43 protein-coding genes (1 of these 43 running past the window's edge) are annotated in these 57671 nt (G+C 74.7%); 30 read left to right on the top strand and 13 right to left on the bottom strand.

What is annotated here, in order from left to right; all coding sequences use genetic code 11:
• Positions 1-36: 36 nt before the first annotated feature.
• The gene (locus ACIQI7_RS05015; RefSeq protein ID WP_387751924.1) at positions 37-360 is read right to left on the bottom strand and encodes an ArsR/SmtB family transcription factor; all 324 of its coding nucleotides are present in this window, start codon (positions 358-360) and stop codon (positions 37-39) included.
• Between the two features lie 163 nt (positions 361-523).
• Here ACIQI7_RS05015 and ACIQI7_RS05010 point away from each other — a divergent pair, with 163 nt between their 5' ends.
• The 9 genes from ACIQI7_RS05010 to ACIQI7_RS04970 are packed head-to-tail and all read left to right on the top strand — an operon-like array spanning position 524 to position 7366.
• Positions 524-784 (top strand): acyl carrier protein, encoded by a 261-nt coding sequence (locus tag ACIQI7_RS05010; protein ID WP_401105225.1) that lies wholly within the window; start codon positions 524-526, stop codon positions 782-784.
• A 37-nt stretch (positions 785-821) separates the two neighbouring features.
• On the top strand, positions 822-2093 hold the full coding sequence (locus ACIQI7_RS05005; RefSeq protein WP_401105223.1) for a beta-ketoacyl-[acyl-carrier-protein] synthase family protein: 1272 nt from the start codon (positions 822-824) through the stop codon (positions 2091-2093).
• Entirely contained in the window at positions 2090-2893 is an 804-nt protein-coding gene (locus ACIQI7_RS05000) for an alpha/beta fold hydrolase (protein ID WP_401105221.1), read from the top strand. The genes ACIQI7_RS05005 and ACIQI7_RS05000 overlap by 4 nt, the downstream gene beginning before the upstream one ends.
• The gene (locus tag ACIQI7_RS04995) at positions 2890-3852 is read left to right on the top strand and encodes a hypothetical protein (protein ID WP_401105219.1); all 963 of its coding nucleotides are present in this window, start codon (positions 2890-2892) and stop codon (positions 3850-3852) included. The genes ACIQI7_RS05000 and ACIQI7_RS04995 overlap by 4 nt, the downstream gene beginning before the upstream one ends.
• Positions 3849-4970, top strand: a complete 1122-nt coding sequence (locus ACIQI7_RS04990; protein WP_401105217.1) for a beta-ketoacyl synthase N-terminal-like domain-containing protein — start codon at positions 3849-3851, stop codon at positions 4968-4970. Before ACIQI7_RS04995 ends, ACIQI7_RS04990 begins: the two co-directional genes overlap by 4 nt.
• 56 nt (positions 4971-5026) lie before the next feature.
• Positions 5027-5422: a hypothetical protein gene (locus tag ACIQI7_RS04985; RefSeq protein WP_401105215.1), complete on the top strand. Its 396-nt coding sequence runs from the start codon at positions 5027-5029 to the stop codon at positions 5420-5422.
• Positions 5419-5916: a 3-hydroxyacyl-ACP dehydratase FabZ family protein gene (locus ACIQI7_RS04980; RefSeq protein WP_401105214.1), complete on the top strand. Its 498-nt coding sequence runs from the start codon at positions 5419-5421 to the stop codon at positions 5914-5916. The genes ACIQI7_RS04985 and ACIQI7_RS04980 overlap by 4 nt, the downstream gene beginning before the upstream one ends.
• Positions 5916-6656, top strand: coding sequence for a 3-oxoacyl-[acyl-carrier-protein] reductase (gene fabG / locus ACIQI7_RS04975; RefSeq protein ID WP_401105212.1), 741 nt, complete (start codon positions 5916-5918; stop codon positions 6654-6656). The genes ACIQI7_RS04980 and fabG overlap by 1 nt, the downstream gene beginning before the upstream one ends.
• On the top strand, positions 6653-7366 hold the full coding sequence (locus ACIQI7_RS04970; RefSeq protein ID WP_387751242.1) for a 2-hydroxychromene-2-carboxylate isomerase: 714 nt from the start codon (positions 6653-6655) through the stop codon (positions 7364-7366). Before fabG ends, ACIQI7_RS04970 begins: the two co-directional genes overlap by 4 nt.
• 90 nt (positions 7367-7456) lie before the next feature.
• Here ACIQI7_RS04970 and ACIQI7_RS04965 read toward each other — a convergent pair whose 3' ends face one another.
• The gene (locus ACIQI7_RS04965; protein WP_401105210.1) at positions 7457-8185 is read right to left on the bottom strand and encodes an aspartate/glutamate racemase family protein; all 729 of its coding nucleotides are present in this window, start codon (positions 8183-8185) and stop codon (positions 7457-7459) included.
• 188 nt (positions 8186-8373) lie between these two features.
• Between ACIQI7_RS04965 and ACIQI7_RS04960 the strand changes: the two genes are divergently transcribed.
• The 13 genes from ACIQI7_RS04960 to ACIQI7_RS04900 all read left to right on the top strand — a co-directional run bounded on the left by ACIQI7_RS04960 (position 8374) and on the right by ACIQI7_RS04900 (position 35259).
• Complete coding sequence (locus ACIQI7_RS04960) at positions 8374-9102, top strand: DUF4097 family beta strand repeat-containing protein (protein WP_401105208.1); 729 nt, start codon at positions 8374-8376, stop codon at positions 9100-9102.
• 167 nt (positions 9103-9269) lie between these two features.
• Positions 9270-10199 carry a 3-oxoacyl-[acyl-carrier-protein] synthase III C-terminal domain-containing protein gene (locus ACIQI7_RS04955; RefSeq protein ID WP_401105206.1) on the top strand — a complete coding sequence of 310 codons (930 nt, stop codon included), beginning with the start codon at positions 9270-9272 and terminating at the stop codon, positions 10197-10199.
• On the top strand, positions 10199-11590 hold the full coding sequence (locus ACIQI7_RS04950; protein WP_401105204.1) for an ATP-grasp domain-containing protein: 1392 nt from the start codon (positions 10199-10201) through the stop codon (positions 11588-11590). The genes ACIQI7_RS04955 and ACIQI7_RS04950 overlap by 1 nt, the downstream gene beginning before the upstream one ends.
• On the top strand, positions 11587-12870 hold the full coding sequence (locus ACIQI7_RS04945; RefSeq protein ID WP_401105202.1) for a type III PLP-dependent enzyme: 1284 nt from the start codon (positions 11587-11589) through the stop codon (positions 12868-12870). Before ACIQI7_RS04950 ends, ACIQI7_RS04945 begins: the two co-directional genes overlap by 4 nt.
• A gap of 51 nt (positions 12871-12921) precedes the next feature.
• Complete coding sequence (locus ACIQI7_RS04940) at positions 12922-13191, top strand: acyl carrier protein (RefSeq protein ID WP_387751226.1); 270 nt, start codon at positions 12922-12924, stop codon at positions 13189-13191.
• Positions 13192-13193: 2 nt separating this feature from the next.
• Positions 13194-14090 (top strand): hypothetical protein, encoded by an 897-nt coding sequence (locus ACIQI7_RS04935; protein WP_401105200.1) that lies wholly within the window; start codon positions 13194-13196, stop codon positions 14088-14090.
• Positions 14087-14785, top strand: coding sequence for a hypothetical protein (locus tag ACIQI7_RS04930; protein ID WP_401105198.1), 699 nt, complete (start codon positions 14087-14089; stop codon positions 14783-14785). Before ACIQI7_RS04935 ends, ACIQI7_RS04930 begins: the two co-directional genes overlap by 4 nt.
• Positions 14782-15960, top strand: a complete 1179-nt coding sequence (locus ACIQI7_RS04925) for an acyl-CoA dehydrogenase family protein (protein ID WP_401105196.1) — start codon at positions 14782-14784, stop codon at positions 15958-15960. The genes ACIQI7_RS04930 and ACIQI7_RS04925 overlap by 4 nt, the downstream gene beginning before the upstream one ends.
• 131 nt (positions 15961-16091) lie before the next feature.
• Complete coding sequence (gene sbnA / locus ACIQI7_RS04920; RefSeq protein WP_401105194.1) at positions 16092-17114, top strand: 2,3-diaminopropionate biosynthesis protein SbnA; 1023 nt, start codon at positions 16092-16094, stop codon at positions 17112-17114.
• Complete coding sequence (locus ACIQI7_RS04915) at positions 17114-32173, top strand: amino acid adenylation domain-containing protein (protein WP_401105192.1); 15060 nt, start codon at positions 17114-17116, stop codon at positions 32171-32173. Before sbnA ends, ACIQI7_RS04915 begins: the two co-directional genes overlap by 1 nt.
• Positions 32167-32985, top strand: a complete 819-nt coding sequence (locus ACIQI7_RS04910) for an ABC transporter permease (RefSeq protein WP_401105190.1) — start codon at positions 32167-32169, stop codon at positions 32983-32985. The genes ACIQI7_RS04915 and ACIQI7_RS04910 overlap by 7 nt, the downstream gene beginning before the upstream one ends.
• 23 nt (positions 32986-33008) lie before the next feature.
• Positions 33009-34271: a cytochrome P450 gene (locus ACIQI7_RS04905; protein WP_401105188.1), complete on the top strand. Its 1263-nt coding sequence runs from the start codon at positions 33009-33011 to the stop codon at positions 34269-34271.
• Between the two features lie 46 nt (positions 34272-34317).
• The gene (locus tag ACIQI7_RS04900; RefSeq protein ID WP_401105186.1) at positions 34318-35259 is read left to right on the top strand and encodes an ATP-binding cassette domain-containing protein; all 942 of its coding nucleotides are present in this window, start codon (positions 34318-34320) and stop codon (positions 35257-35259) included.
• Between the two features lie 10 nt (positions 35260-35269).
• On the opposite strand, the gene ACIQI7_RS04895 is transcribed toward ACIQI7_RS04900, so the two are convergent.
• On the bottom strand, positions 35270-35464 hold the full coding sequence (locus tag ACIQI7_RS04895) for a hypothetical protein (protein ID WP_401105184.1): 195 nt from the start codon (positions 35462-35464) through the stop codon (positions 35270-35272).
• Positions 35465-35704: 240 nt separating this feature from the next.
• Between ACIQI7_RS04895 and ACIQI7_RS04890 the strand changes: the two genes are divergently transcribed.
• From ACIQI7_RS04890 to ACIQI7_RS04880, 3 genes are all read left to right on the top strand, one after another.
• Positions 35705-36064: a hypothetical protein gene (locus ACIQI7_RS04890; RefSeq protein WP_401105182.1), complete on the top strand. Its 360-nt coding sequence runs from the start codon at positions 35705-35707 to the stop codon at positions 36062-36064.
• Positions 36065-36218: 154 nt separating this feature from the next.
• Positions 36219-37079, top strand: a complete 861-nt coding sequence (locus ACIQI7_RS04885) for an alpha/beta fold hydrolase (RefSeq protein ID WP_401105180.1) — start codon at positions 36219-36221, stop codon at positions 37077-37079.
• 228 nt (positions 37080-37307) lie between these two features.
• Positions 37308-37736 (top strand): hypothetical protein, encoded by a 429-nt coding sequence (locus ACIQI7_RS04880; RefSeq protein WP_401105178.1) that lies wholly within the window; start codon positions 37308-37310, stop codon positions 37734-37736.
• A gap of 194 nt (positions 37737-37930) precedes the next feature.
• Here the strand turns inward: ACIQI7_RS04880 and ACIQI7_RS04875 are convergent, their stop codons facing one another.
• From ACIQI7_RS04875 to ACIQI7_RS04865, 3 genes are all read right to left on the bottom strand, one after another.
• Complete coding sequence (locus ACIQI7_RS04875; RefSeq protein WP_401105177.1) at positions 37931-39544, bottom strand: tannase/feruloyl esterase family alpha/beta hydrolase; 1614 nt, start codon at positions 39542-39544, stop codon at positions 37931-37933.
• 173 nt (positions 39545-39717) lie between these two features.
• Complete coding sequence (locus tag ACIQI7_RS04870; RefSeq protein WP_401105175.1) at positions 39718-40386, bottom strand: cytochrome b/b6 domain-containing protein; 669 nt, start codon at positions 40384-40386, stop codon at positions 39718-39720.
• The gene (locus ACIQI7_RS04865) at positions 40334-41056 is read right to left on the bottom strand and encodes a molybdopterin-dependent oxidoreductase (protein WP_401105173.1); all 723 of its coding nucleotides are present in this window, start codon (positions 41054-41056) and stop codon (positions 40334-40336) included. Before ACIQI7_RS04865 ends, ACIQI7_RS04870 begins: the two co-directional genes overlap by 53 nt.
• Before the next feature lie 522 nt (positions 41057-41578).
• Here ACIQI7_RS04865 and abc-f point away from each other — a divergent pair.
• The 3 genes from abc-f to ACIQI7_RS04850 all read left to right on the top strand — a co-directional run bounded on the left by abc-f (position 41579) and on the right by ACIQI7_RS04850 (position 45651).
• Positions 41579-43213, top strand: coding sequence for a ribosomal protection-like ABC-F family protein (gene abc-f, locus ACIQI7_RS04860; RefSeq protein WP_401105171.1), 1635 nt, complete (start codon positions 41579-41581; stop codon positions 43211-43213).
• Between the two features lie 78 nt (positions 43214-43291).
• Complete coding sequence (locus ACIQI7_RS04855) at positions 43292-45067, top strand: ABC-F family ATP-binding cassette domain-containing protein (protein ID WP_401105169.1); 1776 nt, start codon at positions 43292-43294, stop codon at positions 45065-45067.
• Positions 45068-45087: 20 nt separating this feature from the next.
• The gene (locus ACIQI7_RS04850) at positions 45088-45651 is read left to right on the top strand and encodes a CGNR zinc finger domain-containing protein (protein WP_401105167.1); all 564 of its coding nucleotides are present in this window, start codon (positions 45088-45090) and stop codon (positions 45649-45651) included.
• A 595-nt stretch (positions 45652-46246) separates the two neighbouring features.
• Here the strand turns inward: ACIQI7_RS04850 and ACIQI7_RS04845 are convergent.
• A complete protein-coding gene (locus ACIQI7_RS04845) occupies positions 46247-46675 on the bottom strand; it encodes an Ohr family peroxiredoxin (RefSeq protein WP_401105166.1) in 429 nt (142 codons plus the stop codon).
• A 340-nt stretch (positions 46676-47015) separates the two neighbouring features.
• On the opposite strand from ACIQI7_RS04845, the gene ACIQI7_RS04840 reads away from it, so the two are divergent.
• The gene (locus ACIQI7_RS04840) at positions 47016-50177 is read left to right on the top strand and encodes a tetratricopeptide repeat protein (protein WP_401105164.1); all 3162 of its coding nucleotides are present in this window, start codon (positions 47016-47018) and stop codon (positions 50175-50177) included.
• 91 nt (positions 50178-50268) lie between these two features.
• Positions 50269-50433: a hypothetical protein gene (locus ACIQI7_RS04835; RefSeq protein ID WP_401105162.1), complete on the top strand. Its 165-nt coding sequence runs from the start codon at positions 50269-50271 to the stop codon at positions 50431-50433.
• A gap of 26 nt (positions 50434-50459) precedes the next feature.
• On the opposite strand, the gene ACIQI7_RS04830 is transcribed toward ACIQI7_RS04835, so the two are convergent.
• From ACIQI7_RS04830 to ACIQI7_RS04805, 6 genes are all read right to left on the bottom strand, one after another.
• Positions 50460-51476 carry a helix-turn-helix domain-containing protein gene (locus ACIQI7_RS04830; protein WP_401105160.1) on the bottom strand — a complete coding sequence of 339 codons (1017 nt, stop codon included), beginning with the start codon at positions 51474-51476 and terminating at the stop codon, positions 50460-50462.
• Between the two features lie 92 nt (positions 51477-51568).
• Positions 51569-52579: an alpha/beta hydrolase gene (locus tag ACIQI7_RS04825; RefSeq protein ID WP_401105158.1), complete on the bottom strand. Its 1011-nt coding sequence runs from the start codon at positions 52577-52579 to the stop codon at positions 51569-51571.
• 111 nt (positions 52580-52690) lie between these two features.
• Positions 52691-53662 carry a helix-turn-helix domain-containing protein gene (locus ACIQI7_RS04820; RefSeq protein WP_401105156.1) on the bottom strand — a complete coding sequence of 324 codons (972 nt, stop codon included), beginning with the start codon at positions 53660-53662 and terminating at the stop codon, positions 52691-52693.
• Between the two features lie 151 nt (positions 53663-53813).
• Positions 53814-56543 carry an AAA family ATPase gene (locus ACIQI7_RS04815; RefSeq protein ID WP_401105154.1) on the bottom strand — a complete coding sequence of 910 codons (2730 nt, stop codon included), beginning with the start codon at positions 56541-56543 and terminating at the stop codon, positions 53814-53816.
• Between the two features lie 196 nt (positions 56544-56739).
• Positions 56740-57426, bottom strand: a complete 687-nt coding sequence (locus tag ACIQI7_RS04810; RefSeq protein WP_401105152.1) for a YoaK family protein — start codon at positions 57424-57426, stop codon at positions 56740-56742.
• A gap of 88 nt (positions 57427-57514) precedes the next feature.
• Positions 57515-57671, bottom strand: partial view of an amidohydrolase gene (locus ACIQI7_RS04805; RefSeq protein WP_401105682.1) — the 3' end only. Its footprint extends 1724 nt past the window's final position; only the last 157 of its 1881 coding nucleotides appear in the window; its start codon lies beyond the right edge, outside the window; the stop codon is at positions 57515-57517.

Raw genomic sequence — 57671 nt, 5'->3', positions numbered from 1 at the left:
TCGCGCGCCGTGCTTCCTGCCGACGCCGCGTCTCCTTCAGGCGTCGTGCTGGGTCCGCTCGACCTGCGCCCGGTCCTCCCGGAGGGCGGCGATGACGGTGTCGACCGTGACGTGGATGTCGAACGGGGTGAGTTCGAAGAACTTCATGGCCTTCCCGTCACCGGAGAGCTCCAGCGCGCCGGCCACCAGGCCGGCGTGTTCGAGCCGCTCCAGGTGCATGTAGAGCAGCGGCCTGGACATGCCGAGCCGTCGGGCCAGTTCGCTGACGTGGACCCGGCCCTGCGCCAGTTCGCCGATGATCCGCAGGCGCTGGGTGTGCCCGACGGCGGCCAGCAGGGCCAGTAGCTCCGCGCTTGTCAGCACCCCCACCCTCTTCCTCCTACCTGAAAGTTGAGACTGACAGGTGTGAGCAAGCACTGTCAAGCCGACCAACGACCGTCAGCTGTACGTCAGTTGCCCGTCAGCGCGGCCGAGAAGAATTCAGATCATCAATCTGTCGCACCCACCCTCACCGGGAGGCGAAATGCCCAGCACCGCGGTCGTCACCGCCGAACAGCGCGCCCAGATCAAGGACATCGTCTGCGACATCCTCGAACTGGAGGCCGAGGAGGTCACCGACACCAGCCGCTTCAAGGAGGACCACAACGCCGACTCGCTGGGCGCCATCGAGATCCTCTCCTCGCTGGAGCGCACCTTCGGGATCGAGATCGACCAGGCCGAGCTGATCCGGATGGTCAACCTGGACGGCGTCGTCGCCGTCGTCCAGGAGAGCCTGTCCAAGTAGCCCGCCACAGCGCCGAGTCGACAGAACGGAGTCAGCAATGGCGAGCAGCGGGCACCGGCCACCGCGCCGGGTCGTCATCACCGGGCTGGGAGCGGTCACCAGCATCGGCACCGGGGCGGCCGAGTTCCTCGGCGGACTCCGCAGCGGCCGCAGCGGCGTCAAACCGATCACGTCCTTCGACACGACGGGCTACGCGCACGCGAACGGCTGCGAGATCGACGACTTCGACCCGGCCCAGTGGATCGAGCACGGAGATCCCGAAGAGCTGGGCAGGGCCAGCCAGTTCTCCGTCGCGGCGGCGAGGATGGCGGTGGCCGACGCGGGGCTCGACCTGGAGGAGCTGCGCGCCCGGCGGGTCCTGGTCTCGGTCGGCACCACCGACGGCGAGTCCCGCGACCTCGACGCCCTGACCGAGCGCCAGCTCCGCCAGGGGCCCGAGGACCTGCCCGCCGTGGTGGCCCGCCGCTCCTCGGCCGGCCTGCTGTCCAGCAGCGTGGTGCGCGAGCTGGAGCTGGTCGACGTGGAGGCCGTCACCATCGCCACCGCCTGCGCCGCGGGCAACTACGCCATCGGCTCCGGCTTCGACGCCATCCGCTCGGGCGAGGCGGACGTCGCCCTGTCCGGGGGCGCCGACGCGGTCTGCCGCAAGACCTTCACCGGCTTCTACCGGCTCGGCACCATCGCCCCGGAGGTGAGCCAGCCCTTCGACGTCGACCGCAAGGGCATCCTCACCGGCGAGGGCGCCGGCGTCCTGCTGATGGAGAGCCTGGAGTCGGCGCTCGCCCGCGGCGCGGACATCTACGCCGAGGTGCTCGGGTACGGGCTGAACTGCGACGCCCACCACCCGGTCGCCCCGGACCAGGACAGCCTGGCCGCCTGCATCGAACTGGCCCACCGCAACGCCGGGGTGAAGCCGGAGGACATCGACTTCATCTCCGCCCACGGCACCGGCACCAAGGCCAACGACGTGACGGAGGCCGGCGCGATCCGGCAGGTGTTCGCCACCCCGCCGCCGACCGTCTCCATCAAGTCCATGCTCGGCCACACCATGGGCGCGGCCAGCGCCCTCGCCTCCGCCGCCTGCGCCCTGGCGATCAAGGAGGGCTTCATCCCGCCGACGATCAACCACCGCCGGACCGATCCGGAGTGCGGCCTCGACCCCGTCCCCAACCGGGCCCGCACCGCCGAGGTGCGCATCGTGCAGAACAACGCGCTGGCCTTCGCCGGCAACAACGCGGTGCTCATCCTCGGCGCGTACCGGGACGACCCGCGGGCGGGGCGGGCGGACCCGGGACAGCCGGACGCATGAGCGCGCCGATCCCCCGGCTGCGCAGGGCCGCCGAGGGCCCCGACCCGATCCGGGTGCTGCTGCTGCACGGCCTGGGCGGCAAGCCCTCGGTGTGGAGCCCGCTGGTGCGGCGGGCCGGGGCCGCCTTCGAGCTGTGGGACGTCGAACTGCCGTGGCGCGCCCAGTCCGAGGGCGACGGCTGGGGCGCCCGGCCCGATCCGGGCCGCTTCCTGGTCGAACTGCTGGACGAGCGGTTCGACGCCGTCGTGGCCCACTCGTACGCGGCGAACCTCGTCGTCGAGGCGACCGCGGCCGGCCGGACCGCACCCCGGCCCACCGTCCTGATCAGCCCGTTCTACCGGCCCAGCCCCAAGGACTTCGACTGGTCGGTGATCTCGTACTACCTGAACGACTTCCACCGCGTCTTCGAGGAGGCGCTGGAGGTCGGCGAGACCGCGCGCTTCGCCCGCTCCCACCGCGACTGGATGGCGCGCCAACTGCGCGACCAGGTCGGGCCGTACGGCTGGATGCGGTTCTTCGAGGCCTATCTGCGCTCCCCCACGCTCGACCTCGGCGCGGTCCGCTCGCCGCTGCTCGTGCTCTCCGGGCAGCAGGACACCGCCGCCCCGCCCGAGGACGGCCGGGCGCTCGCCGCCCGGGTGCCCCGGGCGCGGTACGAACCCCTGCCGGGCTGCCGGCACTTCCCGATGGTCGAGCGGCCCGACCTGGTCGCCCGGCTGGTGTGCGACTTCCTGCGCACCGCCGTGGCCGGGGCGCCGCCCGCCGACGCCACCACCCTCTCACCCCTGGAGTCGCCATGACCAGCAGTGCCCCGGCCGCCGACCCGACCACCCGGGTCGAGCTCCGCCCGCGCTACGAGGGCTCGAACATCTGCACCTGGATCGGGTTCAAGCACGTCAACTACCTGGTCGAGGAGGCCGTCTACGACCACGCCCGACAGCACGGGTTCCCGCCCGGGGAGCTGTTCGAGCGGTACGGCCTGGGCGTCGACCTCACCGACCTCGACACCAAGATCCTCACCGCGCTGCACATCGACGACGTCGTGACGGCCACCGTGCGCCGGCTGCCCGCCCAGGACGACGGGCTGCGCCTGGGCGTGGAGCTGACCGTGGAGCGCTCCGGCGAGACCGTGAAGGCCGTCGCCGCCAAGGTCACCCTCCACCTGAGGTCCGACCCGCGCGGCCACGCCGTCGCCGAGCCGCCCGCCGAGCTCGCCGCCCTGACCGTCGACCGGCTGGGCGCGGGCGGCGCGCCCGTCCCGCTGGAGCCCGGCGCCGACCCGCTCGAACAGCTGACCGCGGGGCGCAACGCCTTCGGCTGGGCGTGGCGGATGCCGTACTTCTACTGCCACTTCACCGAGCGGGTCCAGATGTCCGGCTACCTGCGGCAGATGGAGGAGGTCGTCGACCTCTTCCTGGCCGACCGCGGCGTCTCCATCAAGACCCTGCTGGACGAGCAGGACTGGATCCCGGTCGTCCCGCACTCCCGGATCACCGTCCTGGACGAGGCGCTGATGGAGGAGACCCTCTACACCGTCTACACCGTCGAGAGCGTCTTCAAACGGCTGACCTACACCGCCCGGATGGACGCCTACGTGCTGCGCGACGGCGTCCTGGTGCCGACCGCCACCGGCCGGATCACCCACGGCTGGGCGGTGATCGAGAACCGCCGCGACTGGAGCCTGGTCGACTTCGACGACCGGCTGACCGACGCCCTGACCGGCAAGGCGGGCAGGGCCCTCGGTCGGGGCCGGGTATGACGGCCACCGACAGTCCGGCCCGGGCCCGGCCGGCCGACGCCGCGCCCGCGGTGCGCGAGCCGGTGTTCTCCGCCTGGTCGGCGGTCTCCCCGTTCGGGGTCGGCGCGCGGGCCTTCGGCGCCGGGCTGCGGTCGGGCGCCGGCGCCGTCACCGCCCTGGACCGCACCGCCTACCCGGGCCCGTACGAACAGGCCGCCCTGGTGCCGGACTTCAGCGCCGCCGGCGCCCTGGGCCGCAAGGGCACCAGGACCATGGACCGGGTCACCGCGCTCGCCGTGCACACCTTCGGCACCCTGCTCGACGGCTGCGGGTCCGGCCTGCTGGAACGCCCCGAGCGGGTCGCCCTGGTGCTGGGCACCGGCTCGGGCAGCGTGCAGAGCATCATGGACTTCACCAGGGACTCGCTGACCGGCGACCGCCCCTACCTGGTCGACCCGGCCAGGTTCCCCAACACCGTGATGAACCGGGCCGCCGGCCAGTGCGCGATCTGGCACGGCATCAAGGGCCCCAACAGCACCATCGCGGGCGGCTGGTCGGCCGGTCTGCTCGCCCTCGGCTACGCCGCCCGGCTGTTCCGCGGCGGGCACTGCGACCGGGTGCTGTGCGGCGCCGCCGAGGAGTACTCGGTCCAGCGCGCCTGGCTGGAGTGGCACAGCGCGGACGAGGGCGCCCGGACCCCGCTCGGCGAGGGCGGCGTGGCCTGGCTGCTGGAGTCCGCCGACCAGGCCCGGGCGGCCGGCCGGCCGGTGCTGGCGCGGCTGCTCGGCACCCGCTTCCGCGCCTACCACCGGCCCGGACAGGCCGCCGCCGCGCTGACCGAGTGCGTGCGCGCGGTGCTCGCCGAGGCCGGCGCGGACGGCCGGGACGTACGCCTGGCGGCCCCGCTCGGGGCCCCCGGCGAGGAGGCGGCGGTCCGCGCGGCCCTGCCGGCCGGCGCGGCCCCGGAGTGGATCCGGTGCCGGCCGCTGCTCGGCGACGCCTCGGCGGCCGCGACCGGCCTCCAGCTGGCGGCGGTGCTGGCCGCGGCCGACGAGGGCCGGCTGCCCGCGGCCGGGCTCGCGCTGGTGACCTGCGTCGACCGGGACGGCACGGTCGGCTGCGCGCTCCTGGGCGGCTGAACCCGGCGGCCGTCCCCGTGGGGGCCGTCGTCCATGTGACAGAGGAGGGACAGACCATGATGCTCAGAGCGTTGACCGTGGTGGAGCCGGAGAGCCGCCCCGAGCCCGGCGGCACGGCCGGCGAGCCGGTGGCGCGGCACGTCCGGGGCACCGTCGTGCTGAGTGCGGACGAACCGTTCCTGCGCGGGCACTACCCCGGCCTGCCGGTGGTCCCCGGCTTCGGCCTGGTGCAGTACGTCCACGAGCTGGCGGCCGCGGCCGCCGTGCCCTGCCCCGGCCTGGCCGAACTCACCCGGGCCCGGTTCCTGAGCCCGGTGCGGCCCGGCGAGGAGGTCGCCGTCGACGCCCGGATCCAGCGCGACCACGACGGCGTCCGGGTTTCCGCCCGGGTCTCCGCCGACGACCGCCCCGCCGCCGAGATCGCCCTGTTCTACCCCCGGGAGGTCCTGTGAAGGACACCGCCGCCATCAAGTCGGTCGTCCCGCACCGCCACCCCGCGCTGCTGGTCGACCGGATCGCCGAGATCGAACCGGGCCGCCGGCTGGTCGCGTACAAGGCGGTCACCCTCGCCGAGCCCGCCTACCAGGACGTGCCCGACGACGCCCCCAACGAGGAGTACGACTACCCGCTGGGCCGGCTGCTGGAGTCCTGGGCGCAGTGCGCGGTGCTGCTCGCCTGCTGGGAGAAGCCGAACGCCGACGTGCTGACCGGGCAGGTCGTGCTGCTGGCCAGGACCCGGGACGTCCGGGTGATCGGCCCGGTCCGCCCCGGCTCGGTCATGGTGCACGAGGTCACCATGGTCCGCGACCTCGGCGACACCTTCATCACCTCCGGCCGCAGCACCGTGGACGGCCGGCCGGTGCTGGAGGTCGGCCAGTTGACCCTGGCGCTGCGCCCGGCCGAGGTGCTCCGGGCCCCCGGAACCACGACCGGCGGGAGGCCGTGATGTCCGCACGACGGGTCGCCCTGGTGACCGGCGGGTCCCGGGGCATCGGGCGCAGCGTGGTGGCGCGGCTCGCCGCCGACGGCTACGACGTGGCGTTCTGCTACCAGTCCCGGGAGGAGGCCGCGGCGGAGACCGCCAAGGAGGCCGAGGCGGCCGGCGCCCGGGTGCTGGCCCGCCGGGTCGACGTGGCCGACCGCGCGGAGGCCGAGGCCTTCGTCCGGGCGGCCGAGCAGGAGCTGGGCCCGCTCCACGCGGTGGTCTCCTCGGCCGGCATCGTCCGGGACAACCCGCTGGTGCTGCTCACCGAGCAGGCCTGGCAGGACGTCATGCGGGTCAACCTGGACGGCACCTACCACGTCTGCCGGGCGGCGGTGTTCGCCATGATGAAGCGCCGCGCCGGTGCGCTGGTGACGATGTCCTCGGTGGCCGGCGTGTACGGCAACGCCACCCAGACCAACTACTCGGCGTCCAAGGCCGGGATCATCGGGTTCTCCAAGGCGCTGGCCAAGGAGGTCGCCCCGCGCGGCATCCGGGTCAACGCCGTGGCGCCCGGCTTCATCGAGACCGACATGACCTCCGGCCTGGCCGAGGACGTCGGCGGCGGCCTCGCCGCCCGGATCCCGCTGGGCCGCTTCGGCCGCCCCGAGGAGGTCGCCGACCTGGTGGCCTTCCTGCTGTCGGACCGCGCCTCGTACATCACCGGGCAGGTCTTCGGGGTCGACGGCGGGCTGGTGCTGTGAGCGGCTCCGGCAGGGCGCCGCGGTTCTACTTCTCGCTGCGCAGCCCGTACTCCTGGCTCGCCTACCGGGAGCTGCTGGAGCGGCACCCGGACGTGGCCGACGCGGTGGAGTGGCGGCCGTTCTTCGAGCCCGACCCCACCAGCGAGCGGCTGCTGGCCGAGCTCGGCGGCACGTTCCCGTACACCGCGATGTCCCGCGCCAAGCACCTGTACGTCCTCCAGGACGTGCGGCGGCTCACCGCCGCACGGGGAGTGGAGTTCCGCTGGCCGGTGGACCGCGACCCGGTGTGGGAAGTGCCCCACCTGGCCTACCTGCTGGCCGTGCGCGGGGGTCGCGGCCCGCAGTTCGTCGCGGCCGCCTACCGGGCCCGCTGGGAGGAGGGGCGGGACATCTGCGACCGTACGGTCGTCGCCGGGATCGCGGCCGGACTGGGCCTCGACCCGGTGGCGGCGGCGGGGGCGAGCGACGATCCCGAGCTGCGCCGGCAGGGGGCTCGGCTGCTCAAGGACATCTGCGACGACGGGGTGTTCGGCGTGCCGTTCTTCGTCCAGGGCTTCAGCCGCTTCTGGGGGCTGGACCGGCTGCCGGACTTCGTCGCCCACCTGCGGGCCCGGGCGGTGCCCGCCGGGGCACTGCCGCCGCCGGCCGCCCCGGCGGTCGGGCTCGGCGCCCGGTCCGTCGACGACGGCCACGCCGGCGGCTGCGGCTGACCGGCCCGCGAACGGCACGAACCGGAACGGAACGCTCGACGGGGAACGGCCCCGGCGCTGCTGCGCCGGGGCCGTCCCATGTCGCGGCGGCTACGTACGGACCGGCACGCTCCGGTAGAGCTCGGCGATGCACGCGCGGGAGAGCGCGGCCAGGCTGGAGACCATCAGCTCCGCCGGCAGGCCCGCGCTGCGGTAGGCGAGCGGCAGCTCGGTGCAGGCGGCCACCACCGGCAGCCGGCGGCGCCGCCACAGCCCTCCGACGGCCTCCCGGAAGGCGGCGCCGGCCTCCTCGACCCGTCCGGCCTTCACCCGTTCGGCGGCCCCGTGGACGGCCTGCTGCGTCCCGTCGTCCGGCAGCAGCAGCCGGTAGCCGCGGGCCGCGGCCCGCCGCTGGTAGAGGCCGCTGAGCACGGTCCCGGTGGTCGCCGTGAGCCAGCCGCCGTCCGGGCTCAGCCGGACGGCCTCGTCCAGGGTGGCGTCGACGATGTCGACCACCGGCACGGGCGAGGTGGCGGCGAAGCCGTCCAGGAAGACGTGCGCCGTGTTGCAGGGCACCGCCAGCAGGTCCGCGCCCCAGCCGACCAGCGTGCGCAGGCCCTCCCGCACCCGCCGGGCCGGCTCCTCGTCGCCGCCGAGGATCGCGGCGGTGCGGTCCGGGATGCCCGGCTCGGACAACAGCAGCAGCCGGGGGTGCTGCTGGTCCCGGGCGGCCGGCGCGTCGGCGGCGAGCAGCCGCAGGAACTCCGCGGTCGCCGCCGGGCCCATGCCGCCCAGTACGCCCAGGGTCCGCTCGGGGGCCCGTGCCGTCAGCGCTGTCATGGCTCGACTCTGGACGGGTGCGCTGACCTGGAACTGACATTCGCCTGACGTCCGCCGTTTGGGGGAACTCCCCATCAGGACAGGGGGGTTAGCCCCATGGTCCGCCGGTTTTCCGGCGCGCTAGCGTCGTGGGGTACGCCCCGCGACGGGGCCTTTTCCGGCAACGCCTTCCAGATCTGGGGAATGACATGCGCCAGCAGTCCGGCCGTCTCGCGTCCTTCGTCGTCCTCGCGGCCGCCGTGGGCGGTCTGAGCGCCTGCGGCTTAGCTCCCGACAACACCTTCGACGACGACGCCACGGTGGGCGACAGGATCACCGCGGTGAAGCTCGACACCACCTCCGGCGGGGTCACCCTGCGCGGCAAGGAGGGACTCGACAGGATCTCCGTGCACCGGTCGGTCAGCTACAAGAACGACAAGCCGGGCGCGACGAGCCGGGTCGAGAACGGCGTCCTGGTGCTCGGCGGCTGCGGCCAGTACTGCTCGGTCACCTACACCGTCGAGGTCCCCGCCGGGCTGCCGGTCACCGGCCAGACCTCCTCCGGCTCGGTCAGCCTCTCCCAGGTCGGCAGCGTGCAGGTGTCCACCCACTCCGGCGGGGTCAACCTGGACGGGGTGAACGGCAGCGCGGAGGTGAAGACCACCAACGGCGCCATCAGCGGGCGCGGGCTGAACGGCGACCGGATCCGGGCCGAGACCCACAACGGCGCGATCAACATCACCTCGACCAAGCCGCAGGACGTCTCCGCGTCGACCTCCAACGGCGCCATCACCCTGGTCGTGCCGGCCGCCAAGTACAAGGTCTCCGCGAAGACCGGCAACGGCCACAAGGACATCGGGGTCTCCGACGACCCGTCCGGCCAGTACCAGCTCACCCTGAGCACCAGCAACGGACGCATCTCGGTCAAGCAGGCCTGACGCGACCTCAGGGGCCGCCTCGCCGATCACTCCCTGATCCGGGCTGATCGACGACACGAGCCCAGCGGCTGCCTGCCGTCCGGCGATCAGCCGGGCGTCAGCAGCCTGTCAGCGTTCCCGGCGACTCTGGTGGGGCTCCGATCCTTGTCGCGAGGAGGCCCCGTCGCATGACGTCGATAGAAGCGGTATCGAGCTACCTGCCACCGACGGTCTCGGTCGAACAGCTGCGGGAGCCGCTGGGGCTGACCGACCAGCAGGTGCGCCGGTTCACCAGGCTGTACGGCCTGGACCGGATCTGCCAGGCGCCCGACCAGTCCGAGGCGGAGCTGCTGACCACCGCGGCGGGCAAGCTGGAGGCCCTCGCCGGGCAGGAGGACCGGATCCGGTACGTGGTGCGCGCCAAGGGGCTGCGCACCACCGCACCGTACCCGGTCAGCCCGCTGCGGACGGTCCGCGAGTCGCTCGGGCTGCGCCGGGCGAAGGTGTTCTCGGTGGCCGACCACGGGTGCGCGACCGGCCTGCTCGCGGTGGACGCGGCCGGCACCCTGCTGGCCGAGGACGGGGACCCGGACGCGCTCGCGCTGGTCCTGGCCGGCGACAAGACGCTCACCCCGTTCTCCCAGTGGGTCGAGGACGTCTCGATCATGGGCGAGGGCGTCACCGCCCTGCTGGTGGGGGCCGGCGGCGACCGCAACCGGGTGCTCGGCTACCACGCCCGCATCCACGGCCGCGAGGACGGCGTCATCGACCTCGACGCCGAGGGCGCCCGCGAGGCCAAGCGGATCTACCAGGACGCGATGGCCGAGGTCATCGACGGCGCCCTGGCCGCGGCCGGGCTGGCCGTCGGCGACCTCGACCTGGTGCTGCCGCACAACGTCAACCGGGTCTCCTGGACGGTCGCCGCCAACGCGCTCGGCATCGACCGGGACCGGATCTTCCTGGAGAACATCGCCCGGACCGGCCACTGCTTCTGCGCCGACCCCTTCATCAACTACCAGTCGGCGCTCGAACTCGGCCTGCTGCGGCCCGGGGACACCTATCTGATGACCTCCGCCGGGCTGGGCCAGTCCTTCGCCGCGATGGTCGTGAGGCACTGATGGGCGCCCACCCGGGGCCCCCGGCCACGGACTTCGCCGGCCGGCTGTCGCTCGCCCTGACCGGATCGCCGGACGCCCGCTTCCTCTTCCTGGGCAACTTCGAGGTGGAGCAGCAGTGGGCGCTGGGCGAGCACACCCTGCCCCGGCTGTCCGCCGCCGCCTCCAGCGCCGTGGTCAACCGGATGGACGAGTTCGCCCTGCTGCTGGCCGGCGGCCGCGACCACGTGGTGCTCAAGACCCGCCCGGACCGGGACTACCTCGGGTACCTGGCCGGGCTCGGCCTGGAGCTGCCGCGCGTCCACGTCCCGGCCGTCCAGGACCCGCAGCGCACCGTCACCGAGGACGCCCTGGCCGACCCGGCGCTGCTCGCCGCGCTGGCGGGCCTGGCCGCCGAGGGCTGCCGGATCGCCGTCCACGGCGTGTCCGAACCGGAGGAGCGCCTCGCCGCGGCCACCGGGCTGCCGCTCGCCGGGCCGGACGCGGCCACCTGCAAGGCCGTCAACAGCAAGGTGTACAGCCGCCGGATCGCCGACGAGCTGGGCCTGCGCCAGCCGAGGGGCTGGGCCTGCGAGACGCTCGCCGAACTCGCCGCCGCCTTCGCGGCGGTGGACGCCGAACTCGGCGACGGCCGGGCCGTGGTGAAGGAGGCGTTCGGCGTCTCCGGCAAGGGCATCGCCCGGCTGACCAGCCGGCGCCGCGGCGAGCGCATCCTCGGGTTGGTCGCCAAACAGGTCGAGGGCTCCGGCCGGGAGCGGATCGCCATGGTCGTCGAGGAGTGGGTCGACAAGGTCGCCGACCTCAACTACCAGTTCACCGTGGGCCTGGACGGCTCGGTGGCGTTCGACTTCGTCAAGGAGCAGCTGACCGAGGACGGCGTCCACAAGGGCCACCGGATGCCCGCCCGGCTCACCGCCGCCCAGGTCGACGAGCTGCGCACCGCCGCGGACCGGCTCGGCAAGCGGCTGGCCGCCGACGGCTTCCACGGCGTGGTGGGCGTGGACGCCATGGTGGACCCGGACGGCGGGCTCTACCCGGTCGTGGAGATCAACGCCCGTAACAACATGTCCACCTACCAGGTCCGTCTGCAGGAACGGTTCGTCAAGCCGGGACAGGTCGCCGTCGCCCGCCACTACCCGCTGCGGCTGACCGAACCCCTGGCCTTCGACGAGCTGCGCCGGCTGCTCGACGGCCTGCTGCTCGACCCGGCCGCCGGCCGGGGCCTGCTGGTGAACAACTTCGCCACCGTCAATGCGGCGTTCACCGGCGGCGGCGCCCCCGTCGACGGCCGGCTGTACGGGATCGTCGTCGCCGACTCGGCGGAGGAACTGACCACCATCGACGCGCAGATCGCCGTCCGCCTCGACGGACGGGAGAGGGGAGACCGGCCGTGAGCGGAGTCTTCGAGATCCAGGGCACACCCGTCACCGAGATCGCCGAGCGGTACGGCACCCCGCTCTTCCTCTACGACGGGGACGCCCTGACCGGGCGGATGCGCGAACTGCGCGAACAGCTGGACCCGCGCCTGCAGGTGTTCTTCTCGCTCAAGTCCAACCCCAACCTGGCGGTCTGCGCCCTGCTCCACGCCCACGGCGCCCGCGCCGAGGTCTCCTCGCTCACCGAGCTGCGCACCGCCCGGCGGGCCGGGGTGGCCGGCCCGGACATCATCTTCCTGGGGCCCGGCAAGAGCCGGGAGGAGCTGGTCGCCTGCCTGGACGAGCGGATCGCGGCGATCGTCTGCGAGTCCTTCCAGGAACTGGCGCTGATCGACGAACTCGCCCGCGAGCGCGGGGTGGTGGCCCCGGTGGCGCTGCGGGTCAACCCGAGCTTCTCGGTCAAGGGCTCCGGCCTCACCATGGGCGGCAAGGCCCGCCAGTTCGGCATGGACGAGGCCCAACTGCTCGCCGATCCGGGCCTGGTGGCACGCCACCCGGCGGTGCGGGTGATGGGCGTGCAGGTCTACATGGGCACCCGCATCCTGGTCGAGGACACCGTCGTCGAGAACACCGAGCGGATCTTCGCGCTCGCCGAACGCCTCTCCGCCGCCCTCGGCTTCCCGCTGGAGCTGGTGGACGTCGGCGGCGGACTCGGCGTCGCCTACTTCGACGGCGAGCGGGACCTCGACCTGCCGAAGCTCGCCGCCGGGATCAACCCGCTGGTCGCCGGGTTCGCCGAACGCCACCCCGGCACCCGGCTGGTGATGGAACTCGGCCGCTACCTCACCGCGCTGGCCGGCACCTACGTCACCCGGATCCGGTACGTGAAGGAGTCGCTGGGCGAGCGCTTCGCGGTCGCCGACGGCGGCACCCACCACCACATGGCGGCGGTCGGCATCGGCTCCTTCGTCAAGCGCAACTTCCCGATGCGGCTGCTCAACCGGATCGACGAGCCCGCCACCGAGGTCTGGAACGTCACCGGCCCGCTCTGCACGCCCAACGACACGCTGGCCAAGAAGGCCGAGCTGCCGCCGGTGCGCCCGGGCGACCTGCTCGGAGTGCTGCGCTCCGGCGCGTACGGGCCGACCGCCTCCCCCGTGCACTTCCTCAGCCACGGCTACCCGGCCGAGGTCCTGGTGCTCGACGGCGAGGCGCACCTGGTCCGCGAACCCGACCGGCCCGAGGACCTGCTGCGCCACCAGCGCCCGATCGCCCCCGAACTCCTCCGGCGCGCCTGAGAATCCGCGCCCGAGAACCCCCCCGCCCACCCACCGGAAGGAGTGCTGACCATGACCGGAGCGACCGGCACGGACCGCGCGCGGATCGTCACCGAGATCTCCGCCGCCCTCGGCGAGGTGCTCGACTACGACCTGCCCGAACTCACCGAGGAGTCCCGGCTCTTCGACGAGCTCGGCCTCGACTCGACCGGCGTCTTCGAGCTGCTGATGCGGCTGGAGGAGTCACTGGACGTCGAGTTCGACACCGACTCCCTGGAGATGGCCCACTTCGCGAGCGTGCGCTCGCTGGCCGACTTCGTGGCCACGGAACTGGACGGCTGAGGATGCCGGTCCGGACCGCACCGACGAAGGGCCCCTGGGAGGCGCCCGCCGTCTTCCCGCTCGGGCTCGCCGCGATCACCCACCGGAGGTTCCCGCCGGGCTCGGCACGGATCGACGACGCCTTCTCCCGGCGCCACTTCGCCGACCTGACGGCGGCCTACGGCGTCGACCACCGGCCGGACCTGGTCCAGGACGCGGCCGGGAACACCTTCGCCGCGATGGCCGGGGAACTGCTCGCCGGGCTCGGGCCGTCGGACCCGTCGGCCCCGCGCGACGCCCGGGGCACGCCGGTCGACCTGGCGGTGGTCGCCCACGCCACCCCGGACCTGGACTGCCGGCTCGCCGCGGTCACCGCCCTGTCCGAGCTCGTCCCCGGCGGCCCGCTGTCCTTCACCGTCTCCGAGTGCGGCTCCAACGCCCCCTTCGCCGCGCTGCGGCTGGCCGCCGCCTACGCCCGGCGGCACGGCCACCGCAGGGTCGCGCTGTTCGTGCTCGACCAGGCCACCTTCCCGTACGAGAGCGGACGGGAACTCGCCGGCGACGCCGGTCTCGCGCTGCTGCTGACCGACACCGGCTCCCTCGGCCGGCTCACCCTGTGGCAGCGCACCGGCACCGGCCCGGACGACGTGGCGGCGGCCGTCCGCACCGCCCTGGCCGACCTGGACGCCACCGGCTGCCCGGTGGTCGCCGGCGCCGCCGTCGACCCCGCGCGCGACCTGCCGGGCCACCCCGGCCGGATCGTGCGCACCCCGCCGGGCCACCCGGCCTCCGGCGCGCTCACCGCCCTCGCCGCCGACCCCGCCTGGTCGGCCGGCCGGGAGCAGCGGATCGTCGTCGTCGACCACGAGCCCGACACCGGCGACCTCGCCGTCTGCCTGATCGAACGGGGCGGTCGATGACCACCGTGACGCGGCAGGACGCGGGCCTGTGGACCCGCTGCCGGGACGCCGCCCGGCACCAGGGCCTCGCCCCGGCGCTGCGGCTGCTCGGCTCCTCCCTGACGCCCGGCCTGCTGCCCTGCGGTCCCGGCGGGCACACCGTCGCCGACGCCGGGACCTTCGCCGCGGCCGACTGGCTCTGGGTCGACGGCACCACCCGGCCGCGCCGCCCCGGCGACGAGGCCGTGCTGTCGCGCACCCCGCTGCCCGGCGGCGAGGTGGTCGCCGCCGCCGTCACGAGCGCCCCGCCGTCGGCCGGGCGCAGCGCGGCCGAACGGGACGCCGGCTCCGCCTTCGTGCTGGGCCTGGCCTGGGTGCGGCTCGGGCTGTCGGAGTCGCTGCGCTCGGAGTGCCTGGGCTACCTGGGCCGGCGCCGCAGCGGCGACACGTACCTGCTGCAGCAGCAGCTGGTGAAGGGCACCGTCGCCGAGGCGGTGGCCGACCACCTGGAGGTCCAGGCGGTGCTGTCCGGCGCCGGCCCCGGCGACCTGTCCGCCGCGGTGCTGGCGGACCTGCACGCCCGGATCACCGCGGCCGACCGCGAGCAGGTCCGGCTGCTGGGCGCCAGCGGCTACCTGCGGGACGGCCCCGGGATGCCCTGCTACCTGTCGGAGCTGGTGGCGGAGGTCTTCGTGACCGGGGAGGAGCCGCGGTGACCGGGCCGGACGGGCACCTGGCCGCGCTGCGCGCCCGGGTGCGCGAGTGGGGCGCCGACCTGCGCCCGCTCGCGCTGGAGATCGACCGCGACCCGGAGGCCATCCGGCACCACCTGGACCTCCCGGCCGTCCGCTACCTCGCGACGATGGGCATCCCGGCCGAGTACGGGAACGAGCCGGAGAAGATCGACGGGCACCGCCACTGCGGCGACTCGGCGCTGGAGCGCGCGGTCGTCATGGAGGAGCTCGCCCGCGCCGACGTCGGCTCGATGGTCGCCTCCCCGGGGCCGTTCCTGGCCGGCGTCGCGGTCGGCCTGTGCGCCGACGAACGGCAGAAGCAGTGGTTCTACGGCCGGATGCTGAGCGAACCGCTGTGGACCTGCTTCGCGCTGACCGAACCGGACCGCGGCTCGGACGCGACGGCCCTGACCACCGCGCTGACCCCCGCCCCGGGCGGGGCGCTGCTGAACGGCGAGAAGCGCTACGTCGGCAACGCCTCGCGGGCCCGGCTCGCGGTGGTCTTCGCCCGCACCCGGCCCGGGCCGCTCGGCATCACCGCCGTGCTGGTCGACACCGCGACCCCCGGGTTCCACGCCGAACCGCTGGACATGCTGGGGCTGCGCGGCGCCCGGATCAGCTCGATCCGGCTGGACTCGGTGGCCGTCCCCGAGGAGCGGTTCCTCGGCCGCCACCTCCCGGCCAGCCGGCGCGGGGTGTGGGCCTTCGTCCAGACCTTCAACCTGCTGCGCCCCGGCGTCGCGGCGATCGCGGTGGGCATCGCCCGCGCGGCCCACGACTACGTGGCCGAGCACCGCGGCCCGCTGCGCACCGCCGAGCGGGAGCGGCTGGACGCGCTCGGCCGCCGGATCGACGCCGTCCGCCACCTGGTGCTGAACGCCGCCGCGGCGGTCGACGCCCGGCCGGCCGACGGGCACCTCGCCTCGGCCGCCAAGCTGCGCGCCGCCCGGCTCGCGGAGGACGTGACGCTGGCGGCCTGCGGGTTCTTCGGGCCCGGCGCCCGGCTGGCGCACCCGGTGCTGGACAAACTCGCCCGCGACGCCCGGGCGATGGAGTTCCTCGAGGGCGCCGCCAACATCCACAGACTGAACCTCTTCCAGGGGCTGCTCACCGGGAAGGTCGGGCGCGCCCCGGGCGCGGCCGACGACCGGCCCTGAGGCTCGGACCAGGGCTTTCGCCCCATCAGCTGCGGATCAGTGCGACGTCAGCGCGTTCGGAAACCATGGGGCCATCGCTTCGGACCGATTGGGCACCCGCTACCACGGAACGACCGGGTGGGAGTAGACGCATGCCAGTTATCACGACACCGCAGGAATTCGACGTCGAGGACCTGTACGTCGACCTCCGACGGATGGTCGGCCGTCCGCTGTACCTCAAGTGCGAGGGGTTCAACTTCGCCGGCTCGGTCAAGCTGCGGGCGGCGAGCGAGATGGTGGACTCCGCCCTCCGGTCCGGGCAGCTGCGGCCGGGGATGACGGTCGTGGAGAGCTCCTCCGGCAACCTCGGCGTGGCGCTCAGCCTCGTCGCGGCCAGCCGGGGGCTCACCTTCGTCTGCGTCACCGACTCCCGCTGCACCTCCGTCTCCCGGCGGCTGATGCAGCGCCTGGGCGCCGACGTGCGGGTGGTGACCGAGCCGGACCCGCAGCGCGGCCTGCTCGGCGCCCGGCTCGACCTGGTCACCCGGCTGTGCGCCGAGCACCGGGACTTCCACTGGCTGAACCAGTACGCCAACCCGGGCAACTGGACCGCCCACTACCGCACCACCGGGCCGCAGATCGCCAAGGCCTTCCCGGAGCTGGACGTGCTGTTCGTCGGCGCCGGGACCACCGGCACCCTGATGGGCTGCGCCCGGTACTTCCGGGAGAACAACCCCGGGGTGACGATCGTCGCGATCGACGCCGTCGGCTCGGTCAACTTCGGCCACGAGCCGCGCGGCCGGCTGATCCCGGGCATCGGCACCAGCGTCCGGCCGCCGATCCTCGACGAGTCCTACGTGGACGACACCGTGCTGGTCCCGGAGACCGACACCGTCCGGGCCTGCCGCGCCCTGCTGCGCGAGGGCTTCCTGCTCGGCGGCTCGACCGGCACGGTGCTCAGCGGGGCCACCCGCTGGCTGCGCGCCAACCGGCCGGACGAGGAGCTGACGGCGGTGGCCATCGCGCCCGACCTCGGCGAACGCTACCTGGACACCGTCTACGACGACGCGTGGGTGCTGGACTCCTTCGGCCCGGACGCCCTGGACGGCGCGGCGGCGCCGCCGCCCGGCACCGGCCTCGCCTCGATCGGCCCGACCTCCGTGGGGAGCCTGTGATGACATCGGTCCTGGGGACCACGCTGCCGCTGACGGCCGGCCAGACCGAGATCTGGCTGGACGTCCAGGGGCCGGACGGGAACAACGCATACAACTCGGCCGGCTACCTGGACGTCCGCGGCCCGCTGGACCGGGCCCGCTTCCGCGCCGCGCTGGCCCGGCTGGTCGAGGAGGCGCAGTGCCTGCGCGCGCAGTTCCTCGACGTCGACGGCGAGCCCCGCCAGCGCCTGCGCGAGATCGCCGGACTCCCGCTCGACGAAGTCGACTTCAGCGCCGAGGCCGACCCGTCGGCGGCGGCTGCCGGCTGGATGGACGCGGACCTGGCGAAGCCGTACGACCCCGCCGGCTTCCCGCTGTTCCGGCTCGCCGTGCTCACCCTCGGCCCGGAGCGGGCGTTCTTCTACCTCTCCGTCCACCACCTGCTGTGCGACGGCTTCAGCCAGGTGGTCCTCTGGCGCCGGCTGGCCGAACTGTACGGGGCCGACGGCGGCGACACCGGCCCGGCGCTGCCCCCGCTGGCCGACCTGCTCGCCGCCGAGGCGGCCCACCGCGGCTCCGAACGGGCCCGGCGGGACGCGGAGTTCTGGCAGCGCCGGTTCCCCGAGCCGCCGGAGCCGGCCGACCTCTCCCACCGGGAGCCCCCGGCGGCCCCGCCGCGCGGCTTCCTGCGCCGCACCGCCGCCCTGTCCCCCGCCACCTGCGCCCGCCTGCGCGCCACCGCCGGCCGCGCGGACGTCACCTGGCCGACCGCGGTGATGGCCGCGGTCGCGGTGTACACCCAGCGGATGACCGGCGTCGAGGACGTCCTGCTGACCTTGCCGGTGACCGCCCGGCTGACCGCCCACGAGCGGTCGATCCCCGGGATGCTGGCCAACTACCTGCCGCTGCGGGTGCCCGTCCGCCCCACCCTGACCAAGGCGGGCCTGCTGCGGCGGACCTCCCGGGAACTCGCCCAGGTGCTCCGCCACCAGCGCCACCGGGTCAGCGCGATCCGCCGTGCCATGGGGCTGCGCAGCGACGACCGGCGGCCGTTCGGACCGTTCGTCAACCTGCTGCCGCAGCAGACCGAGCTGGCCCTCGGCCCGTGCACCGCCCGGGTGGTCAACCTGTCGACCGGGCTGATCGACGACCTGATGGTCACCGTGGTCGAGACCGCCGGGGCCGGCATCGAGCTGCACCTCAACGGCAATCCCGACCGCTACACCGGGGCGGAGATCGACCGGCACCTCGCCCGGCTGGTGGACTTCCTGGACCGGTTCGCCGAGGCGGCGGACGACCGGCCGGTCGGCGGCCTGGCCGTGGCCACCGGGGACCGCTCCGACTGGCTGCGACGGGCGAGCGGGCCGCAGCGCCCGGCGGAGTTCGACTGCCCGGTGGCCCGGATCCGCGAGGTCGCCACCCGGCACCCCGGGGCGGTCGCGGTCGTCGAGGACGGCGGCACGACCGGCTACGCCGAACTGGTCGGCCGGGCGAGCGCCCTGTCCCGCCGGGTGGACGGCACCGGCCCGGTCGCCCTGCTGGTCGCCCCGGGCGCCGACTTCATCGCCTCGGTGCTCGGCGTGATCGGCGCCGGCGCGGCCTACGTCCCGCTGGACCCGCACGCGCCCGTGGCCAGGACCGTCGCCCTGCTCGTCGACAACGGGATCGGCACCGTGGTCGCGGACGCCGCCCACCGGCCGCTCGCCGAGCGGGCGGTGGCCGCGGCCGGCCGGCCGATCCGGGTGCTGGAGGTCTCCGCGCGGGACCGGGACGCCGACGACGACCTCGCGCCCGTCCTCGGCGCCCCGCTGGACCTGGCGTACGTGATCTTCACCTCCGGGTCCACCGGGGCGCCGAAGGGCGCCATGGTGCACCGCGCGGGGATGGTCAACCACCTGCTGGCGAAGGTCGACGACCTGGCGCTGGACCGGGCCGACACCGTGGTGCAGAACGCCCCCGTCACCTTCGACGTGTCGGTGTGGCAGATGCTCGCGCCGCTGGTGGTCGGCGGCCGGGTGCGGGTGGTGCCCCGGGAGACCGCGGCCGACCCCGACCTGCTGTTCGCCCTCGCCGACACCGAGGGCGTCACCGTCCTGGAGGTCGTCCCCTCGCTGCTGCGCGCGGCCCTGGACTCCTGGGACCTGACCGCCGGGGCCCCCCGGCTGGCCGCGCTGCGCCACCTGGTGGCGACCGGCGAGGCGCTGCCCGCCGACCTGTGCCGGCGCTGGACCGACCGCTACCCGCTGGTCGGGCTGGTCAACGCGTACGGGCCCACCGAGTGCTCGGACGACGTCGCCCACGCCCACCTCGGGCCCGGGGGCCCGGCGCGCGGCTCCGTCCCGATCGGCCGCCCGGTCCGCAACACCCGGCTCTACGTGCTCGACGACGCCCTGCTCCCGGCACCCCAGGGCACGCCCGGCGAACTGTACGTCGGCGGCGCCGGCGTCGGCCGCGGCTACCTGGCGGACCCGGCCCGCTCCGCCGCCGCGTTCGTGCCCGACCCGTACGGCCCGGCGGGCAGCCGGATGTACCGCACCGGCGACCGCGTGGTGTGGGACGGGGACGGGCAGCTCGTCTTCCTGGACCGCCGGGACAACCAGGTGAAGGTGCGCGGCCACCGGATCGAGCTCGGCGAGATCGAGGCGGCGCTGCGCGCGCTGCCGGACGTCTCGGACGCCGTGGTGCGGGCGGTCGACGGCGCCGGCGGCGGCAAGCGGCTGGTGGGCTACTGCGTCCCGCGCGCCGGGGCCGAGCTGCGCCCGGCCGCGGTCCGCGAGCGCCTGGCCGCCGTCCTGCCGGACCACCTGGTGCCGCGCGACGTCCTGGTCCTGGACGCCCTGCCGCTGACCGCGCACGGCAAGGTCGACCGCCGGGCGCTGCCGGACCCTGGGCCCGCCGCCGAGGCCCCGGCCCGGCCGGACACCCCGCGCAGCCGGGCCGAGGAGATCGTCTGCGCCGCGTTCGCCGAGGTCCTCGGCGTGCCGGAGGTCCGTCCCACCGACAACTTCTTCGAGCTGGGCGGGGACAGCATCAGCGCCATCCTGGCGGTCGGCCACGCCCGCCGGGCCGGACTGACCGTCACCCCGCTGCAGATCCGCACCCACCACACCCCCGCGGCCGTCGCGGCGCTCGTCGCGCCGGGCTCCCCGGGTGCGGCGACCCGCCCGACCGCCGCGGCGGACGACACCGGCGAGATCGAACTCCTGCCGATCGCCCACCAGTTGCGCGAGGACCTGGCCGTCCTGGACGAACGCACCCGGCAGTACAGCCAGTACCAGGTGCTCACCACCCCCGCCGGCCTGGACCTCGACCGGCTGACCGCGGCCGCCGCCGTCCTGCTGGACCACCACGCCGCGCTGCGGTCGCGGCTGACCGTGGTGGCCGACGGCCTGTGGTCCCTGGAGGCCCTGCCCGAGGGCGCCGTCCGGGCCGCCGACGCGGTCCGCCGGGTCGACGTCTCGGCGCTCGCCGACGACCCGGACGCGCTGGCCGCCGCCGTCGGCGAGCAGATCGACGCGGCCCGCGCCCGGCTGGCCCCGGAGGCCGGCACGGTGACCCAGCTCGTGCTGCTCGACGCCGGCCCCGGCCGCCCCGGCCGGCTCGTGTGGCTGACCCACCACCTGTGCGTGGACGGGATCTCCTGGCGCGTCCTGGTCGACGACCTCGCCGCCGCCTGCCGGGGCCTGGACCCGGACCCGGTCGGCACCTCCTACCGCCGCTGGTCGCAGCTGCTCGGCGAGCAGGCCCGCGCCGCCGAGCGGGTGCGCGAGTTCCCGCTGTGGGCCGAGCAGTCGGCGGCCCGGGAGCCGCTCGGCGCCCGCCCGCTGGACCCGGAGCGCGACGTGTACGGCACCGCGCACCGGCTCCGGCTGGAGCTGCCCGCGGACACCACCGCGGCCCTGCTCGCCGCCGCCCGCCGCGGCTACGGCGGGGAGATCAACGACCTGCTGCTGACCGGCCTCGCGCTCGCCGTCGCCGACTGGCGCCGGCACCGCGGCCGCCCGGCCGGCGCCGTCACCGTCGAACTGGAGGGCCACGGCCGCGAGCCGTTCACCGACGAGGCCGAACTCTCCCGCACCGTCGGCTGGTTCACCAGTGTCTTCCCGGTGCGGCTGGACCTCGGCGACGCCGCCCGGGAGCCGCTCGACGCGGCGGTGCGCCGGGTGCGCCGGCAGCTGGGCCGGCTGCCCGACCACGGGCTCGGCTACGGGCTGCTGCGCCACCTCAACCCGCAGACCGTCGCCGCGCTGGCCCGGCACGGCGTGCCGGAGCTCGGCTTCAACTACCTCGGCCGCTTCCAGACCGACCGGGACGAGAGCGCCGGGGACTGGCTGCCGGACTCCCGGCACGCCGTCGTCGGCACCGGGGTGCACCCGCGGATGCCGCTGCGGCACGTGCTCGCGGCCACCCCGGTCACCGAGGACCGGCCGGACGGGCCGCACCTGGTCGCGGACTGGCTCTGGGCCCCGGAGGCGCTGGCCGACGAGGACGCCGAACACATCGCCCACGCCTGGTTCCGCGCGCTCGAAGCCCTGGCCGCCCACGGCTCGCCCGCCCAGCGGGGCGGGGCCGCCGCGGCGGCCGGGGAGGCCCTGGAGCTGTCACCGCTCCAGAAGGGCCTGATCTTCCAGACGGAGTTCGACAAGCAGGGCATGAACTCCTACCTGATGCAGGCCGTCCTCGACATCGAGGGGCCGTTCGACCCGGCCGCGCTGCGGGCGGCGGCGGCCGCCCTGCTGGCCCGCCACGACGGCCTGCGGGTGCACTTCCCCGAGCGGTCCACCGAGGACGCCCGGCAGGTCGTGGCCGCCGAGGTGCCGGTGCCCTGGGAGGAGGTCGACCTGTCCGGCCTCCCGACCGCGGCCGAGCAGGCGGCCGAGGCCCAGCGGCTGACCGACGCGGACTGGACCCGCGGCTTCGACCTGGCCCGGCCCCCGCTGCTGCGCTTCACCGTGATCCGGCTGGCCCCCGACCGGGTCCGGCTGCTGTGGACCCTGCACCACCTGCTGGTGGACGGCTGGTCGATGGGCGTGATCGCCCAGGAGCTGTTCACCCTGTACGCCACCGGCGGCGACCCGTCCGCCCTGCCCCCGGCGCCCTCCTACCGGGCGTACTTCGACTGGCTCGCCGCCCAGGACACCGAGGCCGCCCGCGCCGCCTGGCAGCGGGCGCTGGACGGGCTGGGCGAGCCGCTGCGGCTGGGGACGGCCGACCGCCCGGGCGACCCGGGGCTGCCCGAGGCCGTCGACCTCGCCCTCCCCGAGGAGCTCACCGCCCGGCTGGTCGCCTGGGCGCGCGCCGAGAACCTCACCCTCAACACCGTCCTCCAGGGCTGCTGGGCGCTGCTGCTCGGCCGCCTCACCGACGCCTCCGACGTGGTGTTCGGCGCGGTCAACTCGGTGCGGCCGCCGGAGCTTCCGGGCATCGAGTCGCTGGTCGGCCTCTTCCTGAACATGCTCCCGGTGCGGGTGCGGCTCGATCCGGACCTGCCCGTCGCCGAGCTCTTCCACCGGATCGACGAGGAGCAGACCGCCCTGCTCGACCACCGCCACCTCGGCCTGGCCGAGGTGCAGCGGATCGCCGGCGCCGGCGAGCTGTTCGACACCGTGTTCAGCTACCAGAACCAGCCGCAGGCCGACGTCGGCCGGCTCAACGCGCTGGTGCCCGAGCTGCGGCTGGGCGACGCGCGGACCCGGCTGGCCGGCGAGCGCGGCCTCGCGGTGCTCGCGTACCCGGACACCCGGCTGACGCTGAGCGCGCAGTTCCGGCCCGACCGCTACGACCGCGGCGAGGTCGTGCGCATCCTGGACCGCTTCGCGCACGTGGTGGAGAGCGTCCTGGCCGCCCCGGACGTCCCGGTCCGCCGGCTGCCGCTGCTCACCGACGAGGAGCAGCACCGGATCCTCGGCGACTGGGCCGGCCGGGCCGACGCCGCCCCGCGGACCGTGGTCCCCGCGCTGTTCGCCGCCCGGGTCGACCAGGCGCCCGAGGCCGTGGCCGTGGTCTTCGAAGGCCGCGAGACGACCTACCGCGAACTGGACGAGCGGTCGAACCGGCTGGCCCGGCTGCTGATCGCCCGCGGCGTCGGACCGGAGCGGATCATCGCCCTGGCCGTACCGGACCCGGTCGAGATGACCTGCGCCGTCCTGGCGGCGCTCAAGTCCGGCGCGGCGTACCTGCCGATCGACCCCAAGTACCCGGCCGACCGGACCGCCTTCATGCTGGCCGACAGCCGGCCCGCCGTGCTGGTCACCACCCGCGACCTCGCCCCGCGGCTCGCGGACGGCGGCCGCGCCGCGGTGCTGCTCGACGACCCGGCCACCGCGGCAGAGCTGGCCGCCCTGGCGCCGAACGCCCCGCAGGACGCGGAGCGGACCGCCCCGCTGCTGCCCCGGCACCCGGCGTACGTCATCTACACCTCCGGGTCGACCGGCCGGCCCAAGGGCGTGACCGTCGACCACTCCGGCTTCGCCGCGATGGTGGCGAGCCTGATCGAGCGCTTCGGCGCCGGCCCGGACACCCGGGTGCTGAAGTTCGCCTCGTTCAGCTTCGACGCCTCGGTCTGGGAGCTCAGCCTGTCGCTGCTCGGCGGCGGCACCCTGGTGGTGGCCGACGAGGAGTGCCGGGTCCCCGGCCGGCCGCTGGTCGACCTGATCCACCGCCACCGGGTGAACCTCGCCGGGCTGCCGCCGGTGGTCGCCGCCGCGCTCCCGGAGGGCACCCGGCTGCCCGCCGACCTGACCATGGTCGTCGCCGGTGAGGCCTGCCCGCCGCACGTGGTGGCCCGCTGGTCCGGGCGGCTGCGGATGATCAACGGCTACGGCCCCACCGAGGCCGTGATCGCCTCCACGGTGAGCGAGCGGCTCGGCGGCGCGGGCCGGCCCCCGATCGGCCGGCCCACCCGGGCCCACCGCGTCTACGTGCTGGACTCCGCGCTGCGGCCGGTCCCGGCCGGGGTGGTCGGCGAGCTCTACGTCGGCGGCAACCTGGCCCGCGGCTACCTGGACCGGCCCGGCCTGACCTCCGAACGCTTCGTCGCCGACCCCTTCGGCCCCGCCGGCGAGCGGATGTACCGCACCGGCGACCTGGCGAGCTGGCGCCCCGACGGCCAACTCGACTACGCCGGACGGGCCGACGACCAGGTGCAGCTGCGCGGCTTCCGGATCGAGCTGGGCGAGATCGAGTCCGTGCTGACCGGCCGGCCCGAGGTGGCGCAGGCCGCCGTCGTGGTCCGCACCGACGACGGCGAGGACCGGCTGGTGGCCTACGTGGTCGCCCGGCCCCCGGCCGTACCGGACCCTGCCGCGCTGCGGGAGCGGGTCGCCGATGCACTGCCCGAGTACATGGTCCCGTCGGCCGTCGTCGTGCTCGACGAGCTGCCGCTGACCCCGCAGGGCAAGCTGGACCGCCGGGCCCTGCCCGCCCCCGACAGCGCCCCCGCCCCGGCGGGCCGGCTGCCGCGCACCCCGGTCGAGGAGATCCTCGGCGGGATCTTCGCGGACGCGCTCGGCCGGGCCGCCGTCGGCATCGACGACGACTTCTTCGACCTCGGCGGCCACTCCCTGCTGGCCACCCAGGTGATCAGCCGGATCCGCTCCGCGCTGGGCACCGAAGTGCCGATCCGCACGCTCTTCGAGCAGCGGACGGTGGCCGGCGTCGCCCGGGAACTCGCGGGCGGCGGCGAGGTGCGGCCACCGCTGCGGCGCGCCGCCGACGGCCGGTCCGACGGCCGGCTCTCCTTCGCCCAGCGGCGGTTGTGGTTCCTGAACCGGCTGGAGCCCGGTTCGGCGGCCTACAACGTGACCTTCGCGGTCCGGCTCTCCGGGCCGCTGGACACCGCCGCGCTGGACGCGGCGCTGGCCGACCTGGTCGGGCGGCACGAGGTACTGCGCACCGTCTTCCCGGAGACCGACGGCGAACCCCGCCAGCAGGTCCTGGGAGCGGAGGCCTGGACCGGGCTGACCGTCCGGGACGGCGGCCCCGCCGAGGCCGCCGGGGAAGCGGGCCGCGGCTTCGACCTGTCGACCGAGATCCCGCTGCGGGCCACCCTGCTGCGCACCGGCCCGGCCGAGCACCTGCTGCTGCTGATCGTCCACCACATCGCCTGGGACGGCTGGTCCGCCGCCCCGCTCACCCGGGACCTGACCCTGGCGTACACGGCGCGGGCCCGCGGAACGGCCCCCTCCTGGGAGCCGCTGCCGGTGCAGTACGCGGACTACACCCTCTGGCAGCGGGAACTGCTCGGTGAGGACGGTGACCAGGGCTCCCTGGCCGCACGGCAGTTGGCGTACTGGACGGAGCACCTGGCCGGCCTGCCCGAGGAACTGGCCCTGCCCTTCGACCGCCCCCGCCCCAAGGTCGCCACCCACCGCGGCGGCACCGTCCCCTTCCACGTCACCACCGACACCCACCGACGGCTCGCCGAACTCGCCCGCGACAACGGCGCCTCCCTCTTCATGGTCCTCCAAGCCGCCCTCGCCGCCCTGCTCACCCGCCTCGGCGCCGGCCACGACATCCCCATCGGCTCCCCCATCGCCGGACGCACCGACGACGCCACGGAAGACCTCGTCGGCTGCTTCATGAACACCCTCGTCCTACGCACCGACACCAGCGCGAACCCCACCTTCACCCAACTCCTCGACCGCGCACGCGAAACCGCCCTCAAGGCCTACGAACACCAGGACATCCCCTTCGAACGACTCGTCGAAGTCCTCGACCCCGCCCGCTCCATGGGCCGCAACCCGCTCTTCCAGGTCATGCTGGTGCTCCAGAACAACACCCGCCCCGAGCTGTCGCTGCCGGGCGTCCGGGCGGCCTTCGAGCCGCCGGCCGCCGACTCGGTCAAGTTCGACCTGAACTTCTTCCTGGCCGAACAGCAGGACGCGCTCGCCGCCCCGACCGGGATCGACGGCTTCCTGGAGTACAGCGCCGACGTGTTCGAGCCGGCCACCGCCGAGGCCCTGGTCGCCCGGCTGGTCCGACTGCTCGACCAGGTCGCCCGCGACCCCGGGCTCCCGCTCGGCCGGCTGGACCTGCTCTCCGCACAGGAGCGCCGGCAGGTGCTCACCGACTGGAACGACACCGCCGGCGGCCACCCCGCCACCACCGTGGTCGCCCTCTTCGAGGCCCAGGCCGCCCGCACTCCCGACGCCGTCGCCGTCCGCACCGAGACCGTCGTCCGCACCGGAGCCGCCGTCGGCGCGGCAACCGCCGTCCGTACGGAGACCGCCGCCCTCACGTACGCCGAACTCGACGCCCGGGCCAACCGCCTGGCCCGCCACCTGATCGGCCTCGGGGTCGGACCGGAGCGCACGGTGGCGCTCGCGGTGCCCCGGTCGCCGCGGATGGTCGTCGCCCTGCTGGCCGTGCTCAAGGCCGGCGGCACGCACCTGCCCGTCGACCTGGCGTACCCGGCCGACCGCGTCCGGCTGATGCTGGACGACGCCGCGCCCGTCCTGCTGCTCACCGACACGGCGACCGCCGGGCGGCTGCCGGAGACCGGCCTGCCCCGGCTGCTGCTGGACGACCCCGCGCTGGACCGCGCCACGGCGGCGCTGGCCGGCACCGCCCCCACCGACGCGGACCGCGCCCGCCCGCTGCTGCCCGACCACCCGGCGTACGTGATCTACACCTCGGGCTCCACCGGCCGGCCCAAGGGCGTGCTCGGACTGCACCGCGCCCTGGTCAACCGGCTGACCTGGTTCGCCGAGGAGCTGCCCGGGCAGCGGGAGGCCGCGATCCTGGCGAAGTCGCCGGTCAGCGTGATCGACGGGATCACCGAGCTGCTGGCGCCGCTGCTGTCCGGCGGCTCCACCGTCCTGGTCGACGCCGACACGGCCCGCAGCGTGCCCGAGCTGGCGGCGGCCACCGGCCGGCACGGCATCGCCCGGCTCACCGTCGTCCCCAGCCTGCTGAACGCCTTCCTGGACGGCTTCCGGGACGGCGAGCTGTCCGGCGCGGCGGGCTGCGCGGTCTGGATCTGCAGCGGGGAGCAGCTGCCCGCCGCCACCGCCCGCGCGTTCCGACGGGCGCTGCCCCGGGCCCGGCTGCTCAACTTCTACGGCGCCTCGGAGGCCGGCGCCGTCGCGACCCGGGGCGAGGTCCTCGCCGGGCCGGACGGCGCCGACACCCTGATCGGCCGACCGATCTGGAACATGCGGGCGTACGTGCTGGACGACGGACTGCGGCCGGTCCCCCCGGGCGTCACCGGGGAGCTGTACCTCGCCGGCGCCGGACTCGCCCGCGGCTACACCGGACGCCCCGGCCTGACCGCCACCCGCTTCCTCGCCTGCCCCTTCACCCCCGGCGAGCGGATGTACCGCACCGGCGACCTCGTCCGCTGGACCCCCGACGGCCAGCTCGTCTACCTCGGCCGCGCCGACGCCCAGATCAAGATCCGCGGCTTCCGCGTCGAACCCGGCGAGATCGAAGCCGTCCTCGCCACCCACCCCACCGTCCGCAACGCCGTCGTCATCGCCCGCACCGACGGACCCGCCGGCCCCACCCTCGTCGCCTACGTCACCCCCGCCCCCGACACCACCCCCGACCCCACCGCCCTGCGCGACCACACCGCCGACCACCTGCCCGACCACATGGTCCCGGCCGCAGTCGTCGTCCTCGACGGCCTCCCGCTCACCCCGAGCGGCAAGGTCGACCGCAACCGGCTGCCCGCCCCCGACTTCACCCCCGTCGGCACCCGGCCGCCCCGCACCCCGGCCGAGGAGAGCCTCTGCGCCCTCTACGCCGAGGTCCTCGGCCTGCCCCGGGTCGGCATCGACGACAGCTTCTTCGACCTCGGCGGCCACTCCCTGCTGGCGACCAGGCTGGTCAGCCGCATCCGTACGGCCCTGGGCTCGACCGTCTCGATCCGGGACGTCTTCGAGGCCCCGACCGTGGCCCGGCTGGTCGGCCGCCTGCGCCAGGACCGCTCCGCGCGGCCCGCGCTGCGGCCCGGACCGCGACCCGCGGCCCTGCCGCTGTCCTTCGCCCAGCGGCGGCTGTGGTTCCTGAACCGGCTGGAGCCCGGTTCGGCGGCCTACAACATGGCCTTCGCGGTCCGGCTCTCCGGACCGCTGGACACCGCCGCCCTGGACGCGGCGCTGGCCGACCTGGTCGGGCGGCACGAGGTACTGCGCACCGTCTTCCCGGAGACCGACGGCGAACCCCGCCAGCAGGTCCTGGGAGCGGAGGCCTGGAAGGGGCTGACCGTCCGGGAGACCACCCCTGCCGAGGCCGCCGGGGAAGCGGCCCGGGAGGCGGCCCGCGGCTTCGACCTCGCGACCCAGCTGCCCCTCCGCGCGACCCTGCTGCGCACCGGCCCGACGGAACACCTGCTCCTGCTGGTGGTCCACCACATCGTGGCCGACGGCTGGTCCGCCACCCCGCTGGCCCGGGACCTCTCCCGCGCCTACGCGGCCCGGTCCACCGGCACCGCGCCCGGCTGGGACGCCCTCCCGGTGCAGTACGCCGACTACACCCTCTGGCAGCAGCGGCTCCTCGGCGAGGACGGTGACCAGGGCTCCCTGGCCGCACGGCAGTTGGCGTACTGGACGGAGCACCTGGCCGGCCTGCCCGAGGAACTGGCCCTGCCCTTCGACCGCCCCCGCCCCAAGGTCGCCACCCACCGCGGCGGCACCGTCCCCTTCCACGTCACCACCGACACCCACCGACGACTCGCCGAACTCGCCCGCGACAACGGCGCCTCCCTCTTCATGGTCCTCCAAGCCGCCCTCGCCGCCCTGCTCACCCGCCTCGGCGCCGGCCACGACATCCCCATCGGCTCCCCCATCGCCGGACGCACCGACGACGCCACGGAAGACCTCGTCGGCTGCTTCATGAACACCCTCGTCCTACGCACCGACACCAGCGCGAACCCCACCTTCACCCAACTCCTCGACCGCGCACGCGAGACCGCCCTCAAGGCCTACGAACACCAGGACATCCCCTTCGAACGACTCGTCGAAGTCCTCGACCCCGCCCGCTCCATGGGCCGCAACCCCCTCTTCCAGGTCATGCTGGCCCTTCAGAACAACGTCCAACCGACGCTCTCCCTCCCGGGGTTGACGGTCACCGAGGAGCCGGTCGGCGGGGACAGCGCCAAGTTCGACCTGTCCCTCGCCGTCACCGAGAGCCGCCACGAGGACGACTCCGCGGACGGTCTGGTCGGCACCCTGGAGTACAACGCCGACGTGTTCGAGCCGGCCACCGCCGAGGCCCTGGCCGCCCGGCTGGTCCGACTGCTCGACCAGGTCGCCCGCGACCCCGGGCTCCCGCTCGGCCGGCTGGACGTCCTCACGGCCGAGGAGCACCGGCAGGTGCTCACCGACTGGAACGACACCGCCACCGACGACCCCGCCGACGACCCCGACACCACGGTGGTCACCGCCTTCGAGGCCCAGGCCGCCCGCACCCCCGACGCCGTCGCCGTCGTCACGGACTCCACCGCCCTCACGTACGCCGAACTCGACGCCCGGGCCAACCGCCTGGCCCGCCACCTGGTCGGCCTCGGGGTCGCCCCGGACCGGCCGGTGGCCCTGTCGCTGCCCCGGACGGCGGAGATGGTGGTGGCGCAGCTGGCCGTCCTGAAGAGCGGCGCCGGCTACCTGCCGGTCGACCCGGCGCTCCCGGCCGACCGCATCCGGCTGATGCTCGACGACGCCGCGCCCGTCCTCCTGCTGACCGAACTCGCCATCGCCGCACGGCTTCCGCGCACCGACGTGCCCACGGTCGCCCTCGACGACCCCGAGGTCGACGCCGCGCTGGCCGCGCTGGACGACCGGCCGCTGACCGACCCCGACCGGGCCGCGCCGCTGCACGGCTCCCGGCTGGCCTACCTGCTCTTCACCTCCGGCTCCACCGGGCGGCCCAAGGGCGTCATGGTCGAGCACCGGTCGCTGATGAACCTGCTGCGCTCCGTCCGGGAACGGTTCCCGCTGGAGGCCCACGACCGGCTGCTGGCCGTCACCACCTGGTCCTTCGACATCGCCGGCCTGGAGGTCTACCTGCCGCTGCTGTCCGGGGCCGGCCTGGTGGTCGGCGCGGAGGGCGTCGCCCTGGACCCGGCCGCGCTGGCCGCCTCCCTCGAACGCGACGGCATCACGATCATGCAGGCGACCCCGGCGCTCTGGCACGAACTCGTGCTCCACCGGCCCGAGTCGGTGCGCGGGCTGCGCGTCCTGATCGGCGGCGAGGCGGTACCGCCCGCCCTGGCCGACGCCCTGGCCGCCCGGGCCGAGGAGGTCACCAACCTGTACGGGCCGACCGAGACCACCATCTGGTCCACGGCGGCCGGGCTGGCGGGCGACGGCGTCGTGACACTGGGCCGTCCGATCCGCAACACCCGGGCGTACGTGCTGGACGACGGACTGCGGCCGGTCCCCCCGGGCGTCACCGGCGAGCTGTACCTGGCCGGCGCCGGACTCGCCCGCGGCTACACCGGACGCCCCGGCCTGACCGCCACCCGCTTCCTCGCCTGCCCCTTCACCCCCGGCGAGCGGATGTACCGCACCGGTGACCTCGTCCGCTGGACTCCCGACGGCCAGCTCGTCTACCTCGGCCGCGCCGACACCCAGATCAAGATCCGCGGCTTCCGCGTCGAACCCGGCGAGATCGAAGCCGTCCTCGCCACCCACCCCACCGTCCGCAACGCCGTCGTCATCGCCCGCACCGACGGACCCGCCGGCCCCACCCTCGTCGCCTACGTCACCCCCGCCCCCGACACCACCCCCGACCCCACCGCCCTGCGCGACCACACCGCCGACCACCTGCCCGGGTACATGGTCCCCGGCGCCGTCGTCGTCCTCGACGAACTGCCCCTCAACCCCAGCGGCAAGATCGACCGCAACCGGCTGCCCGCCCCCGACCTCGCCACCGCCGGGGCCGCGCGCCGCCCCCGCAACCCCGTCGAGGAGACCCTCGCCGCGCTCTACGCCGAGGTCCTCGGCCTGCCCCGGGTCGGCATCGACGACAGCTTCTTCGACCTCGGCGGCCACTCCCTGCTGGCGGTCCGGCTGGTCGGCCGGGCGCAGTCGGCCGGCCTGCGGCTGGCGGTGGCGGACATCGTCCTGCACCGCACCGTCGCGGCCCTGGCCGAGCGGGCCCGGCCGACCGTCTCCGCCGAACAGTCCGCGGACGCGTTCTCCCCGGTCCTGCCGATCCGGCCGGACGGCGACGCGCCCCCGCTGTTCCTGGTGCACAGCGGACTCGGCTTCAGCCTGCCCTACCTGGGGCTGGCCCGGTACCTCGATCCGCGCTACCCGCTGTACGGCCTCCAGTCGCCCGCGCTGGACGCCGCCGCCCCGCTGCCCACCGACATCCGCGACGCGGCGGAGCACTACGTGCGGACCATCCGGCGGCTGCGGCCGCACGGCCCGTACCGGCTGCTCGGCTGGTCCTACGGCGGCGTGCTCGCCCACGAGATCGCCGTCCGGCTCCAGGAGGCGGGCGAACGGGTCGACTTCCTGGCCGACCTGGACGGGTACGTCGGCCCCACCGGCCGCGACGAGAGCGGGCAGGACGACCGGGAACTCCTGCTCCGCGCCCTGGAGGCGCTCGGCCACCGGCGCGGCGAACTGACCGGCCCCGGCCGCACCCGCGACGCGCTGCTCGACCTGCTCCGGCGCGAGGCCGGCCCGCTGGCCGACCTCGACGAGGAGTCGCTGCTGCGGCTGCTGCGGCTGTCGCGCCACCACGGCGCGCTGATGGAGCGCTTCGCCCCCGGCCGGTTCACCGGGGACCTCCACCTCTTCGCGGCCGCCGAGGAGTGGACCGCGGACCAACTCGCCGACCAGACCGGCCGATGGGAGCCGCACGTGAACGGACGGGTGGTCGTCCACCGGATCGCCGCGGGCCACGAGTACCTGATGCACCCCGGGCCGCAGGCCGTCATCGGCCGGCTGGTCGACGCCGAGCTGCGCCGCCTGGACGGTGGCCGGAGTACGGGTGCGGACGGGAGCTCGGCCGGTGGCCGGAGTACGGGTGCGGACCGGAGCTCGGCCGGTGGCTGGAGTACGGGTGCGGACCGGAGCTCGGCCGGTGGCCGGGATCCGCGCGAGGGCACGGACGGGGGCCGGGCATGCTGACCGCCGTCACCCCCCGCCCCCGTTCGGCCCCGCTGGCCCTGCTCGTCGAGTCCGTCGCCGTCGCCGGACGGCGGCTGCGGCGGCTGCGCCGGGCGCCCGGCCGGCTGATCGGCATCGTGATGAACCCGCTCATCTCGATGATCGTGCTCGGCTTCCTGTTCCAGGGCTCGCTGTCCTTCTCCGGCAGCGGCAGCTACCAGGAGTACATCTTCGCGGGCGTGGCGGCCCAGGTCGGCCTGGCCGGGATCGGCCCGACCGCGGTCGCCGTCGCGGCGGACCTGCGCGGCGGCCTGGTCGACCGGTTCCGCAGCATGCCGATCTCCAGACCGGCCGTGCTGCTCGGCCACACCCTCGGCGACCTGGTCGTCGGGCTGATCGGCCTGGCCGTGGTCACCGTGGTCGGCCTGCTGTTCGGCTGGCGCCCGCACAACAGCCCGCTGTCCGTCCTCGCCGGGCTCGCCCTGCTCGCCGCCTTCATGTACGCGATGCTCTGGGTCGGCCTGATGCTCGGGATGTTCTCCCGGAACATGGAGACCATCAACGTCGTCGCCGGGCTGGTCACCGTCCTGCTGACCTTCCTGTCCAACGCCTTCCAGTCCGTCGACCGGCTGCCGGGCTGGCTGCGGCTGGTCGCCGAGTGGAACCCGGTCAGCGCCGTGGTGACGGCCCTTCGGCGGCTGTGGGGCAACCCGGACGCCGCCGGCAGCGCCGCCACCCCGAACCTCACGCTCACCATCGCCGCCTCGCTCGGGGCCGTGTTCGTCCTCACCGTCCTGCTGAGCCTGCGCCGCTACCGGACCGCAGTCTCCTGACCCCGTCACAGAAACGGCCGACCATGCCCCTGGAGAACCTGGACCACCCGACGGTCGCCGGCCCCGCCGGCCCCGCGGACGTCTCCGGCCTCGACCTCGACGCCATCGACCTCACCGACCCCCACACCTACCTCGACCTCGACGTCCGGGCGATGTGGGCCCGCTTCCGGGCCGAACGGCCGGTGCACCCGCACCCGGCCACCGACCAGGGCCCGCCGTTCTGGGCCGTCTCCCGCCACGCCGACGTGCTCGCCGTCTACCGCGACAACAAGCGGTTCACCTCCGAACACGGGAACGTGCTCACCACCCTGCTGCAGGGCGAGGACTCCGCCTCCCGCAGGATGCTCGCCGTCACCGACGGTCCGCGGCACCGGGAGATCCGCAACCTGATGCTCAAGTCCTTCTCCCCGCGGGTGCTCGCCCCGGTGGTGGCCGGCGTGCACGAGCGGACCGCCGCGCTGCTGGACGAGGGCCTCGACCGCGGCTCCTTCGACTTCGTCACCGACCTCGCCGACCACATCCCGATCAACACCATCGGCGACTTGATGGACGTCCCGGTCGAGGACCGCGAGCGGCTGGTCCACTGGAACACCCAGACCCTCTCCCGCACCAGCGCCGAGCACACCGCGACCGAGGAGTGGCTGGCCCGCAACGAGATCCTGCTCTACTTCTCCGAGCTCGCCGCGAAACGGCGCAGGCACCCCGGGGACGACGTGATCAGCGCCCTGGCGACCGGCACCGTCGACGGCGAGCCGCTGAGCCAGGAGGAGGTCGTCTTCAACTGCTACAGCCTGATCCTCGGCGGCGACGAGTCCAGCCGGATGTCCTCCATCGGCGCCCTCATCGCCCTGTCCGGGCACCCCGACCAGTGGCGGGCCCTGAAGGACGGCACGGTCGGCCTGGAGACCGCCGTGGAGGAGGTCATGCGCTGGACCACCCCGGCCATGCACTTCGGCCGGCGCGCCCTGACCGACGTGGAGCTCGGCGGCCGGACGATCCGGGCCGGCGATGTCGTCACCCTGTGGAACAGCGCGGCCAACTTCGACGAGACGGTCTTCGCCGACCCGGACCGCTTCGACCTGGCCCGCACCCCGAACAAGCACGTCGCCTTCGGCTACGGCCCGCACTTCTGCCTGGGCGCCTTCCTCGGCCGGACCCACGTCGAGGCGATGCTCGCCGCCCTGCGCGACCGGGTCGGCCGGATCGACCTGCTCGGCGAGCCGGTCCGGCTCTACTCCAACTTCGTCCACGGCTACACCAGCCTCCCGGTCCGCCTCACCGCCTGACCGCACCCACGCCCTTCCCCTCCACGCCACCGACCGGGAGCCCCCCATGGACATGGCCATCCGCGCCGAGGGCCTGCACAAGCGCCACCGGGACGTCGTGGCGGTCGCCGACATCCACCTGGACGTCCGGACCGGCACCGTCCTCGGCCTGCTCGGCCCGAACGGCGCCGGCAAGACGACCACCGTGCAGATCCTCACCACCCTGGTCACCCCGGACGGCGGCCACGCCGAGGTGGCCGGCTACGACGTCGTCCGCCAACCGCAGGAGGTCCGGCGCCGGATCGGCCTGGCCGGCCAGTACACCGCCGTGGACGAGGTCCTCACCGGCCGCGAGAACCTCGTCCTGCTCGGCACCCTGCTCCACCTCGGCCGCCGCGAGGCCCGCCGCCGCGCCGACGAACTCCTGGAGCGCTTCCGCCTGTCGGAAGCCGCCGACCGCCCCGCCCGCGCCTACTCCGGCGGGATGCGCCGCCGCCTCGACCTCGCCAGCTGCCTGATCACCGCACCCCCGGTGCTCTTCCTCGACGAGCCCACCACCGGCCTCGACCCGGTGAGCCGGATGGAACTCTGGGGCCGGGTCCGCGAACTCGTCGACGCCGGCACCACCGTGCTCCTCACCACCCAGTACCTGGAGGAGGCCGACTACCTGGCCGACCAGATCGTGGTCGTCGACTCCGGCCGCGTCATCGCCGACGGCACCCCCGACGAACTGAAGCGCAAGGTCGGCAGCGAGTGGCTGGAGCTGACCGTCCGCTCCCCCGCCGACCTCGCCCCCGCCCTCGCCGCCCTGCGTCCCGCCCTCACCACCGAACCCACCGTCGACCCCCAGAAGGGCCGCCTCTCCATCCCCCTCGACGACGGCCTCAACGACATCGCCACCGTCGCCGCCGTCCTCCGCCGCACCGACATCCCCGTCGCCGACTTCACCATGCGCCGCCCCACCCTCGACGACGTCTTCGCCCACCTCACCGGCCACCCCACGCCCTGACCGCTCGGGGCTACAGGCCCAGGTCGACGGCCAGGCAGGAGTAGAAGTTCCAGGCACGCTCGGGGTCGTAGGCGGTGTTCGCCGCGCCGCCGGGGCCGGTGGCCGACTGTTCGGTCATGTCCTCGAAGCGGATGCGCTCGGGGAGGGCGCCGTAGCGGGCGTGGCGTGACTCGGCGGCGGGGTCGCCCGCGGGCTGGTTGCTCATGGCCACTCTCCTGATCGGCGGTCACGGATGACGGTTTCAGGGTGCGACCCGGATTGCCACCTGTCAAGCCGGTGACGAACAAGATGGAAGTGCGCCTGACGGCGTACACGTGTTTGGCCGGATCCACACTCCCGGGCGCTTTGTTGAAGATGCAAGGATCTGCCTCCCGGCCAGGGCCCGGGCGACGGGTCGCGGGCCGGATTTTCCGGCAGTTCCGCCACACGAAAGCAGGTGGGTCACATGTTCACACCCCAGGCAAGGCTCCGCGGCGCGGTCGTGGCCACGGCCATGGCCGCCGCCCTGGTCGCACTCGGCACCGGGGCGGCCGGCGCCGCCGGCTGGCCGCCGCTGGAGCCGGGCGCGCGGCTCTATTCCGCGGCCGACGGGCAGGGGGCGGCGACCACCGTCGACCTCGCCGACCTGGGCACGTGCCACGCGTTGGCGGCGCCCGTCCGCTCGGTGCAGGTCGCCGACGGGGCGGCGTCGGTGGTGCTGTACCCCGATGCCGGGTGCGGCGACGCCCGGGCGTGGGCCACCGGGTCGCTGGCGCAGTCCAACCTGCCGCTGGCAGCCCTGAGCTACCGGGTGGTCCCGGCGTAGCGACGTCCCATGCGGCGCCCCCGGGGGCACCGCATCCATTGATCGTCACCTCCTTGACAGGTGATGGATGGCAGCGGCATTCTCATCACCCGTCAGGGCGGTGACGGCATCGGCGATGCCGCCCGCCCATGCCGGAATCCAGGAGGGATCTGTCGTGGTGAGCATCAAGGGTGGACGCGGGCGGCTGGCGGCGAGCGTGGTCTCGGCGCTCACGGCGGGCCTGGCGCTCAGCGCCTTCGCCCTCGCCGGCACCGCCGACGGCGCGACCGCGGCCGAGGCCGAGGCCTTCGCGAACGGCCGGACCAGGCCGACCGTCGTCCTGGAGCACGGCGCCTTCGCCGACGGCTCCAGCTGGAACGGCGTCATCGCCGCGCTGCGCGCCGACGGCTACCCGGTGGTCGCCGCCGCGAACCCGCTGCGCGGCCCCGCCTCCGACGCCGCCGCGCTGCGCACCGTCCTGGACCACGTCAAGGGCCCCAAGATCCTGGCCGGCCACTCCTACGGCGGCAACGTCATCAGCCAGGCCGCCACCGACGACCCCGAGGTCAAGGCCCTCGTCTACGTGGCCGCCTTCCTGCCGGCCCCGGGCGAGAGCGCCCTCGAACTGACGAACAAGTACCCGGGCTCGACACTGCCCGACGCCCTGGACCCGGTCGGCTACCAGCAGGCCGACGGCAGCACCGCCACCGACCTGTACATCCGACAGGACGCGTTCCGCCACCAGTTCGCCGCGGACGTCCCCGCCGGCCAGGCCGCCCAGATGGCCGCCGGGCAGCGCCCCATCGCACAGGCCGCCCTGACGGAGAAGGCGACCTCCGCCGCCTGGCTGACCAAGCCCAGCTGGGCCGTCGTCACCACCCGCGACCTCAACATCCCGGCCGCGGCGCAGCGCTTCATGGCCGAGCGCGCCCACGCCGAGACCACCGAGGTCGCCGCCTCCCACTCGGTCGCCGTCTCGCACCCCCGGCTCGTCGCGGACGTCATCGAGCGGGCCGCCCGCGCCACCGCCCGCTGACGGACCGCCCCCGCACGCCCCTCTCGCCCGGTGCCGCCATGTCGGCGGCACCGGGCGCCGGCATGCCCGGGCCGTGCGGTACGGCGCCCTCCGGCGCCGCCCCGCACGGGGGTCGCGCACCGAGCCGGCGGACACCCGCCATTCGTCACCACCTTGACTGGTGACGTAGCTTCATGAAAATCTACCGTCACCGATCAGAACAGTTACTTCTCGATGAGGACACCCACCATGGCAGTCGTACGGTTCCAGCTCTTCTCCACGCTCGCCACGGAGGACGTCCTGGCGGTGCTGACCGACTTCACCCCCGCCCGCGCCGAGACCTGGCCGACGATCGACGCCGAGCACTTCGAGGTCCACGCGCTCGGCGACACCTGGGCCGAGGTCACCGAGGGAACCGCCGCCGCCTGGGAGCGCGCCCACTACGAGTGGAAGCCGGGCGGCGACACCGTCACCGTCACAACCCTCGACTCCAAGCTCTTCGGCCCCGGCGGCGGCTGGGTGTTCCGGATGACCCCGGAGGGCGACGGCACCCTGGTCGACGTCCAGCTGACCCGGCAGCCGACCACCCTCAAGGGCCGGATGCTCGCCGCGCTGCTCCCGGTCGCCGCTCCCCCGGCCCTGCGCAAGTCCTTCGCGGGGCCGCTGCGGACCGGGTGAGACCCGCCAGGGCGAAGGGGCCGACAGCACCGGCTGTCGGCCCCTTCGCCGTGCCCGGGCAACGCCCTCCGCAGGGCCGCGTGCCGGCGCGCGACGAAGGGGCCGGCGCGAAGGGGTCGACGCTAAGGGGCCGACGCGAAAGGCCCGGCCCGCGCCGTCGGGCGCGGGCCGGGCCGGGTCGGCACCGGAGGGGATCAGTGCCGGGAGGGGAGGACGCAGCGGAAGCTCGCGGCGGCGGCCGGGTCGCCGTGGCCCCGGTAGCGGGACACCTCGGGGTAGCGGCAGACGTCACGCTCGACGCTGCGCCCGGCGGCGTCGATCAGCGTGGCGGGCAGCGTCCGCGGCGCCTTGCCCTGCTCGACCCAGGCCGTCAGGGCGGCGAGGTCGTCGATCGTGCCGGCGCCCTTGTTGAGCCCGCAGTGGGCCGCACCCGGGACGAGGAAGAGGCGGTAGAAGTCGTCGACCCGCTTGGTGCCGCCCATCTTCCGCTCGACCTGCCGCCGGTAGTCGACGGTGCCCTGGGTGGGGATGAACTGGTCGGCCTGGCCGTGCCAGGTCAGCAGCTTGCCCCCGGAGTCGCGGAAGGCGGACAGGTCGGGGTCGTCGGTGCCGATGATCCGGTCGTACTCGGCCTGGGACTGCTCGAACAGACGGGTGAACTGGTCGTAGGTGATCGTCGAGACGTCGAACGACGGCTGCTTCTTCAGCCAGGTCGTCACCCAGAGCCGGGGCACCGGGAACGGCGCGCCCTTCAGCTGGCCGTTCGCGTCCCGCTCGGTGCCGGCCAGCCCCGCCAGGTCGGCGCCGACCGGGACGCCGGACCACAGCTTCCGGCCCGACGCGGTGCGCGGGCCGTCCCAGATCCTGCGCACCACGGCGGCGTCCGCGGCCGTGATGGTCAGCTCCTTCCCGTCGCAGACCACCGTGGTGCCGATCAGCCGACGCGGGTCGAAGTCGCACCGCGACGCGTCGTTGACCAGGTTGTCCCTGGCGCCGTCGAGCGGGTCGCAGGCCGCGACGGCGGCGTCGGTGAAGGCCTTGAACTCGCAGGCGGACGGGTAGGTCCGCTCGTTGTTCATGACCACCTGCGGCCACAGGGTGGCGACCTCGAACTCGTCCCAGTTGACGGCGGGCGCGTCGGCCAGGATGCCGTCGAAGTCGTCGGGGTGGCGCTGGGCCTCCAGGTAGCCCTGGCGGCCGCCGGTGGAGCACCCGTTGAAGTACGCGTAGGCGGCCGGTCGGCCGAAGTGCGCCGCGACCACCTGCTTGCCGACGAGCGCCGCCTCGTGCTGGGAGCGGGACGCGAGGTTCTCCAGCAGCGCGGTGTCGACCTCGCCCTTCGCGTTCAGTGCCCAGCCGACGTCGACGGCGTCGGCGAGCCCTCCGTCGGTGGTGGTCGCGGCGTACCCGTTCCTGACCGCCGTGCCCATCCCGACGCCGTTGTCCCCGGCCGCGAAGGCGCTCCCGCCGAGCGCCTGGAAGCGGCCGTTCCAGCCGCTGACGGGCAGCCAGGTCCGCACCTTCGCGTGGTCGTCGTCACCGGGGTGGGCGAGGGTGACCACCACCTCGCAGAACGCGGGGACACCGGTGACGGTGCCGCCCACCACCCCGGTCCCGTCGATCGTGCCGCCCGCCCGGCGGTCCGCCGTCACCGACTCCACCACCGTGCCGGCAGGGGCCCGCACGGCCGGCGCGGAACAGCCGGACGCCACGGGCACGGAGCCGTACGGGGTCTCCGCCGTCGCCGCCGGCAGGTTCACCGCGGCCAGCGCGGCACCGGTCGCGAGCACGGTCAGGAATCTCTTCATGGGTGTCCCGTCCAAGAAAACGTGGGTGTGCGCCCGGCCGCGCGGACACGTGTGTCCGGCGGCCGGGCAGGGCGGTCGAAAGCGGTGCGGCGAAGAAGGTGCCGCGAAGAAGGTGCCGCGAAAGAGTCGCGGCAAGGAGAAGGAAGAGGAAGGTGAGACCCGGCCGTACGGGCTCAGGCGTCCGGCCGGTCCCCGGGCAGCCACCGGGAGTGGTGCCGCGCCGCCCAGGAGCGGCTGACGTACCCGGTGCGCATCCCGCGCCGGGCCTCCGGGTCCTGGAGCGCCTTGCGCAGGTGGCCGAGGACCACGAACGCGATCGCCCAGGCCAGGACGTCGTGAACGAAGATCGCGCTGGTGCGGGAGACGAACGGCAGCAGGTGGGTGAACCACATCAGCAGGCCCGTCGACGCCATCACCAGTACCGCGCCGGCGATCCAGCCCGCGTAGAGCTTCTGCCCGGCGTTGAACTTGCCCGCGGGCCGCGCCTCGGGCCCGACCCGGCGCCGGCGCACGGCCCGCAGCCACTCCCGGTCGTACGGCGCGAAGCGGTTGAGCCGGCGCAGGTCCGCCCGGAACTCGGCGGAGAACAGCCCGAGCAGGAGCGGCAGCGGCAGCAGCACGCCCGACCACTCGTGGACGGTGGCCACCAGGTGGCGCCGCCCGACGAGTTGGGCCAGCGGCCCCAGGTAGAGGCAGGCCGCGGAGGCCAGGCAGAGCAGCATCAGGACGCCGGTGGCCCGGTGGACCAGGCGTTCCGCGGTGCTGAACCGCCTTACCCGGCCCGGGTGTTCAGGCCGCTTCGCCGCGCCGGTCGGCGCCGTCGAGCCAACCGTCGATGTCATAGCCGCGCTCCTCCCAGTAGCCGGGGACGACCCTGTCGGTGACCTCGATGCCGGACAGCCACTTGGCCGACTTGTAGAAGTACATGGGCGCCACGTAGAGGCGGACCGGCCCGCCGTGCGCGTGGGTGATGGGCTGGTCCTGCATGTTCAGTGCCACCAGGACGTCCGAGCGGCGCGCCTGTTCCAGCGTGAGGCTCTCGGTGTACTCGCCGTCGAAGCAGGTGAAGCGGACGGCCGCGCCCGGGGAGCGCACTCCGGCGGCGTCGAGGAGGTCCGCCAGCCGCACCCCCTCGAAGGGCGTGCGGTCCACCCGCCAGCCGTCCGTGCACAGCACGTCGTGGACCACCCGGGTCTGCGGCAGCGCGCGCAGTTCCGGCAGCGTGTACGTCTTCTGACGCTCCACCAGGCCGCTGACGCGCAGCTCGTAGTCCGTCTCGTCCTTGTGCGGCACCGAGCCGACGACGCTGTAGTACCGGAAGCCGCCGGGGTTGGGCAGCAGGCCGGTCAGGCCGGTCGCGTCGCGCTCGGAGGCGGCGGCCAGGAACCCCTCCCAGCCGCGCTGGAGGTACGGCGCCGCGGCGATCCCCGCGACGCCCGCGCCGAGCATGCCGAGTACCGCGCGCCGCCCCACGGGTGCGCCCTCGGCCCTCCGCTTCGGTTGTCCCGCCATGGTCAGTCTGCTCCTTCGGGGTGGCGACGGTCCCGGCGGGCGGCCGCTCTCCGGGGCGACGGCCGCCGGGCCCGGTCGCGGGCGGGTCCACACGTGTGACCTCGGTCGAGCACCTCGACTTCGTCACCGGTTCAACAGGTGACGATGCTGGCACGGTCGCGCTCGGCCTGTCAACGGGAGCGCCGGCGGGCCGGCGACGGCGGGCCGCGGAGCAGGCGCCCGGACGAAAGGGGCAGCGGTGAGGGGCAGTTGCCGGCCGACGCCCGCCGCGGCGCACACCTGTCCGACCGGTCGACCACCCCCGACCCCTGCTACAGTGGATGTGACCTGTAGTCGTGTGATCGAGGAGTGGCAGACGTGGCGGGTGACGACGACATCTCCGGGTGAGATCCGGATCTGACGGCCACCGGCCGGTGCTTCAGGAGCGCCGCCGAGGTGGTCCGTTTCGTCGACCCTTTTTCCCATACGTCTGCCCAGGGCAGAGGTCCGTCTCCCTGCCCTCATTCCCTTCGAGGTCATCCCATGTCCGACGCCGCCGTCGTCTGCTCGAACGTCTCCTTCGCCTGGCCCGACGACACCCCGGTCTTCCACGACCTGTCCTTCACCGTGCCCGCCGGCCGGACCGGCCTGGTCGCCCCCAACGGCGCCGGCAAGAGCACCCTGCTCAAGCTGATCGCCGGCGAACTCAAGCCCGCCACCGGCTCGGTGACCGTCACCGGACGGCTCGGCCACCTCCGCCAGAGCCTGCCGCTGACCTCCGACCTCACCGTCGCCGAGGTGCTCGACGTCGCCGGGATCATCCGGGCCATCGACGCCGTGGAGTCCGGCGACGTCGACGAACGGCACTTCACCACCATCGGCGACGACTGGGACATCGAGGAGCGCACCCGCGCCCAGCTCGACCGCCTCGGCCTGACCGACCTCACCCTGGACCGCGGCCTGAGCACGCTCAGCGGCGGCCAGATCGTCTCCCTCGGCCTCGCCGCCCAACTGCTCAAGCGCCCCGACGTCCTGCTGCTCGACGAGCCCACCAACAACCTCGACGCGGAAGCCCGGCACAAGCTCTACGACGTGCTCGCGGACTTCAACGGCTGCCTGCTGCTGGTCAGCCACGACCGCGCGCTGCTCGACCGGATGCAGCACATCGCCGAACTCGGCAACGGTGAACTACGCTTCTACGGCGGCAACTTCACCGCCTACGAGGAGGCCGTGCGGGCCGAGCAGGAGGTCGCGGAGAAGAACGTCCGCAACGCCGAGCAGGAGCTCAAGCGCGAGAAGCGCGAGATGCAGCAGGCCCGCGAACGCGCCGAGCGCCGCCAGAGCAACGCCGCCCGCAACCTCAAGAGCGCCGGCCTGCCCCGCATCTTCGCCGGGAACATGAAGCGCGGCGCCCAGGAGTCCGCCGGCCGGGCCGGCCAGATGCACGCGGCCCGGGTCACCGAGGCCAAGGCCCGGCTGGACGAGGCCGGCCGCGCCCTGCGCGAGGAGCAGCGCCTGTCTTTGGAGCTGCCCGACACCCAGGTCCCCGCCGGGCGCAACCTCTTCCTCGGCGAGGGCCTGCAGGTCCGCCACGCCGGCCGGCCGGTGTTCGCCGACGGCGGCGTCGACCTGAGCGTGCGCGGCCCCGAGCGCATCGCGCTGACCGGGCCCAACGGCGCGGGCAAGAGCACCCTGCTGCGCCTGGTCACCGGCGAACTCGCCCCGGACGCCGGGGAGATCAAGCGCAACGACGGTCGGATCGCCTACCTCTCGCAGCGGCTGGACCTGCTGGACCTCGACCGCACCGTGGCGGAGAACTTCGCCGCCTTCGCCCCCGAGCGGCCCGAGACCGAGCGGATGAACCTGCTCGCCCGCTTCCTCTTCCGCGGCGCCCGGGCCCACCTGCCGGTCGGGGTGCTCTCCGGTGGCGAGCGGCTGCGCGCCACGCTGGCCTGCGTGCTGTGCGCGGAGCCGGCCCCGCACCTACTGCTCCTGGACGAGCCGACCAACAACCTCGACCTGGTCAGCGCCGGCCAGCTGGAGAGCGCCCTGAACTCCTACCAGGGCGCCTTCCTGGTGGTCAGTCACGACGAGCGCTTCCTCGCGGAGATCGGGGTGAACCGCTGGCTCCGGCTGGCCGACGGCACGCTGAAGGAGACCGGGGCTCCCGCGGTGTGACCCTCCGACGTGTGACCCGGGCCGCGGACGCGGCCCGGGTCCCGGCAGGCCCACCCCCCTCACCTCGGAAGGCTCCCCGTGCTCCAGCACGCCCTGCTCGCCCACGACCTCGTCCGCGACCTCGGCGGCCGACGCGTCCTCGACGGCGTCGGCCTGACCGCCGCCCCCGGCCACCGGATCGGCCTGATCGGGGAGAACGGCGCCGGCAAGTCCACCCTGCTGCGGGTGCTCGCCGGCGTGGACGAACCCGACGCGGGAAGCGTCTCGCGCCCCGCGGACCTCGGTTTCCTGCACCAGGAGATGCCGTTCGAGGCCGGTGCCACCGTCGCCGCCGTCCTGGACGACGCGCTGCGCGAGGCCCGCGAGGACCTCGCGGAACTGGACCGGCTCGGCGCGGAGATCGCCCGGCTCCCGGAGTCCGACCCCGGCCACCCGGTACTCCTGGACGTCTACGGCCGGCGGCTGGAACGGGCCCGGGACCGGGAGTCCTGGGACGCCGACCGCCGGGCCGCCCTGGTCCTCGACGGGCTGGGCCTCGGCGCGCTCGGCCACGACCGCGCGCTCGGCTCGCTGTCCGGCGGGCAGCGCGGCCGGCTGGCCCTCGCCGCGCTGCTCGTCCGGCGGCCGTCCGCGCTGCTGCTGGACGAGCCGACCAACCACCTCGACGACGGCGCCGCCGCCTTCCTGGAGGAACAGCTGCGCGCGCTGCCCGGCACCGTGGTGGTGGCCGCCCACGACCGGGCGTTCCTCGACGCCGTCTGCACCCATCTGGTCGACCTCGACCCGGCGGTGGACGGACCGGTCCGCTACGGCGGCAACTACAGCGCCTACATGGGCGAGCGGCGCGCGGAACGGGAGCGCTGGGAGCGGCGGTACGCCGAGGAGCAGCAGGAGTTGGCGCGGCTGCGGCACGCCGCCGGGGTGACCGCGCACCTGGTCGCGCCGGACCGGGGGCCGCGCGACAACGAGAAGATGGGCTACGGCCACCGGGCGGGCCGGGTGCAGAACCAGGTCTCCCGCCGGGTGCGCAACGCCGCCCGGCGGCTGGAGGAACTGGAGCGCACGCAGGTCCCGGAGCCGCCGCGCCCGCTGCGGTTCGCCGTCGAGGCGCTGGCGACGGACGTCGACGCACTGGCTGCGGCCACCGACGCGCTGGCGGCGGCCACCGACGCGCTGGCGGCGGACGCCGACGCCCTACCGACGGACGTCGCCGCGATACCGGCGGACGCCGGGGCGTCGGCCGCGGACCCCGGGGAGAACCCGCGCCCCCTGGTGTCGCTCCGGAACGTCCGGGTGCCCGGCCGCCGCGCGCTGGACGCCCTGGACCTGGCGGCCACCGACCGGCTGCTGGTCACGGGCGGCAACGGGACGGGCAAGTCGACGCTGCTCGCCGTACTCGCCGGGCTCCTCCCCGCCGAGGGCACGGTGCACCGGCGCCCCGGGCTGACGGTCGGACTGCTCACCCAGGACACCGTGTTCGACAGGCCCGACCGCACCGTCCGCGACACCTACGCGCTGGCGCTGGGCGCGGCGCGCGCCGAGCGGGTGCCGCTCGGGTCGCTCGGCCTGCTGCACCCGGCGGACCTGGACAAGCCCGTCGGCCGGCTGTCCGTCGGGCAGCGCCGACGGCTCGCGCTGGCGCTGCTGGTGGCCGACCCGCCCCGACTGCTGCTGCTCGACGAGCCCACCAACCACCTCTCCCCGCGTCTCTGCGACGAACTGGAGGAGGCCCTCGGCTCCGGTCCCGGCACGGTCGTCCTCGCGAGCCACGACCGCTGGCTGCGCCGCCGCTGGCAGGGCCGCGAGCTGCGGCTGGAGCCGACCGGGGCCACGCGTCATTGCTCCCTCGGGTAGTCACCTGTCAGCATGGTGATGTGAACCTCGACCATGTCTTCGTCTGCGGGCACCCGGCCCTGGACTTCGCGGCCACGCTCCGCGCACGGCGCACCGTGCGGTTCGAGATGTTCGTGACGCCGGAGCGCCTGAACGCCTGGTACCTGGACGGCGGGCTCGTGGACACGATCACACCCGGCGACGAGCACGACCTCCGCGAGGCGAGGACCGTCCGCGAGGCCGTCTACCGGCTCGTCACCGACCGCCGACTCGGCGAGGCCTTCGACCGGGAGGCCCTCGCCGTGCTGAACGCGGCCGCGTGCAAGCCACCGGTGACGCCGCAGCTCACCACGACGGGGCGGCGCATCGAGGCGACCCCCGGGCGGGCGCTGGCGACCGTCGCCCGCCGGGCGGTCGAACTCCTCGGCGGCCCGGACGTCCCGCTGATGAAGGAGTGCGGAAACCCGGAGTGCACCCGGGTCTACATCGACCGCTCCCGGGGCCTGCGCCGCCAGTGGTGCGGCATGGAGTCCTGCGGCAACAGGATCAAGGCCGCCGCCTACCGCGCGCGCAGGAGGACCCCGGCCGCCCCGGCCGCTCGATAGCGGCCCGACAGCGGCCCGGCAGCGGCCCGGCAGCGGCCGGTACGCCGAAGGCCGGTACGCCGAAGGCCGGTGCGAAGGGGACCTCGCACCGGCCTCTGCTCGGTGGCCTGCTCGTGGAACTCCCGGGCCGGGCACGACGCCCCGTGCCCGGCCGGGGACCCTGCGGAGCGAACTCCTGGCCGCGCACCCGAACACGAACCCGATGCCCAGGCCGTACGGGCCCTGGAGTCGCTCGTCGCCAAGGGGCGCGTCGGCGCCGGAAGCAGCAGCACTCCGTCCTGTGCACCCCGGTGCGCCCCGGCCGGGGCAGCGCCGGCTGACCGGTCCGCCCTCAGGCGAAGAACGAGGCCGCCGGACCGTACCCCAGCCGCAGGACGTTCTCCGCCCAGCCCCACAGCTGCGCGCCGTCCGGCCAGGGCCGCTCCACCGCGCCGGTGGAGCACCGGTCAGGGGCGCGACGGCGACACCTGGCCGCCCGCGGACACCTGTGCGCCGAGGTTGCCATGTCGTGCCTCGCTCTCGAATCGGGGGGGTGGGGGCGGGTCCCGTGCCGGACGGGGGAGCAGGCACGGGACCCGCCGTCTGAGGGGGTGGATCAGGCGGCGACGCCGGCGTGGATGACGACCGGGACGTTGTCGCGCGTGGCCTTGGAGTACGGGCAGATCCGGTGCGCGGCGCGGGCCAGCTCCTCGGCGGTGGCCTGGTCCACGCCGCCGAGCACGGGGCTCAGGACCGCGGAGAGCGAGAACTCGCCGTCGTCGCCGTGGGTCAGCGTGATCTCCGCGGTGATGGAGGTGCTGGTCAGCCGGACCCCGCGGTCGCCGGCCGCCCGGCGGAGCGCCCCGAGGAAGCAGGCGGCCCACCCGGCCGCGAGCAGCTGCTCCGGGTTGGTCGCGGTGCCGGCGCCACCGAGCTCCTTCGGAACGGCGAGACCGGTCTCCAGCAGACCGTCGGAGGAACGGACCCGGCCGCCGTTGCGGCCCTCCCCGTCGACGTCGACGACGGCGGTGTAGCTGACTGCCATGACTGGTGCTCCCCATCTGGATCGGATCGGTGTCCGGCCGCTCCCGGCGATGCGCACAGATCCTCTGCGCCATCACCTGTTCGGCCGGTGACGCAATGATGGCAACCCATTCCGTCACCAGTCAAGCAGGTGACGCATTCTCATCGAGGGGCCAGCACAGGGCAGGCGGAAGGACAAAGAACATGCCAAAGGTGAACCGGCCGGAGGCTCGGACGTGCTATGGCCCACGGGCCGCGCACGTGCCATGCTCTCCAGGGCGACGGACGGGACAGACCGGCGGGGGTACACCGTGGAGTTCCATGTTCTCGGGACAGTCGAACTCTCCGTCGATGGAAGGCCGGTGACCCTCCGGACCAACAAACTGCGCTGCCTGGCGGCGGCACTCGCACTCGACGTCGGCCGGCCCGTACCGGTGGACACCCTGATCTCCCGGCTCTGGGGAACCGAGCCTCCCGCCAAGGCCCGGGCAGCCGCGCACTCGTACATCTCCCGGCTGCGCACCGCGCTCCGGCTGGCCCAGCACGCGGACGACGACGCGCCGCCCGCGGTGATCAACCGCAGCGCGCACGCCTACACCCTGGCCACCGATCCGCAGCGGGTCGACTGGGCACGGTACGTCCGGCTCGGCCGACGCGCGCGGTCGCTCGCCGACGCGGGCCACGACCGCCAGGCACTCGAAGTCCTCCGGCAGGCGGACGACACCTGGCGGGGCGAGCCCCTCGCCGGCCTCCCCGGCCAGTGGGCGCAGGCCGCCAGGAGCACCATGCGCGACCAGTGGCTCGCCACCACGCTGATCCGCTTCGAAGTCGAGCTCAGACTCGGGCACTTCGCCGACCTGGTGCCCGAACTCTCCGCGCTGGCGGAACAGCGCCCGACCGACGAACGGGTGGCGGGCCACCTGGTCACCGCGCTGTACGGCTGCGACCGTTTCGCCGACGCGCTGGAGGTGCTCCGGCGGACCCGGCGGTTACTGCGCGAGTACCTCGGCACCGAACCCGGGGACCAGCTCAGGCTCCTTCAGCAGCGCGTCCTCCGCCGTGCCCCGATCGGCGGGATCCTGACCCGTCCGGCGGGTGCCGCCCCCACCGCTCCCCCCGCCGCCGCTCCGCCCCCTCCCCCACCCGCCACGGCCGACCGCGGCTCCGCGCGCAGCAACTACCTCCCCGTGCTGCACCGGATGGTGGGCCGCGACGCGGAACTCCGGCGCCTCCTGTCAGCGTCCGCGGGAAGCCCACCGGACGGCGCGGGCGGCTACCTCGGAGCGGTCTCCGGCATGGCCGGCACCGGGAAGACCAGCCTGGTCGTCACCGCGGCGCACCTCCTCCAGGACCGTTACCCGGACGGCCAGTACTACGTCGACCTCCGCGCGAACGCCGGCGCCCGGCAACCGCTGGAGACCGAGGCGGTGGCCACGCTGCTGCTCAGGCAGTTCGGGATCCCGGCCGCCTCGATCCCGACCGACCGGGACGAGCTGGCGGCCCGGTGCCGCGCCCTGCTCGCCGAACGCCGGGCCGTGGTCGTCCTCGACGACGCCCTGGGGCCCGGACAGGTCCGCCCCCTGCTCCCGAGCGATCCCGCCTCCTGCATCCTCGTCGCCAGCCGCCACCGGCTCGCCGAACTCCCGTGCGGTCCGCTCTACCTCGAACCCATGTCGCCCGAGGACGCGGTCGCGCTCTTCACCGTGCTGGTCGGCAAGGAACGGGCCGACGATCCCGTGGAGATCGAGGCGCTCGTCGAGCGGTGCGACCGGCTGCCGCTCGCCGTCGACCTGGCCGCGAGCCGGTTCAAGGCCCACCCGACCTGGTCCCTGGGCCACTTCGTCCGACGGCTGTCCCGCAGGAGCGGTCGGCTGGACGAACTCCGCCACGGGCTGGAGAGCGTGGCCCTGGCCTTCGACGTCTCCTACCGGTCGCTTCCACGGCCGCAGCAGGAGGCGTTCCGCCTGCTCGGCCTGCACCCCGCTCCCGACTTCGGCCCCGACACCGCCGCGGCCCTGGTCGGCCGGCCGCTGCGGGAGACCGATCGGATCCTGGAGAGCCTGCACGACCTGCACATGCTCCAGGAGAACTCGCCGGAGCGGTACATGCTGCACGACCTCCTGCGAGAGTTCGCCGTCGATCTCGTCACGGCCGAGGAACGGCGGCAGGCGGTCCGAAGACTCGTCGACTTCGCCCTGCGGGCGGCCGATCGAGCCGACCGCAGCCTCAATCCCCGACGCTTCCGACTGGCCGTTCCCGAACTGCCGCGACACGCCCCCGTGGACGAGCTGATGGACGCGCTCGACTGGCCCGACGACAGGGCGATCAGGGGGTGGCTGGGCGCGGAACTCCCCGGGCTGGTCGCCGTGGAGAACCACGCCCGGACCAACGGCCTGGCCGAGGAGGCCGCGTGGCTCGCCCACGCCCTCGCCGACCACCTGGAGTCCGAGGGGCTGTGGCGCGAGGCCGACGAGATGCACCGGGCCGCGGCCGACCACTGGCACGGCCGCGGCGAGGACCTGGCCGAGAGCCACGCCCTCCTGGCCCTGGCCTCGGTCCGGATCCGCACCGCCCGGTACGCCCTCGCCGAGCGGGCCACGGAACGTGTCCTCGCCATCGCCCGGACAGCGGGCGACGCCGGGTGCACCGCGGAGGCGCTGGAGCGGCTCGCGAAGATCCGGTGGAGTCAGAGCGATCTGACGACCGCGTTGTCGATCCAGCGCGAGGTCGTGGAGATCCACCGGAAATCGGGGGACGAATGGAACAGGATTCGCTGCCTGAACAACCTCGGCGCGGTTCTCGTCTATGTCGGCGACCATCAGGCAGCACTGGAGTCGTTCACCGAAGCCCTACCCCTGGCCGAATCCCTGGGTGATGCGCGCCTCCGACTCCTGATTCTCGGAAATATCGGCGGCATACACCTCAGCACCCGGAATCCGATTGCCGCACGCGAAGCGTTCGAGCAGATCCTGACCATCGGGGAAAACATCCTGTCACCGAATGATCTGGCGACCGTCCGCATGAACCTCGCGGAGTCCTTGCCGCTCCCCGCCGACGCCGACCGCGCCACGGAGCTCATCCGGTCCGCGTTCCGCACCTTCCGCCAGACCGGAAACCGGCAGCTGGAGACCAGTGCCGGCAACGGACTGGGAAACGTGCACCTGGAAACCGGGCGGTACGAGGAAGCCCTGGACCAGTACGCGCGCGCCCTCGAACTGGCCCGGTCGATCGGTGCCCAGCGCGAGGCCGCCGGTGCGCTGCGCGGACTGGGCCGGGCCGAGCACGCCCTCGGTCGGACGTCCGACGCGCTCGGCCACCTCCAGCAGGCCGTGGAACTCTCCCGGCAGATCGAGGCGACGGAGGAGGAGGCCCACGCCTGCGAGGCGCTGGCCGAAGCGCAGCTCAGGGCCGGACACTTGGAGGCGGCCCGGGCGACAGTTCAGCGCGCTGTCGAGCTCTCGGAGTCGGCAAACCTGTCAGAATCGAAAGCAATGCGCAACCTTCGCAAAGATCTTGATCAATAGTCGAAGATAAATCGCCAGACTGGCCTGAAGTCAACGCTCATGCCATTATTCCTGTGATCACCAGCCCAAACGATCATCAGGAAAGTATTTCGTGGACAAATTTGCCTTGTACATGGCGGCCGCCCTGGCCGTGGCCCTGCCCGCGCTGACCGTTCCCGCGCACGGCAGGCCCGACAAAGCCGAAACGGCGTCGACCACCGAAGCCTGGGTGCCGCTCTGGGCGCTCAGGGCGGCTGCCGCGGACCCCACCGCCTGAACCGGGTCCGCGGCCCGTCACCCGGTTCACACCGCGACGCCGTACCCGGCCGACAGGCCCGGCACCCGCACGGCTCCCGGCGTCGGGCCCTGGCCCGCGCCGCCGGCCTGCCACTCGCGCGGGGAGACCCCGTAGGCGGCGCGGAACGCCCGGCTGAAGTGACTGGCGCTCACGAAGCCCCAGCGTCCGGCGACCGCCGCCACGCTCACCTGGCTGGAGGTCCGGCGGGCCAGGTCCCGGCGGGCCATGTCCAGCCGCTGGCGCTGGATCCAGCGGGCCACCGTCACCCCCTCGAAGCGGAACAGCTTGTGCAGGTAGCGCACCGACACGTGGTGGGCCGCCGCGATCCGCTCGGGCGAGAGGTCCGGGGCCCCCAGGTGCCGCAGGATGTGGTCCTTCACCCGGGCCAGGGTGGCGAGCGCGACCTCGGGCGCCTCCGGGACGGACCGGCCGCGGCGCTCGTGGGCGAGCACCGCGAGCAGGTCGAGCGCCGTGGCGGCGAGCCAGGAGGCCAGCTGCGGCTCCATCGTGTCGGCGGACCGGGAGAGGCACTCCAGGTAGGCGGCGACCAGCCGGGCGGTGCCCCCGCCGGCGTCGAAGGCCGTCGCGGTCAGCACCCGTAGGTCCTCCTCGGAGACGCCCCCGGCCGACCGCGGCCAGTGGAAGGCCGTGAGGACGAAGGGCTCCGGCAGCTCCTTGACGAACGGCCGCCCGGCGTCGGAGATCGCGAAGGTGCCAGGGCGCAGCTCCACCCGGCGGCCGTCCTGGAGCAGCCGGGCGGTACCGCGGTGCTGGAGCCCCAGGGTGAGGTGGTCCTCTCCCCCGCGGGCGATCAGCCCCGCGGTGCGCTCGACCCGCTGCGGGCCGGCCTGCACCAGGGAGACCTGGGTGGCGCCCAGGCCGTGGCTGGTGATCGTCGCGGGCGCGGGCACGCTCTCCAGCAGCGTCACGTCCAGCGGGACGAAGGTGCGGGAGACGGCCCGGTGCCAGAACTCGGCGCGGTCGGCGGGCGGTACCAGGGCGGTGTCGAGAACGACGGACATCGGTACTCCTCGTACGGCTGTCGGCCGGACCGGCCGGTCCGGTGTCGCGGTGTCGGGTGGGCGCGGACCCGCGTCGGGGCGGTGCGAGGGGGTCACCAGGAGCGCCCGTGCAGGGCGACGTGGACGGTGTCGACGGCCTGGATCAGCGCGGCCCGGGCGGTACTGGTGGGGCAGTCCGCGGCGAGCAGGAGGAAGCCGTGGACGGCGCCCTGGTAGCGCATAGCCACCACCGGGACCCCGGCCGCGCGGAGCCTGGCCGCGTACGCCTCGCCCTCGTCCCGCAGCACGTCGGCCTCGGCGGTGACCACCAGGGCCGGCGGCAGCCCGGTGAGCTGGTCCAGGGAGGCGCGCAGCGGCGCGGCGGTGGCCTCGGTCCGGCGGTCCGCCTCGGGCAGGTAGTCGTCCCAGAACCGGCGCATGTGGTCGCGGTGCAGGAAGTAGCCGGCCGCGAACCGGTGGTAGGACGGCGTGTCGAAGTCGGCGTCGGTGACCGGGCAGAGCAGCACCTGGTGGACCAGCGGCGCGTCGCCGTGCTCCCGGGCCAGCAGGGTCAGCGCCGCCACCAGGTTGGCCCCGGCGGAGTCGCCGACGGCGGCGATCCGATCGCCGTCCAGTCCGATCTCGTGGCCGTGCGCGTGGATCCAGCGGGCCACGGCGTGGCACTGCTCGACGGCCACCGGGTAGCGGGCGGCGGGCGCCCGGGCGTAGTCCACGTAGACCACCGCGGCGTCGGTGCCCAGGGCGAACTCCCGGATCAGCCGGGCGTAGCAGGCGGCGTCGCCGAGCGACCAGCCGAGGCCGGGCAGGAACAGTACGACGGGGCTGGGCCCGGCGGCGCCGACGGGCCTGGTGACCTGGACGTGCACCCGTCCGGTCGGGCCGCAGGGCAGGGCGAGCCACTCGGTCGTGGTGCCGTACGGGTCGTCGTGGTCCTGGTGCCCGTCCGGGGCACCGGCCGGGCCGCCGTCCGGAGGGTCGTCCGGGGCGAGGAAGGAGAGGTCCGGCAGTTCCGTCGCGGACCGGCCGGCTCCGGCGTCCAGGAAGTCCTGGAGCGCCCGGTCGAGCACCGGGCGCCGGTCGGGCTGGGGGGTGGGGTCGGACAACTCTTGCTCCTGGCTTCGGTCGGCGGGCACGGTGGCTCCGTGTGTGCCCCGGCCGTGGTGGCCTGCGGTGGCCTGATCGTTCCCTGCGGCGGGCGGGCCGTCGGCTCCTCCTCAGCCGGATTCACCGTGCGGGAGTGAACGCCACTCGCGCGGCGAGACGCCGTACGCGGCGCGGAAGGTCCGGCTGAAGTGCGCCGGGTTGACGAAGCCCCATCGCTGGGCGACGGCCGAGACCGTGGGCGCGGTGCGGCCCCGGCGGGCGAGTTCGCGGGCGCAGGCCTCCAGCCGGAGCTGCTGGACGAGGCGGCTCACCGTCACGCCCTCGCCCTCGAACAGCCGGTGGAGGTAGCGCACCGAGATGTGGTGGGCCTGGGCGATCCGCTCGGGCGACAGGTCCGGTTCGCCCAGGTGGCGGTCGACGTACTCGCGCACCCGGCGGACGAGGTGCGCGTTCTGGGCGCCCGGCTCGTCCGTCTCCCGGGCGGGTGCCAGCTGGGCGATGAGGGTGCCGAACAGGTCGGCGACGCTGCCGGCCAGCCGGTCCCCGACCGGGGCGGGGAAGGAGTGCGCGGAGGCGGCGAGGACGCCCAGGAATGGCAGCAGTACCGGTCCGCACCCCTCGGTGGGCCCGACGGCCGTCGCCGAGGCGTGCCGCAGGTCGCGCTCCGGCACCCCGAGCAGCCGGCGCGGCACGTGGAACAGGTGGGTGCGGAACCGCTCGGGGTAGTCGACCGCGTACGGGCGCGCCGTGTCGTACAGCACCAGCCCGCCCGGCGGCACCTCCGCGCGGCGCCCGTCCTGCTCCAGGACGGCCCGGCCGGACACCTGCAGGCCGACCCCGACCTGCGGCTCGCTGCGCGGGGCGCGCGCGATCAGCGCCGCGGTGCGGGAGAGCCGGGCCGCGTCCGCCTCCAGGGTGGAGATCCGCACGTACCCGAGGCGGTGCGACTCCAGGAGTCCGTCGAAGGGCCGCCCGGTGCGCGGGTGCACCTCCAGCGGTACCAGCGACCGCGACACCGCTCCGCTCCAGAAGGCCGCCTTGTCGCCGTCCGCGACCGACGCCGTCGTCACCCGCACGCCCATCTGACCGTCCTTCCGCCGGAGTCCTGCGCACTCCAGCCTGGACCGCCCGCGCGGCGGGCCGGTAGGTCATCTGACTGTCGTGTCGGGGCGGTACGTCACGCGGCTCGGCGAGGGGACCGGGGCGGACCGGTCGGCCTGGTGTTTCCGCAGGTCAGACGCCGTCCAGGGCGTGGGCGAGCGCAGCCCTCGTGGTGATGCCGAGCTTCGGGAAGATCTTGTAGAGGTGGGCCCCGACGGTGCGCGGCGACAGCTGGAGCTGCCGGCCGATCTCCTTATTGGTCAGACCGGTCGCGGCCAGCCGGGCGATCCGCAGCTCCTGCCCGGTCAGCCCGGACGGGTCGGTGGCCGGCGGTCCGTCCTGGGGCAGGGCCACCGAGTCGCCCGCGGCCCGGAGCTCCTCCTCGCACTGCGCCGCCCAGGGGGTGGCCCGCAGCCGGCGGAACACGTGGTGGGCCGCGCGCAGCGCCTCCCTGGCCCCGGGCCGGTGGCGGCGGCGCAGCCACGCGCCGTGGGCGAGCCGCAGCCGCGCGAGGTCGAACACCCACTGCTCGGCGCCCGGCACGGCGTACGCGGCGCGGTAGGCGGCGTCGGCCTCCTCGTCGTCCGCGGCCAGGGCGGTGGCGGCCGCCCACAGGAAGGCGTGCCGGCCGGAGATCTCCGCCGAGCGCGCGGCGGCGCCGGCCGCGAGGTGGTCCCGGGCCTCCTCGTGCCGGCCGGTGTGCACGGCGGCCGTGACCAGGTCGAGGACCAGCGCGTGGTGCCAGGGCGGGCCGCCGGGCAGCCGCCCGGGCGGGGTGAGCTCGCAGAAGTGGGCGTACGCCTCCTCGTAGCGCCGGTGGGCGAGCGCGACCAGTCCGCGCAGATGGGCCAGGCGGTCGAGGACGTACCGCATCCGGGCGCGGGTGGCGGTCGGCCGGACGCTCCGCTCGATCTCCCGCAGCCCGGCCTCGTCCCCCCGGCCGGCCAGGAAGTGGGCGTAGTACTGGCGGAACATCAGGGCGTTGGTGTGGTAGCCGAGCTCGTCCGCGATCTCGGCCTCCCGCAGGCAGACGGCGGCGCGGTCCCAGTGGCCGAGCAGGTAGTCCTGGTGGGCCCTGGCCTTGGCCACCGAACCCTCGATGGCGTAGCCGTGCAGGCCGGCGAAGCGCTGCCAGAGGTCGCCCACCGGGCAGTCGAGCGCCGAGGCGGTCCACAGCAGGAGCCAGGCCGCGCCGACCTCCTGCTCCTCGGTCATGCCCTCGGCCGTCGCCAGCAGGTCGTCGGCCGCGCCCGGGGCCGGGTCGGTCCAGGCCCGCAGGCACAGCCGGCCCGCCTCGGAGACGTTCTCCCGGTGCCGTTCCAGGGCGCGCCAGGCCCAGGGGTCGTCCGTGTAGCTGGCGGCCAGGAGGAGTTTGAAGTACACCTGCTCGACCAGCCCGCCGAAGGTGTCGGCGCCCGGCGCGGTCAGGGTGTCCAGGGCCGCGGGCAGCAGCGCGGCGGAGGACTCGAAGTCGACGTGGTGGCTCTGGTCCGCGTAGACCACCGCGTACGAGAACAGCGGGGCGACGTCCGGCGGCACGGTGCCGGTCCTCAGTTCCTCCACCAGGGCCGCGGTCTGGCGCAGCTGCCCGCCGCGGGCCGACATCACGGCGGCCGCGGTGAGCCTGCGGACGCGGTCGCCGGGGCTGGGGCTGAGGGCGGCGGCGCGTTCGAGCAGCAGCGCGCCCTCCGCCTCGCCGCCCCGGCGGGCGAGGTCGTGGCCGGCCTCCTGGAGGCGGCGCGCGAGGTCGTCGTCGGGCAGCAGCGCGGCGGCGGCCTCGTGGACCAGCCGGCGGGGGTCGTCCGGCGCCAGGGCGTCGGACAGCGCGCGGTGCGCCTCCCGGCGCGCGGTGTCGGAGGCGGCGGAGACCACGGCGGTGCGGACCAGGGGGTGACGGAACACCAGCTGTCCGGCCGGGTCGAGCCGGGCCAGGCCGTCCGCCTCGATCCGTTCCAGGATCTCCCGCGCGTTCTCGTCGGCGAGGGCGCGGAGCCACTCGGCGCTGCCGGAGTCCGGGCCGGCGGCCAGGGCGCCGAGCAGGAGGATCCGGCCGACCTCCGGGGTCACCGTTCCCAGCCGTTCGGTGAACATCCGCTCCAGCTTGCGCCCCAGCGGCAGCCGCTCGGGCAGCGGAGCGGTGCCCCGCTGCTGGGCGGCCGCCAGCTGGCGCGGCAGCTCCACCAGCGCCAGCGGGTTCCCGGCCGCCTCGGTCAGCACGCGTTCCCTGGCGGGCGCCGCGAGTTCGGGGTAGCAGGTGCCCAGCAGCACGGCCGCGTCCTCCTGGGGCAGCGCCGGGACGTCGACGGCCTCGGCCGACCAGGTCTGGACGGCCGGCCCGTCCGGGCGGGTGGCCCCGACGATCACCACCGGCAGCTCGGCGCACCGCCGGTGCAGGAAGGCGAAGACGGTCGCGCTGGACGAGTCGATCCAGTGCAGGTCGTCCAGGACCAGCAGCACCGGGGCGGTCCGCACCGCCTGTTCCAGCAGGGCGAGGGCGGCGGCGCCGACGGCGAAGCCGCTCGGGGTCCCGGAGCGGACGCCGAAGGCGCTCTCCAGGGCCTCCCGCTGGTGCCCGGACAGCGCGTCGGAACGCTGGAGCAGCGACCAGAACGCCTGGTGGAGGGCGCCGAACGCGAGGTCCGTCTCGGCCTCGGTGCCGACCGCGCGCAGGACGGTGAACCCGCGCTCGCGCGCCGCCCGCTCCACCCAGGCCACCAGGGTGCTCTTGCCGACCCCGGCGTCACCGTGCAGCAGGACGGTGGAACCGCTGGCGCCGTCCACGGCCTGGACCAGCGCCGCGGTCAGCAGCTCCGTCTGCCGCTGCCGACCGACCAGGATCGGGAACCGCCTGTCCTCCGCCACTGCTTCTCTCCCTCGGGCCGGCCGGGCCGCTCGCCGGGCACCCAAGGCTACCGCCCGTCGGAACCGCTCCCGAGGTCGCGGGCCGGGCGGCCGGAACGCCCCGTCGGCCACCGGGCGGGGCGGTGCGTCCGGCCCCGGTCATGCGCCGGTGGAGCCGGTCACTCCCGGTGCAGCCGGTCACTCGCCGTGGAGCCGGTCACTCGCGGTAGAGCAGGACGGAGGCGCCCGCCAGGACCGCGCTGGCGACCAGGGCCCAGGCGATCTGCCCGTGCAGGACGAGGGCCGCGCCCGGGGCGGCGCCGGCCAGCATGGTGACGACGGAGAGCACCTTGCGCCGCTGGCGGGGGGCGCTGCCGCCGGCCGGCCGGGAGTCGGCGGCCAGGCCGGTCAGGGTGAGGGTGAGCACGGTGGTGGTGAGGTCCGGTATGCCCAGGCCCCGGACGGTGGCGTTGCGGATGCCCATGGCCAGCGCGAGCAGGGCGATCACCGGGTACTGCGCGGCCCCGTCGGGGCTGTGCACGAAGAGGACGGCGGCTGCCGCGGCGTGCAGCACCGCCTCCAGGACGAAGGCCGCGCGCAGCCGCGCGGGGCGCCGGACCGCGCTCTGCCGGGTCGCGATCCGGCCGGCGACTCCCGCGCCGAGCAGGAAGGCGACGAGCGAGGTCAGCGAGCCGGCGACGGAGAAGCCGGGTGCGCCGGCCAGGGCGAAGGCGATGACGACGACGTTGCCGGTCATGTTCGCGGTGAAGACGTGGCCGAGACCGAGGTAGCTGACGGCGTCGATGAGGCCGCTGACCAGGGTGAGGCCGAACAGGGCCAGGGCCAGGGGGTGGCGGTCGTGGACGTGCGGTCCGGACGGCTGCGGCGGCGGTGGGGTGGTCACGACGGCTCCTCGTGCGGGAGGGGAAGGGGGACGCGGGTGGGGCACCGCCCGGTCCGGGCGGTGCCCCGTGACGGAACCGGCGGGCGCGTCAGAAGAAGCAGGGGTCCAGCGGCACCTGGGGCTGCCCGGGGAGGGCGAGGCCGCGGGCGGTACGCCAGGCGAGCTGTTCGCCGGAGGCCGCCACGGCCTCCAGCACGCCTTCGGCCTGCTGGACGCCGGCGGCCGGGCTGGGGGCGGGGGTGGCC

Source organism: Kitasatospora sp. NPDC092039 (assembly GCF_044756065.1).
Taxonomy (GTDB): Bacteria; Actinomycetota; Actinomycetes; order Streptomycetales; family Streptomycetaceae; genus Kitasatospora.
The sequence above is the reverse complement of the archived record's forward strand: the minus strand, read 5'-3'. Positions and strand labels throughout refer to the sequence as shown.

Excerpts from the sequence above, each read along its gene's own strand:
- ACIQI7_RS05010 (WP_401105225.1), top strand. The coding sequence starts at position 524 with ATGCCCAGCACCGCGGTCGTCACCGCCGAACAGCGCGCCCAGATCAAG.
- ACIQI7_RS05005 (WP_401105223.1), top strand. The coding sequence starts at position 822 with ATGGCGAGCAGCGGGCACCGGCCACCGCGCCGGGTCGTCATCACCGGG.
- ACIQI7_RS05000 (WP_401105221.1), top strand. The coding sequence starts at position 2,090 with ATGAGCGCGCCGATCCCCCGGCTGCGCAGGGCCGCCGAGGGCCCCGAC.
- ACIQI7_RS04995 (WP_401105219.1), top strand. The coding sequence starts at position 2,890 with ATGACCAGCAGTGCCCCGGCCGCCGACCCGACCACCCGGGTCGAGCTC.
- ACIQI7_RS04990 (WP_401105217.1), top strand. The coding sequence starts at position 3,849 with ATGACGGCCACCGACAGTCCGGCCCGGGCCCGGCCGGCCGACGCCGCG.
- ACIQI7_RS04985 (WP_401105215.1), top strand. The coding sequence starts at position 5,027 with ATGATGCTCAGAGCGTTGACCGTGGTGGAGCCGGAGAGCCGCCCCGAG.
- fabG (WP_401105212.1), top strand. The coding sequence starts at position 5,916 with ATGTCCGCACGACGGGTCGCCCTGGTGACCGGCGGGTCCCGGGGCATC.
- ACIQI7_RS04965 (WP_401105210.1), bottom strand. The coding sequence starts at position 8,185 with ATGACAGCGCTGACGGCACGGGCCCCCGAGCGGACCCTGGGCGTACTG.
- ACIQI7_RS04960 (WP_401105208.1), top strand. The coding sequence starts at position 8,374 with ATGCGCCAGCAGTCCGGCCGTCTCGCGTCCTTCGTCGTCCTCGCGGCC.
- ACIQI7_RS04955 (WP_401105206.1), top strand. The coding sequence starts at position 9,270 with ATGACGTCGATAGAAGCGGTATCGAGCTACCTGCCACCGACGGTCTCG.
- ACIQI7_RS04950 (WP_401105204.1), top strand. The coding sequence starts at position 10,199 with ATGGGCGCCCACCCGGGGCCCCCGGCCACGGACTTCGCCGGCCGGCTG.
- ACIQI7_RS04940 (WP_387751226.1), top strand. The coding sequence starts at position 12,922 with ATGACCGGAGCGACCGGCACGGACCGCGCGCGGATCGTCACCGAGATC.
- ACIQI7_RS04935 (WP_401105200.1), top strand. The coding sequence starts at position 13,194 with ATGCCGGTCCGGACCGCACCGACGAAGGGCCCCTGGGAGGCGCCCGCC.
- ACIQI7_RS04930 (WP_401105198.1), top strand. The coding sequence starts at position 14,087 with ATGACCACCGTGACGCGGCAGGACGCGGGCCTGTGGACCCGCTGCCGG.
- sbnA (WP_401105194.1), top strand. The coding sequence starts at position 16,092 with ATGCCAGTTATCACGACACCGCAGGAATTCGACGTCGAGGACCTGTAC.
- ACIQI7_RS04915 (WP_401105192.1), top strand. The coding sequence starts at position 17,114 with ATGACATCGGTCCTGGGGACCACGCTGCCGCTGACGGCCGGCCAGACC.
- ACIQI7_RS04910 (WP_401105190.1), top strand. The coding sequence starts at position 32,167 with ATGCTGACCGCCGTCACCCCCCGCCCCCGTTCGGCCCCGCTGGCCCTG.
- ACIQI7_RS04905 (WP_401105188.1), top strand. The coding sequence starts at position 33,009 with ATGCCCCTGGAGAACCTGGACCACCCGACGGTCGCCGGCCCCGCCGGC.
- ACIQI7_RS04900 (WP_401105186.1), top strand. The coding sequence starts at position 34,318 with ATGGACATGGCCATCCGCGCCGAGGGCCTGCACAAGCGCCACCGGGAC.
- ACIQI7_RS04895 (WP_401105184.1), bottom strand. The coding sequence starts at position 35,464 with ATGAGCAACCAGCCCGCGGGCGACCCCGCCGCCGAGTCACGCCACGCC.
- ACIQI7_RS04890 (WP_401105182.1), top strand. The coding sequence starts at position 35,705 with ATGTTCACACCCCAGGCAAGGCTCCGCGGCGCGGTCGTGGCCACGGCC.
- ACIQI7_RS04880 (WP_401105178.1), top strand. The coding sequence starts at position 37,308 with ATGGCAGTCGTACGGTTCCAGCTCTTCTCCACGCTCGCCACGGAGGAC.
- ACIQI7_RS04875 (WP_401105177.1), bottom strand. The coding sequence starts at position 39,544 with ATGAAGAGATTCCTGACCGTGCTCGCGACCGGTGCCGCGCTGGCCGCG.
- ACIQI7_RS04870 (WP_401105175.1), bottom strand. The coding sequence starts at position 40,386 with ATGACATCGACGGTTGGCTCGACGGCGCCGACCGGCGCGGCGAAGCGG.
- ACIQI7_RS04865 (WP_401105173.1), bottom strand. The coding sequence starts at position 41,056 with ATGGCGGGACAACCGAAGCGGAGGGCCGAGGGCGCACCCGTGGGGCGG.
- abc-f (WP_401105171.1), top strand. The coding sequence starts at position 41,579 with ATGTCCGACGCCGCCGTCGTCTGCTCGAACGTCTCCTTCGCCTGGCCC.
- ACIQI7_RS04845 (WP_401105166.1), bottom strand. The coding sequence starts at position 46,675 with ATGGCAGTCAGCTACACCGCCGTCGTCGACGTCGACGGGGAGGGCCGC.
- ACIQI7_RS04830 (WP_401105160.1), bottom strand. The coding sequence starts at position 51,476 with ATGTCCGTCGTTCTCGACACCGCCCTGGTACCGCCCGCCGACCGCGCC.
- ACIQI7_RS04820 (WP_401105156.1), bottom strand. The coding sequence starts at position 53,662 with ATGGGCGTGCGGGTGACGACGGCGTCGGTCGCGGACGGCGACAAGGCG.